The sequence below is a fragment of the Xanthomonas massiliensis genome, from assembly GCF_900018785.1.
Lineage (GTDB): Bacteria > Pseudomonadota > Gammaproteobacteria > Xanthomonadales > Xanthomonadaceae > Xanthomonas_B > Xanthomonas_B massiliensis.
The window spans coordinates 288,358-344,296 of sequence record NZ_FCOY01000007.1; the positions used below are offsets into that span (position 1 = coordinate 288,358).

General features: G+C 72.5%; 52 protein-coding genes, 1 pseudogene and 1 riboswitch (1 of these 54 cut by a window edge). Of the genes and pseudogenes, 30 read left to right on the forward strand and 23 right to left on the reverse strand.

Annotated features, from left to right (window positions below; translation table 11 throughout):
* A protein-coding gene (gene rpmA / locus BN3794_RS11365; RefSeq protein WP_066097439.1) for a 50S ribosomal protein L27 crosses the window boundary here: on the reverse strand, positions 1-235 show its 5' portion. 32 nt of this gene lie to the left of the window's left edge; the window shows 235 of its 267 coding nt (coding positions 1-235); its start codon is at positions 233-235; its stop codon lies beyond the left edge, outside the window.
* A 12-nt stretch (positions 236-247) separates the two neighbouring features.
* Positions 248-565 carry a 50S ribosomal protein L21 gene (gene rplU, locus BN3794_RS11370; RefSeq protein WP_066097440.1) on the reverse strand — a complete coding sequence of 106 codons (318 nt, stop codon included), beginning with the start codon at positions 563-565 and terminating at the stop codon, positions 248-250.
* 287 nt (positions 566-852) lie between these two features.
* Here rplU and uvrA point away from each other — a divergent pair, with 287 nt between their 5' ends.
* Together uvrA and BN3794_RS11380 are read left to right on the forward strand one after the other, a co-directional pair.
* Positions 853-3,813, forward strand: coding sequence for an excinuclease ABC subunit UvrA (gene uvrA, locus BN3794_RS11375; protein ID WP_066097441.1), 2,961 nt, complete (start codon positions 853-855; stop codon positions 3,811-3,813).
* Entirely contained in the window at positions 3,810-4,226 is a 417-nt protein-coding gene (locus BN3794_RS11380; protein WP_066097442.1) for an acyl-CoA thioesterase, read from the forward strand. The genes uvrA and BN3794_RS11380 overlap by 4 nt, the downstream gene beginning before the upstream one ends.
* Positions 4,227-4,274: 48 nt before the next feature.
* On the opposite strand, the gene BN3794_RS11385 is transcribed toward BN3794_RS11380, so the two are convergent.
* Positions 4,275-5,228: a DUF1684 domain-containing protein gene (locus BN3794_RS11385; protein ID WP_147675758.1), complete on the reverse strand. Its 954-nt coding sequence runs from the start codon at positions 5,226-5,228 to the stop codon at positions 4,275-4,277.
* A gap of 139 nt (positions 5,229-5,367) precedes the next feature.
* Here BN3794_RS11385 and tesB point away from each other — a divergent pair, with 139 nt between their 5' ends.
* Both tesB and BN3794_RS11395 read left to right on the forward strand, forming a co-directional pair.
* Positions 5,368-6,270 carry an acyl-CoA thioesterase II gene (tesB, locus tag BN3794_RS11390; RefSeq protein WP_066097444.1) on the forward strand — a complete coding sequence of 301 codons (903 nt, stop codon included), beginning with the start codon at positions 5,368-5,370 and terminating at the stop codon, positions 6,268-6,270.
* Between the two features lie 4 nt (positions 6,271-6,274).
* Positions 6,275-6,832 (forward strand): pathogenicity-like protein, encoded by a 558-nt coding sequence (locus BN3794_RS11395; protein WP_078059730.1) that lies wholly within the window; start codon positions 6,275-6,277, stop codon positions 6,830-6,832.
* Between the two features lie 181 nt (positions 6,833-7,013).
* Here BN3794_RS11395 and BN3794_RS11400 read toward each other — a convergent pair whose 3' ends face one another.
* Positions 7,014-7,640 carry an EF-hand domain-containing protein gene (locus BN3794_RS11400; protein ID WP_066097445.1) on the reverse strand — a complete coding sequence of 209 codons (627 nt, stop codon included), beginning with the start codon at positions 7,638-7,640 and terminating at the stop codon, positions 7,014-7,016.
* Positions 7,641-7,822: 182 nt separating this feature from the next.
* On the opposite strand from BN3794_RS11400, the gene BN3794_RS11405 reads away from it, so the two are divergent.
* From BN3794_RS11405 to BN3794_RS11430, 6 genes are all read left to right on the forward strand, one after another.
* Positions 7,823-8,578: an arginyltransferase gene (locus BN3794_RS11405; protein ID WP_066098816.1), complete on the forward strand. Its 756-nt coding sequence runs from the start codon at positions 7,823-7,825 to the stop codon at positions 8,576-8,578.
* Positions 8,579-8,703: 125 nt separating this feature from the next.
* The gene (locus tag BN3794_RS11410) at positions 8,704-9,066 is read left to right on the forward strand and encodes a roadblock/LC7 domain-containing protein (protein WP_066097446.1); all 363 of its coding nucleotides are present in this window, start codon (positions 8,704-8,706) and stop codon (positions 9,064-9,066) included.
* A gap of 11 nt (positions 9,067-9,077) precedes the next feature.
* Complete coding sequence (locus BN3794_RS11415) at positions 9,078-9,581, forward strand: PAS domain-containing protein (RefSeq protein ID WP_066097447.1); 504 nt, start codon at positions 9,078-9,080, stop codon at positions 9,579-9,581.
* On the forward strand, positions 9,578-10,333 hold the full coding sequence (locus BN3794_RS11420) for a phosphate/phosphite/phosphonate ABC transporter substrate-binding protein (protein ID WP_066097448.1): 756 nt from the start codon (positions 9,578-9,580) through the stop codon (positions 10,331-10,333). The genes BN3794_RS11415 and BN3794_RS11420 overlap by 4 nt, the downstream gene beginning before the upstream one ends.
* An 11-nt stretch (positions 10,334-10,344) precedes the next feature.
* A complete protein-coding gene (locus BN3794_RS11425; protein WP_236493250.1) occupies positions 10,345-10,980 on the forward strand; it encodes a hypothetical protein in 636 nt (211 codons plus the stop codon).
* The gene (locus tag BN3794_RS11430; protein ID WP_066097449.1) at positions 10,977-11,606 is read left to right on the forward strand and encodes a hypothetical protein; all 630 of its coding nucleotides are present in this window, start codon (positions 10,977-10,979) and stop codon (positions 11,604-11,606) included. Before BN3794_RS11425 ends, BN3794_RS11430 begins: the two co-directional genes overlap by 4 nt.
* A 125-nt stretch (positions 11,607-11,731) precedes the next feature.
* Here BN3794_RS11430 and purT read toward each other — a convergent pair whose 3' ends face one another.
* Positions 11,732-12,949: a formate-dependent phosphoribosylglycinamide formyltransferase gene (gene purT / locus BN3794_RS11435; RefSeq protein ID WP_066097450.1), complete on the reverse strand. Its 1,218-nt coding sequence runs from the start codon at positions 12,947-12,949 to the stop codon at positions 11,732-11,734.
* Positions 12,950-13,065: 116 nt separating this feature from the next.
* Between purT and BN3794_RS11440 the strand changes: the two genes are divergently transcribed.
* The 6 genes from BN3794_RS11440 to BN3794_RS11465 all read left to right on the forward strand — a co-directional run bounded on the left by BN3794_RS11440 (position 13,066) and on the right by BN3794_RS11465 (position 17,980).
* Positions 13,066-13,947, forward strand: coding sequence for an SPFH domain-containing protein (locus BN3794_RS11440; RefSeq protein ID WP_066097451.1), 882 nt, complete (start codon positions 13,066-13,068; stop codon positions 13,945-13,947).
* Between the two features lie 116 nt (positions 13,948-14,063).
* Positions 14,064-14,243 carry a type II toxin-antitoxin system antitoxin gene (locus tag BN3794_RS11445; RefSeq protein ID WP_066097452.1) on the forward strand — a complete coding sequence of 60 codons (180 nt, stop codon included), beginning with the start codon at positions 14,064-14,066 and terminating at the stop codon, positions 14,241-14,243.
* A 175-nt stretch (positions 14,244-14,418) separates the two neighbouring features.
* Positions 14,419-15,726 (forward strand): alpha/beta hydrolase, encoded by a 1,308-nt coding sequence (locus BN3794_RS11450; protein ID WP_078059731.1) that lies wholly within the window; start codon positions 14,419-14,421, stop codon positions 15,724-15,726.
* Positions 15,727-15,788: 62 nt separating this feature from the next.
* The gene (locus BN3794_RS11455; RefSeq protein ID WP_066097453.1) at positions 15,789-16,595 is read left to right on the forward strand and encodes a CPBP family intramembrane glutamic endopeptidase; all 807 of its coding nucleotides are present in this window, start codon (positions 15,789-15,791) and stop codon (positions 16,593-16,595) included.
* 13 nt (positions 16,596-16,608) lie between these two features.
* Entirely contained in the window at positions 16,609-17,166 is a 558-nt protein-coding gene (locus tag BN3794_RS11460; protein ID WP_066097454.1) for a hypothetical protein, read from the forward strand.
* Between the two features lie 10 nt (positions 17,167-17,176).
* Entirely contained in the window at positions 17,177-17,980 is an 804-nt protein-coding gene (locus tag BN3794_RS11465; RefSeq protein ID WP_066097455.1) for a M15 family metallopeptidase, read from the forward strand.
* Positions 17,981-18,041: 61 nt separating this feature from the next.
* Here BN3794_RS11465 and BN3794_RS11470 read toward each other — a convergent pair whose 3' ends face one another.
* From BN3794_RS11470 to BN3794_RS11495, 5 genes are all read right to left on the reverse strand, one after another.
* On the reverse strand, positions 18,042-18,716 hold the full coding sequence (locus tag BN3794_RS11470; protein ID WP_066097456.1) for a DNA-3-methyladenine glycosylase family protein: 675 nt from the start codon (positions 18,714-18,716) through the stop codon (positions 18,042-18,044).
* 1 nt (position 18,717) lies between these two features.
* A complete protein-coding gene (locus tag BN3794_RS11475) occupies positions 18,718-19,092 on the reverse strand; it encodes a DUF423 domain-containing protein (protein ID WP_066097457.1) in 375 nt (124 codons plus the stop codon).
* A gap of 103 nt (positions 19,093-19,195) precedes the next feature.
* Positions 19,196-20,281 (reverse strand): polyketide cyclase, encoded by a 1,086-nt coding sequence (locus tag BN3794_RS11480; protein ID WP_066097458.1) that lies wholly within the window; start codon positions 20,279-20,281, stop codon positions 19,196-19,198.
* 733 nt (positions 20,282-21,014) lie between these two features.
* Positions 21,015-21,656 carry a response regulator gene (locus tag BN3794_RS11490; protein WP_066097460.1) on the reverse strand — a complete coding sequence of 214 codons (642 nt, stop codon included), beginning with the start codon at positions 21,654-21,656 and terminating at the stop codon, positions 21,015-21,017.
* Positions 21,656-22,837 (reverse strand): sensor histidine kinase, encoded by a 1,182-nt coding sequence (locus BN3794_RS11495; protein WP_066097461.1) that lies wholly within the window; start codon positions 22,835-22,837, stop codon positions 21,656-21,658. Before BN3794_RS11495 ends, BN3794_RS11490 begins: the two co-directional genes overlap by 1 nt.
* 131 nt (positions 22,838-22,968) lie before the next feature.
* Here BN3794_RS11495 and BN3794_RS11500 point away from each other — a divergent pair, with 131 nt between their 5' ends.
* From BN3794_RS11500 to BN3794_RS11520, 5 genes are read left to right on the forward strand one after another with little or no spacing between them, the layout of a single operon-like run.
* Entirely contained in the window at positions 22,969-23,553 is a 585-nt protein-coding gene (locus BN3794_RS11500) for a GNAT family N-acetyltransferase (protein ID WP_066097462.1), read from the forward strand.
* 2 nt (positions 23,554-23,555) lie between these two features.
* Positions 23,556-24,299 carry a septum site-determining protein MinC gene (gene minC / locus BN3794_RS11505; protein ID WP_066097463.1) on the forward strand — a complete coding sequence of 248 codons (744 nt, stop codon included), beginning with the start codon at positions 23,556-23,558 and terminating at the stop codon, positions 24,297-24,299.
* Positions 24,300-24,350: 51 nt separating this feature from the next.
* Positions 24,351-25,160 carry a septum site-determining protein MinD gene (minD, locus tag BN3794_RS11510; protein ID WP_066097464.1) on the forward strand — a complete coding sequence of 270 codons (810 nt, stop codon included), beginning with the start codon at positions 24,351-24,353 and terminating at the stop codon, positions 25,158-25,160.
* 2 nt (positions 25,161-25,162) lie between these two features.
* The gene (gene minE / locus BN3794_RS11515; protein ID WP_066097465.1) at positions 25,163-25,423 is read left to right on the forward strand and encodes a cell division topological specificity factor MinE; all 261 of its coding nucleotides are present in this window, start codon (positions 25,163-25,165) and stop codon (positions 25,421-25,423) included.
* Positions 25,424-25,466: 43 nt separating this feature from the next.
* Complete coding sequence (locus BN3794_RS11520) at positions 25,467-25,943, forward strand: hypothetical protein (protein WP_066097466.1); 477 nt, start codon at positions 25,467-25,469, stop codon at positions 25,941-25,943.
* A gap of 67 nt (positions 25,944-26,010) precedes the next feature.
* Here BN3794_RS11520 and BN3794_RS11525 read toward each other — a convergent pair whose 3' ends face one another.
* A complete protein-coding gene (locus BN3794_RS11525) occupies positions 26,011-27,297 on the reverse strand; it encodes a sensor histidine kinase (protein ID WP_066097467.1) in 1,287 nt (428 codons plus the stop codon).
* Positions 27,294-27,989, reverse strand: a complete 696-nt coding sequence (locus BN3794_RS11530) for a response regulator transcription factor (RefSeq protein WP_066097468.1) — start codon at positions 27,987-27,989, stop codon at positions 27,294-27,296. Before BN3794_RS11530 ends, BN3794_RS11525 begins: the two co-directional genes overlap by 4 nt.
* 98 nt (positions 27,990-28,087) lie before the next feature.
* Between BN3794_RS11530 and BN3794_RS11535 the strand changes: the two genes are divergently transcribed.
* The 4 genes from BN3794_RS11535 (at position 28,088) to BN3794_RS11550 (ending at position 34,376) form a co-directional block, all read left to right on the forward strand.
* Positions 28,088-29,809 (forward strand): ArnT family glycosyltransferase, encoded by a 1,722-nt coding sequence (locus BN3794_RS11535; RefSeq protein ID WP_425476724.1) that lies wholly within the window; start codon positions 28,088-28,090, stop codon positions 29,807-29,809.
* Between the two features lie 157 nt (positions 29,810-29,966).
* The gene (locus tag BN3794_RS11540; RefSeq protein WP_078059816.1) at positions 29,967-30,701 is read left to right on the forward strand and encodes a phosphatase PAP2 family protein; all 735 of its coding nucleotides are present in this window, start codon (positions 29,967-29,969) and stop codon (positions 30,699-30,701) included.
* Complete coding sequence (locus tag BN3794_RS11545) at positions 30,698-32,350, forward strand: phosphoethanolamine transferase (RefSeq protein WP_066098823.1); 1,653 nt, start codon at positions 30,698-30,700, stop codon at positions 32,348-32,350. Before BN3794_RS11540 ends, BN3794_RS11545 begins: the two co-directional genes overlap by 4 nt.
* A 70-nt stretch (positions 32,351-32,420) precedes the next feature.
* Entirely contained in the window at positions 32,421-34,376 is a 1,956-nt protein-coding gene (locus BN3794_RS11550; RefSeq protein ID WP_066097470.1) for a M2 family metallopeptidase, read from the forward strand.
* 235 nt (positions 34,377-34,611) lie between these two features.
* On the opposite strand, the pseudogene BN3794_RS16000 reads toward BN3794_RS11550, so the two are convergent.
* The 3 genes and pseudogenes from BN3794_RS16000 to BN3794_RS11560 form a co-directional block, all read right to left on the reverse strand.
* Positions 34,612-35,094, reverse strand: a pseudogene (locus BN3794_RS16000) (GNAT family N-acetyltransferase); the annotation flags it as partial.
* Positions 35,000-35,404 carry a hypothetical protein gene (locus BN3794_RS11555; protein WP_066097471.1) on the reverse strand — a complete coding sequence of 135 codons (405 nt, stop codon included), beginning with the start codon at positions 35,402-35,404 and terminating at the stop codon, positions 35,000-35,002. The pseudogene BN3794_RS16000 and the gene BN3794_RS11555, both read right to left, overlap by 95 nt.
* 31 nt (positions 35,405-35,435) lie before the next feature.
* Positions 35,436-36,665, reverse strand: coding sequence for a multidrug effflux MFS transporter (locus BN3794_RS11560; RefSeq protein WP_066097472.1), 1,230 nt, complete (start codon positions 36,663-36,665; stop codon positions 35,436-35,438).
* 760 nt (positions 36,666-37,425) lie between these two features.
* Positions 37,426-37,536: riboswitch (glycine riboswitch) on the forward strand.
* Between the two features lie 83 nt (positions 37,537-37,619).
* Between BN3794_RS11560 and gcvP the strand changes: the two genes are divergently transcribed.
* The gene (gene gcvP / locus BN3794_RS11565) at positions 37,620-40,556 is read left to right on the forward strand and encodes an aminomethyl-transferring glycine dehydrogenase (RefSeq protein WP_066097473.1); all 2,937 of its coding nucleotides are present in this window, start codon (positions 37,620-37,622) and stop codon (positions 40,554-40,556) included.
* Positions 40,557-40,825: 269 nt separating this feature from the next.
* A complete protein-coding gene (locus BN3794_RS11570) occupies positions 40,826-41,866 on the forward strand; it encodes a 3',5'-cyclic-nucleotide phosphodiesterase (protein WP_078059733.1) in 1,041 nt (346 codons plus the stop codon).
* Positions 41,867-41,907: 41 nt separating this feature from the next.
* On the opposite strand, the gene BN3794_RS11575 is transcribed toward BN3794_RS11570, so the two are convergent.
* Entirely contained in the window at positions 41,908-42,468 is a 561-nt protein-coding gene (locus tag BN3794_RS11575) for a helix-turn-helix domain-containing protein (RefSeq protein WP_066098827.1), read from the reverse strand.
* A gap of 5 nt (positions 42,469-42,473) precedes the next feature.
* Positions 42,474-42,935, reverse strand: coding sequence for a YybH family protein (locus tag BN3794_RS11580; protein WP_066097474.1), 462 nt, complete (start codon positions 42,933-42,935; stop codon positions 42,474-42,476).
* Between the two features lie 158 nt (positions 42,936-43,093).
* Here BN3794_RS11580 and BN3794_RS11585 point away from each other — a divergent pair, with 158 nt between their 5' ends.
* Both BN3794_RS11585 and BN3794_RS11590 read left to right on the forward strand, forming a co-directional pair.
* A complete protein-coding gene (locus BN3794_RS11585; protein WP_066097475.1) occupies positions 43,094-45,373 on the forward strand; it encodes a TonB-dependent receptor in 2,280 nt (759 codons plus the stop codon).
* Positions 45,374-45,662: 289 nt separating this feature from the next.
* Positions 45,663-46,547, forward strand: a complete 885-nt coding sequence (locus tag BN3794_RS11590) for an aldo/keto reductase (protein WP_066098829.1) — start codon at positions 45,663-45,665, stop codon at positions 46,545-46,547.
* Between the two features lie 93 nt (positions 46,548-46,640).
* On the opposite strand, the gene BN3794_RS11595 is transcribed toward BN3794_RS11590, so the two are convergent.
* Both BN3794_RS11595 and BN3794_RS11600 read right to left on the reverse strand, forming a co-directional pair.
* Positions 46,641-47,912 carry an MFS transporter gene (locus BN3794_RS11595; RefSeq protein ID WP_066097476.1) on the reverse strand — a complete coding sequence of 424 codons (1,272 nt, stop codon included), beginning with the start codon at positions 47,910-47,912 and terminating at the stop codon, positions 46,641-46,643.
* Between the two features lie 134 nt (positions 47,913-48,046).
* The gene (locus BN3794_RS11600) at positions 48,047-49,333 is read right to left on the reverse strand and encodes an MFS transporter (protein ID WP_066097477.1); all 1,287 of its coding nucleotides are present in this window, start codon (positions 49,331-49,333) and stop codon (positions 48,047-48,049) included.
* Positions 49,334-49,524: 191 nt separating this feature from the next.
* Here BN3794_RS11600 and BN3794_RS11605 point away from each other — a divergent pair, with 191 nt between their 5' ends.
* Positions 49,525-51,621 (forward strand): catalase, encoded by a 2,097-nt coding sequence (locus BN3794_RS11605; protein WP_066097478.1) that lies wholly within the window; start codon positions 49,525-49,527, stop codon positions 51,619-51,621.
* Between the two features lie 762 nt (positions 51,622-52,383).
* On the opposite strand, the gene BN3794_RS11610 is transcribed toward BN3794_RS11605, so the two are convergent.
* From BN3794_RS11610 to BN3794_RS11625, 4 genes are read right to left on the reverse strand one after another with little or no spacing between them, the layout of a single operon-like run.
* Complete coding sequence (locus tag BN3794_RS11610; RefSeq protein ID WP_066097479.1) at positions 52,384-53,085, reverse strand: glycosyltransferase family 2 protein; 702 nt, start codon at positions 53,083-53,085, stop codon at positions 52,384-52,386.
* Positions 53,082-53,678: a class I SAM-dependent DNA methyltransferase gene (locus tag BN3794_RS11615; protein ID WP_066097480.1), complete on the reverse strand. Its 597-nt coding sequence runs from the start codon at positions 53,676-53,678 to the stop codon at positions 53,082-53,084. The genes BN3794_RS11610 and BN3794_RS11615 overlap by 4 nt, the downstream gene beginning before the upstream one ends.
* A complete protein-coding gene (locus tag BN3794_RS11620) occupies positions 53,675-54,439 on the reverse strand; it encodes a PIG-L deacetylase family protein (RefSeq protein ID WP_066097481.1) in 765 nt (254 codons plus the stop codon). Before BN3794_RS11620 ends, BN3794_RS11615 begins: the two co-directional genes overlap by 4 nt.
* Positions 54,427-55,413, reverse strand: coding sequence for an acyl-CoA dehydrogenase family protein (locus BN3794_RS11625; RefSeq protein WP_236493253.1), 987 nt, complete (start codon positions 55,411-55,413; stop codon positions 54,427-54,429). The genes BN3794_RS11620 and BN3794_RS11625 overlap by 13 nt, the downstream gene beginning before the upstream one ends.
* Positions 55,414-55,939: the final 526 nt, after the last annotated feature.

The window sequence follows — 55,939 nt, forward strand, 5'->3', positions numbered from 1 at the left end:
TACGGCGCTTTTGCGGGCCCTTGGTGGCGAACTCCACCTTGCCGTCGACCAGCGCGAACAGCGTATGGTCGCGGCCCAGGCCCACGCCGGCGCCCGGATGGAACTGGGTGCCGCGCTGGCGGATGATGATGTTGCCGGCCTGGATGCTCTGGCCGCCATAGACCTTCACGCCCAGGTACTTCGGGTTGGAGTCGCGGCCGTTGCGCGAGGAACCTACGCCCTTCTTGTGTGCCATGACTGCTTCTCCTTACTTGCTGCCACCGGCAATGCCGGTGATCTCGATTTCGGTGTAGTACTGCCGGTGGCCCTGGTGCTTCATGTGGTGCTTGCGGCGGCGGAACTTGATGATGCGCACCTTGTCGGCGCGGCCCTGGGCCACGACCTTGGCGGTGACGCTGGCGCCCTTGAGGGCATCGCCGAGCTTGATTCCGTCGCTGTCGCCCAGCAGCAGGATGTTGTCGAAGGTGACCTCGGTGCCGGCTTCGGCCTCGAGCTTCTCGACGCGGAGCGTTTCGCCCTGCGCCACGCGGTATTGCTTACCGCCGGTTACCAGAACTGCGTACATGACCAGGCATTCCTCTGTAGTTATTGTGGTCGCTGCCCGGCCGGTCGCGGCGGACAGGAGCGGAATTGTATCCGCATCAGTCGCTTAGGGTCAAACCGCCGGGCCGGCGGGGCTGAACGCCGGCCCACGGCGCGCTGGCAATCGCCGCCGCCGTCCCCATCTGTGCGGACAGCCTGCCAGATGACAGGTCCGGGCATGGCGGTTAGGCTGGCCGATTGCCGTTTCCCGCTGCCCGAGTCCCCACGCCGGCGGCTGCGTCCGCCGGCCCGAAATCCGGATCCCTCCCCATGGCGATGGACACCATCCGCATCCGCGGCGCGCGGACGCACAACCTCAAGAACCTCGACCTCGACCTGCCGCGCGACAAGCTGATCGTGATCACCGGCCTGTCCGGCTCGGGCAAGTCGTCGCTGGCGTTCGACACGATCTATGCCGAAGGCCAGCGCCGCTACGTCGAGTCGCTGTCGGCCTACGCGCGGCAGTTCCTCAGCGTGATGGAGAAGCCGGACGTGGACCACATCGAGGGTCTGTCACCGGCGATCTCGATCGAGCAGAAGTCGACCTCGCACAACCCGCGCTCCACGGTCGGCACCATCACCGAGATCTACGACTACCTGCGCCTGCTGTACGCGCGCGTGGGCCAGCCGCGCTGCCCCGACCACGGCTACCCGCTGGAGGCGCAGACCGTCAGCCAGATGGTGGACCAGGTGCTGGCGCTGGACCCGGACAAGCGCTGGATGCTGCTGGCGCCGGTGATCCGCGAGCGCAAGGGCGAGCACGCCCAGGTGTTCGAGCAGCTGCGCGCGCAGGGCTTCGTGCGCGTGCGCGTGGACGGGCAGCTGTACGAGATCGACGCGGTGCCGGCGCTGGCGCTGCGCCAGAAGCACACCATCGAGGCGGTGATCGACCGCTTCCGCCCGCGCGAGGACATCAAGCAGCGCCTGGCCGAGAGCTTCGAGACCGCGCTCAAGCTCGGCGACGGCATGGCCTCGGTGCGCTCGCTGGACGACGGCCAGGACGGCGCCGCCGACGCGCCGCTGCTGTTCTCCTCCAAGTACTCCTGCCCGGTGTGCGACTACTCGCTGCCCGAGCTGGAGCCGCGCCTGTTCTCCTTCAACGCCCCCAGCGGCGCCTGCCCGGCCTGCGACGGCCTGGGCATGGCCGAGTTCTTCGACCCGGCCAAGGTGGTGGTGCACCCGGAGCTGTCGCTGGCCGCCGGCGCGGTGCGCGGCTGGGACCGGCGCAACGCCTACTACTTCCAGCTGATCGCCTCGCTGGCCCGGCACTACAGGTTCGACGTGGACACGCCGTGGAACGCGCTGCCCGAGACGGTGCGCCAGGCGGTGCTGTACGGCAGCGGCGAGGAGGCGATCACCTTCACCTACTTCACCGAGGCCGGCGGGCGCACCCAGCGCAAGCACCGCTTCGAGGGCGTGATCCCCAACCTGGAGCGCCGCTATCGCGAGACCGAGTCGCCGGCGGTGCGCGACGAGCTGGCCAAGTACATCTCCGAGCGGCCGTGCCCGGAATGCCACGGCGCGCGCCTGAACCGCGCCGCGCGCAACGTGTTCGTCGCCGACCGGCCGCTGCCCGAGCTGGTGGTGCTGCCGGTGGACGAGGCGCTGGCCTTCTTCAAGGGCCTGGAGCTGCCGGGCTGGCGCGGCGAGATCGCCGCCAAGATCGTCAAGGAGATCGCCGAGCGGCTGGGCTTCCTCGTGGACGTGGGCCTGGACTACATCACCCTGGAGCGCAAGGCCGACACCCTGTCCGGCGGCGAGGCCCAGCGCATCCGCCTGGCCAGCCAGATCGGCGCCGGCCTGGTCGGGGTGATGTACGTGCTCGACGAGCCGTCCATCGGCCTGCACCAGCGCGACAACGACCGCCTGCTGGCCACGCTCACCCGCCTGCGCGACCTGGGCAACACGGTGATCGTGGTCGAGCACGACGAGGACGCCATCCGCCTGGCCGACCATGTGCTCGACATCGGCCCCGGCGCCGGCGTGCACGGCGGCGAGATTGTCGGCCAGGGCACGCTGCAGGACATCCTGGCGTCGCCGCGCTCGCTCACCGGCCAGTACCTGTCGGGCAAGCGCCGGATCGAGATTCCGCGGGTGCGCCACAAGCCCAACCCGAAGATGACCCTGCACCTGCGCGGCGCCAGCGGCAACAACCTCAAGAACGTCGACCTGGACGTCCCGGCCGGGCTGATGACCTGCGTCACCGGCGTGTCCGGCTCGGGCAAGTCGACCCTGGTCAACGACACCCTGTTCGCGCTGGCCGCCAACGAGATCAACGGCGCCTCGCACCCGGTGGCGCCGTACCGCGAGGTCGAGGGCCTGGACCTGTTCGACAAGGTGGTCAACATCGACCAGTCGCCGATCGGGCGCACCCCGCGTTCCAACCCGGCCACCTACACCGGCCTGTTCACCCCGCTGCGCGAGCTGTTCGCGCAGGTGCCGGAGGCGCGCGCGCGCGGCTATTCGCCGGGCCGCTTCTCCTTCAACGTGCGCGGCGGGCGCTGCGAGGCCTGCCAGGGCGATGGCCTGATCAAGGTGGAGATGCACTTCCTGCCGGACGTGTACGTGCCCTGCGACGTGTGCCACGGCAAGCGCTACAACCGCGAGACGCTGGAGATCCTCTACAAGGGCTACAACATCAACGACGTGCTGGAGATGACCGTGGAGGACGCGCTCAAGCTGTTCGAGCCGGTCCCGGCCCTGGCCCGCAAGCTGGAGACGCTGGTGGACGTGGGCCTGTCCTACGTCAAGCTCGGCCAGAGCGCGACCACCCTGTCCGGCGGCGAGGCGCAGCGCGTCAAGCTGGCCAAGGAGCTGTCGCGGCGCGATACCGGCCGCACCCTGTACATCCTCGACGAGCCGACCACCGGCCTGCACTTCCACGATATCGAGCAGCTGTTGGTGGTGCTGCACAAGCTGCGCGACGAGGGCAACACCGTGGTGGTGATCGAGCACAACCTGGACGTGATCAAGACCGCGGACTGGGTGGTCGACCTGGGACCGGAGGGCGGCCATCGCGGCGGTACCATCCTGGTCGCGGGCACGCCCGAGGACGTGGCCGCCGACCCGCACAGCTATACCGGCCGGTTCCTGGCGCGGATGCTGCCCTCGGTGGCGGCACGCCCGGGTGCGCCGGCCGCCACCGCGCACAAGCCGGACGCGCGCCCGCCACGGCGCGCGGCGGCGAAGAAGGCCGCCCCCTCCACCAAGAAGAAGAAGGCTTCCGAATGAGCGATTCCGTCCCTGCCCCGAAGGTCCTGGCGCGCGTGCCGATCAGCGTGCGCTGGCGCGACATGGACAGCTTCGGCCATGTCAACAACGCCAAGTACGTCTCCTACCTGGAAGAGGCGCGCGTGCGCTGGCTGGCCGGCATCCCCGGCCTGGACATGAAGGGGCCGGTGCTGCCGGTGGTGGTCAACACCAACGTCAACTACCGGCGCCCGATCGTGTGGCCCGACGACGTGGTGGTGGAGCTGTTCGTGGAGCGCCTGGGCAACAGCTCGATCACCATCGGCCACCACATCGTCGACCAGAAGGACCCGTCGGTGCTGTACTCGGACGGCAACGTCGTGGTCGCATGGATGGACACCCGCAGCGGCAAGAGCGCGCCGCTGCCCGAGCAGGTGCGCGCGCTCTGCGCCTGAGCCGCGGCGGCGGCCCTGCCGCCATGCGCCGGCAGGGAGCCCGCCGCCTCAGTGCGGCAACGGGTAGGTCCTCTCGCCGGCGGTGATGCGCAGGTCGAGCCGGTTCTCCGGCGGCGCGGTCGGGCACACCACGTGGCCGTTGAGCGCGCACGGCGGGTTCTGCGCCTTGTTGAAGTCCAGCTCGACGATGCCGTCGTGCGGCGCAGGCACATACAGGAAACGGCCGCCGCCATAGGTCTGCTTGCCGCTGGTGCGGTCGGCGATGATGAAGAACAGCGTGTCCTCGCCCTCCTCGGTGACCGGCAGCAGCGTGTAGCGGCGGCCGCCGCGCTCGAAGCTGGCCTGGCCGGGCACCTGCGCCGGCGCGAAGGTGCCGTTGCTGGTGACCAGCTCGACCGTGCGCGGCTCGGCGAACGGCTCCCACTGCGCCTGGATGCGCCAGGACGGATCGACCGGGAAATGCGGCACGCCCTTGAAGGCCTGCAGCGCCGCGGCATGCGGATCGCGCAGCCGCCAGCCGTACACCTCGCCGGTGCGCACCACGTAGAAGCCCAGCTCGCCGGCCTGCACCCGGGTCGGCCCGTGCGCCTCGAGCTGGGTCCGGAGCACCGCCGTGGCGAACGGCTTGCCGTCGATCAGCAGCCCGGCCGCCGGCGCGGCGTGGAAGCGCAGGCGGCCGTTGCCGCCCAGTTCCAGCGTGCCCCAGTGCGCCGGCCCGCCCGGCACCACGATGGCGTTGTCGGCGGCGCTGCCCACCGCCTGGCTCCCGGCGTCCACCGGGCCCGAGCCGGCGAAGCTCAGCCAGCCGTCCGGATCACGCAGCTCGCGGGCGCGGTCGCGCCGCCATTGCTCGACGCCGGCCAGGTAGGCCGGATCGGGCGCGGTCTGCGCCTGGGCGGCGGAGGGCACGGCGGCCATGACGGCCGGCGCCTCCGGGACACGCGAGCAGGCGCCGGCCAGCAACGCGAGGACACTGCAGCACAACAGGACGGGATTCTTCATGCAGGCCGGGGCGCCATGCCGGTGGGGGATCACCACCTTAGACGAAGCAGGCGCCGGCATGAACCGCCTCCGGGCACGCGCCGCCGCGCCGCTATAATTTCGTCTCCTTCCCCGCACCCAGGCCAGCCCCTTGCCCGCCATGCCCACCGCCACGGCCCCGGACCTGATCGACCTGCTCACCCTGGAACGGCTGGAGGACGACCTGTTCCGCGGCCAGAGCCGCGACATCGGCACCAAGTACGTGTTCGGCGGCCAGGTGCTGGGCCAGGCGCTGGCGGCCGCGCAGGCCACCGTGGACAACGGCCGCCTGGCCCACTCGCTGCACGCCTACTTCCTGCGCGCCGGCGACATCGAGGCGCCGATCGTCTACAGCGTGGACCGCACCCGCAACGGCGGCAGCTTCTCGGTGCGCCGGGTCACCGCGATCCAGCACGGCAAGGTGATCTTCTTCTGCGCCGCCTCCTTCCAGGACATGGAGGAAGGCGCCGAGCACCAGGCGGCGATGCCGCCGGTGCCGATGCCCGAGGACCTGCCGCCGACCCCGCCGGTCGCCCCGGACGTGCTGGAACGCCTGCCGGAGAAGGTGCGGCGCTGGCTGCAGCGCGGCGGCCCGCTGGAGTTCCGCCACGTGCACCCGCGCGACGAGCTGCACCCGCAGAAGCGCCCGCCGGCGCACCAGCTGTGGGTGCGGCTGAACGAGTCGGTCGGCGACGACCCGCGCCTGAACCAGGCGCTGCTGGCCTATACCTCCGACTTCCACCTGCTCGGCACCGCCACCTTCCCGCACGGCATCAGCTACTACATGCCCAACGTGCAGATGGCCTCGCTGGACCATGCCCTGTGGTTCCACCGCCCGTTCCGCCTGGACGACTGGCTGCTGTACTCGCTGGACAGCCCCACCGCGCAGGGGTCGCGCGGCCTGGCCCGGGGCCAGTTCTTCACCCGCGACGGCGTGCTGGTGGCCAGTACCGTGCAGGAAGGGCTGATCCGCGTGGTGCGCGACGACGGCCACAGCGCTGCCGCCGTGCCGGCCCGGGACTGACGCCGTGCGCCAGGTCTTCAGCAGCCAGCGCGTGGAAACCGTGGAAGGCGTGGCCGAGCTGCTGCGCGAGGCCGGCATCGAGGTGCACGTGAGCAACGGGCGCTCCTACCACGGCAAGCGCAGCGGCCAGTTCAGCTATCTCGATCCTGTCGATCCCAAGACCCAGCCGGCGGTGTGGGTGGTCCGCGCCGACGACCAGACCCGGGCCCGCGAGATCCTGCGCGAGCACCGCCTGATCGACACCACCCGCCGCGACCAGCCGCAGCTGCACTACGCCTTCGCGCAGCCGGCCGGCGAGACCGCCACGAAGGCCTCCTGGGCCTGGCGCATCCGCATCGTGCTGCTGCTGGTGATCGCCGCGGTGGCGGTGCTGATCGCCATCGGCCACCGCGCCGCGCGCAATGCGCCGCCGCCCGCGCCGCGGCCGCCGGCGACGCCCCCGGCGACGCCCGAGGAGGACGAGGTCCGGGTGCGCATCGCCGCGCCGGACGCGCAGCCGGCCCCGGTGCCGGCCAAGCCCCCGGCGGCTCCTTCCTCCCCGGATACGGCACCGCGGCGCTGAGACCGGCGCCGGGCCGCGCGCCGTGCCGCGCTGCCCCGGCCTTGCAACCTTTATCCCGCTGCAGCGCCCGCGTTGGCGTTGGCGTTGGCGCGAGCGTTCCGCACCAGGAGTCGCACGACAAACGCGCAACAAAAAGGCCCGCGCAGCAGGCGCGAGCCCTGTCCCAGACTGTGGGAGGAACTCAGTTCGTGCCGGTCGGTGCCGGTGCCGGTGCGGCCTTGCCCGGGCCCGGCTTGCCAGGGTGCATCGGCGGCCGCGGGTGCGCGCCGAACGGGCCCTTGGCGGCGTCGAACTCGGCCTTGCTCAGCATGCCGTCGTGGTTGGTGTCGGCCTTGGCGAACCAGGCATCGCGCGCCTGCTGGAAGCGGGCCTGGAAATCGGCCTTGTCCACGTAGCCGTCCTTGTTGACGTCCAGCTTGTCGAAACGCGCGGCGAAGCGGGGATCGGCCTGGGCCTCGGCCTTGCTGATGCGCCCGTCCTTGTCCGTGTCCAGGCGCGCCAGCGGGCCATGCCCGCCGGGACCGGCCGCACCGCCGCGCCGGTGCCAGCGCGGATGGGGCAGCTCGTCCTTCTCGAGCTTGCCGTCGTGGTTCTTGTCGAGCTGGTCGAACTTCTCGGCCAGGCGCGGATCGGCGGCGGCCTCGCTGCGGTCGATCACGCCGTCGCCGTTCTTGTCGAGGCGGGCGAAGAAGCCGGCGCCGTCCTGCGTCGGCGTCTTGGCGGGCGCGGGATCGGCGGCCAGGGCCATGCCGGCGGCGGACAGGGCGGCCAGCACGGCCAGGACGATCAGGGGCTTGCGATGGATCATGGATGCACTCCGAGGTGTCGGGAACACGAGGGCCCCGGCGGGGCCCGCCCGGCGCGCGGCGCGGCCGCGTGCACGTGTCGGCATCAACGCCCGCGCCGCGCCGCGGGTTGACCGCCGGCCGGCGCCGTTCACCCGGCAGACAGTCGCGTCGGGCGCGACGGGGCGGCGCTATGCTGCCGGCCATGGCACGCGACCACGACAACGGCGAGGAGCTGCGGCTGTTCCACACCGGCCTGCACCCGTGCGGCTACTGGCCCGAGCGTGCCGCGCGCGACCTGGTGCTCGACCCGGGTGACCCGCGCCTGGGCCGGCTGTATCCGCTCGCGCTGGGCTGGGGCTTCCGCCGTTCCGGCGACCTGGTCTACCGCCCCAGCTGCCCGGGTTGCCGCGCCTGCGTGCCGGTCCGCATCCCCGTGGACACGTTCCATGCCGACCGCAGCCAGCGCCGCTGCCTGGCGCGCAATGCCGACGTGGACGTGCGGGTGGTCCCGGCCTGGCGTACCGACGAGCACCTGGCGCTGTACCGGCGCTACCTGCGCCGCCGCCATCCCGGCGGCGGCATGGACGACCACGGTGCGCAGGACTTCGACCGGTTCCTGGTCGGCAGCTGGTCGCAGGGACGCTTCCTGGAACTGCGCCTGCGCCGCGCGGGCGAGGCGGGACCGCTGCTCGGCGTGGCGGTGACCGACGTGTGCGCCGACGCACTCTCGGCGGTGTACACCTTCTACGATCCGGACCAGGCCCACCGCGGCCTGGGCACGCTGGCGATCCTCACCCAGATCGCCTGGGCACGCCGCGACGGCCGCCGCCACCTGTACCTGGGCTACTGGATCGACGGCCACGACAAGATGGACTACAAGCGCCGCTTCCGCCCGCTGGAGGCCTACGACGGCCAGCGCTGGCGCGATTTCGCCGAGGTCGCCACCACCGGGGCGTGACCCAGGTCGCGTTTCCGCGCGTATGAGCCCGGGGTGAATCCGGCCTTGATCCGGATCAAGGCCGAAGCGGCGGCGGACGGGTCCAATGGCCGCGCAAACCTGCAATGCAAGACCATTCCCCAGCCATGCGCATCCAAGACCTCCAGCAGTCGCTGGACGAACTCAACGGTTCCTCTTCCGAAATCGAGGCCTCGGCCCTGATCTCCATCGACGGCCTGATGATCGCCTCCTCGATGCCCCAGGGCATGGACGAGGACCGCATCGGCGCCATGTCCGCCGCGCTGCTCTCGCTCGGCGAGCGCACCGCCCGCGAACTCGGCCGCGGCCACCTGGAGCGCGTGCTGGTCCAGGGCGAGGGCGGCTACGTGATCATGAGCGCGGCCGGCAACGAGGCCGTGCTCACCGTGCTGTGCAAGCCCAGCGCCAAGCTCGGCCTGGTGTTCCTGGACATCAAGCGCGCCGCCCAGGCGCTGCAGAAGATCCTCTGAAGGAATCGACGATGCCCCTGCCCGACATGACCGAACCGGCCGAGCCGCATCGCGGCCAGCGGCTGGACTACTTCGACGGCAGTCACCGCACGGTGTACTGCTGCGAGCGCGAGGTGCCCTACCCCGACGGCCGCCTGATCGTCTCGTGCACCGACCTGGCCGGCATCATCACCCACGCCAACGCCGCCTTCGTGGAGCTCAGCGGCTGGCAGCGCGCCGAGCTGATCGGGGCGCCGCACTGCATCCTGCGCCACCCGGACATGCCCAGGGTGGCCTTCCGCCAGCTGTGGGACACGGTACAGGCCGGCGACAAGTGGAACGGCTACGTCAAGAACCTGCGCAAGGACGGCGCCTACTACTGGGTGTACGCCACGGTGATCCCCAACGTGCGCGGCGGCAAGGTGGTCGGCTACACCTCGGTGCGGCGCAAGCCCTCGCGCAGGCGCATCGAGGAACTGGTGCCGCTGTACGCGCAGTGGCTGGCCGAAGAGCGTTCCAACGGAGAACGTGCATGACCCTGGGTTTCGTGATCGCACCGGACTTCGCGCCGGAACGCATCTCCGGCTGGTACATGCTCAGCACCGCGCTGCAGCGCCGCTCGGGCATCGGCCTGCACCTGTACATGCCGGCCGACGCGCCCGAGCAGGCGCAGCTGCTGGAAGCCGGCCGGGGCGACCTGGTGTACGCCAATCCCTTCGACGCCAGCACCCTGATCCGCCAGGAAGGCTACGTGCCGTTCGCGCGCCCGGTCGAACGGCCCGACGAGATGGTCATCGCCGTCGTCGCCGACGCCGCGCTGCAGGCGGTGGAGGACCTGCGCCCGGGCGTGCGCATCGCCCTGACCCGCAACCGCGACGTGCGCCTGATCGGCCTGCGCCTGCTGGAACCGGCCGACCTGGACGCCGGCAACGTGCAATGGGTGGATGCCTCGGGCTACCCGGCGGTGGCGCGCCTGCTGCTGCAGGGCCAGGCCGATGCAGGCTTCTTCCTGGCCAGCGCCTGGCACGAGCTGTCGAGCCTGACCCGCAGCCGGCTCAAGCCGCTGGTGGAAAGCGCGCTGTGCGACATCACCCACGTGCTGCTGGCGCACCCGCGCCTGGGCGACAAGCTGCCGCAGGTGGCACAGGCGCTGCTGGGCGTGGGCAAGGGCGAGGATGCCGCCGACCGCGAGGTGCTCGAGGCGCTGGGCATCCCCAAGGGCTTCGAACCGATGTCCGCCGAGGACGCCGAGTTCATGATCGACCTGATGGACACCCTCCTGGACTGAGCGACCGCGCCATGGATGCCCGCCAAGATCCGACCAAGGCCCGCCTGGCCCTGCGCGCGCAGGCCCGCACGCTGGTGCGTGCGCCGCAGGACGCCGGCGCCCACCTGGCGCGCCTGCACGCGGCCATGCAGCTGCCGGATGCCGAACCGGTGCAGGGCGTGCTGGCCGACCTGTTCGTGGCCCTGCCGCGCGAGGAAGCCGCGCTGCGCCAGGCCGCGCTGCAGATGGCCGGCGCGCGCCTGCCGCCCTACGTGGCCGAGGCCTTCCAGCGCCACAGCCAGGGCTACGGCCTGCCGCCGGTCACCGCGCTGGCCACGCGCTGGAGCGTGATCGCCCGGCCCTCGGCCGACGTGCCCGCACGCGTTCGCCGCGCCAATCCGGACCATTCCCGGCGCCTGGCCGCCGACGTGGTGCGGGCCCTGTGCGAGGGCGAGCCCGGCGAGGCGGCGCGCATCGAGACCGCCTTCCTCGACCACTGCACCCGCTGCCAGGACAAGCTCGCCTTCATGCTCGCCACGCGCGAGCTGCGCCACCAGCAAATCGCCCTGGACGACCGCTGGGCACGCACCGCGGCCTGGCTGGAGCAGCGCGACGCCATGGGCCGCACCCAGCCCGCCACCGCCGACACCACGATGGAAACGAAATGAGCGAACACAGCGAACAGGAAGACACCTGGCTGATGCCCACGCCGTTCGGCGTGCTGCACGGCTTCGCCAGCGCCGAGCCCGATCGCATGCAGCGTGCCCTGCAGGCGCTGCTCGGCAGGGCCGGCTCGCTGTCGCTGGCGCAATGGCGCGGCCAGGTCGAGGGCGATGCCTCGCGCCTGCTGGAGGAGGCCCGCGAACAGCAATGGGTGCAGTTGCTGCGCCGGCCGGTGCCGGCCCCGGAGGTGCGCCTGGACGATTTCGCCCAGCACGTCATCGCCCCGCTGTCGGGCGAACGCCGCGCCGCGCTGGCCTCCGACAGCGGCTTCTGCCTGGGCCAGGCCGGGCTGGCGGCCGAGCAGGCCGAGCTGCTGGCCGCCGCCAGCGCCGACTTCTCCAGCTTCGCCCAGCGCCAGGCGCGGCGCGGCTGGAACGGCGCGCAGCGCTACGTCTCGTTCTTCAGCGAACCGCAGCTGTTGCTGCCGGACTGGTCGTTCGTCCCGTTCTGGGTGGACGGGGCCGGCTACTGGCTGATCCTCGGCGGCGAACCGCTGCTCAACAACCTGGCGATGGTCGAGCTGGTGTGGAGCATCCGCCTGGCCGCGGCCCGGTTCACCGCACCGATCTAGGCAGGATCCTTCCAGCTCGCCAGGGGATGGGGAAGCGCCGGTACTGGGGAGTGGCGGCGCAGGCAGGGAAGCACGGGGGCCGGCGGAGCAATCCGCCGGCCTGGCCGTTTCCAGGCCAGCCGTTTTCAGGAGCGAAGTTCGATGCCGATCGCGGCCGCGGCCTCGCGGGCGACGGCGCGCGCCGCGTCCACGCCGGCCGCGCGCGCCAGGGTCACGCCGACGCGGCGCTGGCCGTCCACGCGCGGCTTGCCGAACAGGCGCAGCGCGGTGTGCGGCGCGGCCAGCGCGCGCTCCACGTGGCGGAAGTACGGCACGCCGTGGCCGCGGGCCAGCAGCGCGCACGAGGCCGACGGGCCGAGCGTGGCGATGCGGCCGGCGGCGTCGGCCGGCACCGGCAGGCCGAGGATGGCGCGCGCATGCAGGGCGAATTCGCTCAGTTCCTGCGACACCAGGGTGACCAGGCCGGTGTCGTGCGGGCGCGGCGAGACTTCCGAGAACCACACCTGCTCGCCCTTGACGAACAGCTCCACGCCGAACAGGCCCAGCCCGCCGAGCGCATCGGTGACGGCACGGGCGATGCGCTGCGCTTCGGCCAGCGCGGCGTCCGGCATCGGCTGCGGCTGCCAGCTCTCGCGGTAGTCGCCGTCCTGCTGCAGGTGGCCGATCGGCGCACAGAACGCGGTGCCGCCCGGCATGCCGTCGGCCTGGTGGCGCACGGTCAGCAGGGTGATCTCGTAGTCGAAGTCGACGAAGCCCTCGACGATGCAGCGCCCGGCCCCGGCACGGCCGCCATGCTGGGCGTGGTCCCAGGCGGCGTCGAGGTCGGCCTCGCCGCGCACCACGCTCTGGCCCTTGCCGGAGGAGGACATCACCGGTTTGACCACGCACGGCAGGCCGAGCGCGGCCACCGCGGCCAGGTATTCCTCGCGGGTGTCGACGAAGCGGTAGGGCGAGGTCGGCAGGCCCAGCGTCTCGGCGGCGAGCCGGCGGATGCCCTCGCGGTCCATGGTCAGGCGCGTGGCGCGCGCGGTCGGCACCACGTGCAGGCCCTGCTCGCACTCCAGCTTCAGCAGGGTCTCGGTGTGGATGGCCTCGATCTCCGGCACCACCAGGTGCGGCCGCTCCAGCGCGATCAGCGCCTCCAACGCGTCCGGGTCGAGCATGTCGAGCACGTGGCTGCGGTGCGCGACCTGCATCGCCGGCGCGTCGGCGTAGCGGTCGGCGGCGATCACCTCCACGCCCAGGCGCTGCAGCTCGATGGCCACCTCCTTGCCCAGCTCGCCCGCCCCGAGCAGCAGCACGCGGGTGGCATCGGGGGTGAGCGGGGTGCCGAGGCAGGTCATGGCGAGTCCTGGGAGGGGGAAGGAAGGGCCGCAATTCTAGCCGGCCGCTGGCACCGGCCCTACTTGCGTGTTGATATCAATTTGATATCTTCATTCCGAATCCACGGAGAACCGCCATGAAAGAGACGCCCGTCCGCTCGCTGTCCGGCATCCCCTACCTGATCGGCGTGCTGGTCATCGCCGCCCTCGCCGTCTGGCTGTTCGCGCGCGGCCTCGGGCCGGACCCGGACGCCGGCGTGGCCTCGGCCGGGCTGATCGCCGCCGGCGTGGTCCTGGCCATCGTCGCCTTCCTCAGCCTGGTCGGCCTGTACACGGTGCAGCCCAACCAGGCGGCGGTGCTGAGCCTGTTCGGCAAGTACGTGGGCACGGTCAAGGACGAGGGCCTGCGCTGGAACAACCCGTTCTTCAGCAAGAAGAAGATCAGCCTGCGCGTGCGCAACTTCGAGAGCGGCAAGCTCAAGGTCAACGACCTGGACGGCTCGCCGATCGAGATCGCCGCGGTGATCGTATGGCAGGTGGTGGACGCCTCCGAGGCGGTCTACAACGTGGACGACTACGAGAGCTTCGTGCACATCCAGTCCGAGGCGGCGCTGCGCGCGATGGCCTCCAGCTACCCCTACGACCAGCACGGCGACGGCCAGACCGCCCTGCGCAGCCACCCGCAGGAGATCTCCCACCACCTGCAGGAGCAGATCGCCGAACGCCTGGGCACGGCCGGCGTGGCGGTGATCGAGGCGCGCATCAGCCACCTGGCCTATGCGCCGGAGATCGCCCAGGCCATGCTCCAGCGCCAGCAGGCCAACGCGGTGGTGGCCGCGCGCACCCAGATCGTCGCCGGCGCGGTGGGCATGGTGGAGATGGCGCTGGCCGAGCTGCAGAAGACCGGCATGGTCGAGCTGGACGAGGAGCGCAAGGCCAACATGGTGTCCAACCTGCTGACCGTGCTGTGCTCGGACCGCCCGACCCAGCCGGTGGTCAACACCGGCACGCTGTACTGATGCCCGCCCGGGAGAACGCCATGAATCCGCCCGTCATCCCCCTGTTCGGCGCCGCCGGCGGCATGCCGTCCGCCGCGCCCCTTGCCCGCCGCCGGTCCGGCGCACGGGGCTGAGCCGTGGCGGAGAAGAAGGCCTACCCGCTGCGCATCAACGCCGAGGTCCTGGCAGCGGTGCAGCGCTGGGCCGACGACGAGCTGCGCAGCCTCAACGCGCAGATCGAGTACGTGCTGCGCGACGCGCTGCGCAAGGCCGGACGCTTGCCCAGGCCCGGCGAAGACAAGGAGGCCGGGCAGTGAGCCGGCATCGGTGTCCCCTGGCCGGCGCGACCCGGCCCGGGCCGGTCGGCAGCTCGCCGCCCGCGGCCGTCCCGGCGGAATCGCCAGGGCGGCGACCGCGGCGGGGAATCGTCGTCCATCCTCGCGCCCGCGCCCATGGCGCCGGCGATCCTGGCATTCGAGAAGGAACCTGAAAATGCGCACACCCGCCATTGGCTGCCTTTCCCTCCTGCTGGCCTGCCTCCCGCTGCCGGCGCTCGCCGCCGACCCGCCCGAGCGCGTGGCCGCGCGCCTGCTCGACCGCCTCGATGCCGGCGACTACGCCGCCGCCGAGGCGATGTTCACCCCGGCCATGGCCGCCGCCGTGCCCGCCGACAAGATGAAGGCGGTATGGGAATCGCTGCCGGCGCAGCTGGGGCCGGCCGGGGAACGGGGCCAGTCGAGGGTGGTGCCGCACGACGACCTGAAGGTGGTCGTGGTGCCGCTGGCCTATGCCCGGGGCGGCGTCCTCGCCCAGGTGGTGGTCGATGGCGACGGCAGGATCGGCGGCTTCCTGGTGCAGCCGGCGCCGCCGCCCGCCGCGCCGGCGCCGCCCGCCGATGCCGGCTACCACGAACGCGCGTTCGCGGTTCCCGCCGCCACCGGCGAGCTGCCCGGCACGCTTGCGCTGCCCGACGGCGCCGGCCCCTTCCCCGCCGTGGTGCTGGTGCACGGCTCCGGCCCGCAGGACCGCGACGAGAGCATCGGCGCCAACCGCCCCTTCCTCGACATCGCCCGCGGCCTGGCGGCGCAGGGGATCGCCGTGCTGCGCTACGAGAAACGCAGCAAGGCGCGCCCCGAGGATTTCGCCGGCGGCGACTACACGATGGACGATGAGACCACCGACGACGCCGTGGCCGCCGTTGCCGCGCTGGCGGCCACGCCGGGCATCGACGGCCGCCACGTCTACGTGCTCGGCCACAGCCAGGGCGGCATGCTGGCGCCGCGCATCGCCGCGCATTCGGGCAAGGTGGCCGGGTTGATCCTGCTGGCCGCGCCGGCGCGCTCGCTGCTGGACATCCTGCCGGAGCAGAACCGCTACCTGTTCGCCCTGGACGGCGGCATCTCGCCGCAGGAGCAGGCCTTCCTCGACGAGCTGGACCGCAAGATCGCCGCCGTGCGCGGCGCCGGCGAGGTGGCCGCCGCCGACTCGCCGCTGGGCCTGCCGGCGCACTACTGGCGCGCGTTCGAGCGCGTCGATCCGCTGGCGGACGCGAAGGCCCTGAAGCAGCCGATATTGCTGCTCCAGGGCGGGCGCGACATCCAGGTGGTCGATACCGACTGGCAGCTGTGGCACCGGGCACTGGCCGGCGACCGGCGCGCCACGTTCAGGCATTACCCGGCACTCAACCACTTCGGCATCGCCGGCACCGGCCCCGGTTCGCTCGCCGAATACCAGGCGCCCGGCCATGTCGACGGCCAATTGATCGCCGACGTCGCCGGCTGGATCAAGGCGCAGCCATGAGCACCGTCACCCTGCCCGCGCGCCCGGCACCATGGGCCCAGACATCCCGGGAGGGGCGGTAGATGCGGACCGACGGACTCCCTGCATCGCCATCGTGGCGGCCCGACCTGGAGGTAGCCGGGACATGGGCGCTGCTGGCCGGCCTGTCGGCCGCCGCGGTGCTCCCGTACATGGCGCAGATGATGCCCGAGCGCTTCGCCCGCATCCCCGTCTCCTTGCCGGTGCTGGCCGCGGCGCAGGGCCTGCAGGCGCTGGTGGTGATCGGGCTGATGGCGCTGCTCGGCCTGCGCATGGGCCACCGCGTCGGCCTCGGCAGCCCGCTGCTGGCGGGGTGGCTGGGCGGCCCGCGGGTGGCGGTCGCGGCGCTGCGGCCGTGGCACTCGCTGGCCGTCGGCGTGCTGGCGGCACTGGCGGTGATCGGGCTGTCGCTGCTGGTCGACCCGCTGATGTCCGCCCCGGCCAACCCGCCGCTGGATGCCGGTGCCGGCCGGTCGGCGCTGTACGGCTTCCTCGCCTCCTTCTACGGCGGCATCGCCGAGGAACTGCAGCTGCGCCTGTTCCTGATGACGCTGCTGCTGTGGATCGTGGCGCGCATCGGCAAGCGCACCCCCAGGCCGGGCACCTACTGGGGCGCGATCGTCGCCGCCGCGCTGCTGTTCGGCGCCGGCCACCTGCCGGCCGCGGCCCAGGTGTGGGGGCTGGACGCGGTGGTCGTCGCGCGCACCGTGCTGCTCAACGCGGTGGCCGGCCTCGCCTTCGGCTGGCTGTACTGGCGGCGCGGGCTGGAGATGGCGGTGCTGGGCCACTTCGGCGCCGACCTCGTGCTGCACGTGGTGTCGCCGCTGCTGGCGGCCACCACCGGGACCTGACAAGGAGACGGACATGAACCCGCGCGAATTCGAACTGCCCTCGCCCCCGGCCGGCACCTGGATGACGCTGGCCGCCATCTGGGCGGCGGTGCTGGCCAGCACCTGGCTGCGCCCGCACCCGCACGCGGCGACGGCCGGCTATGCGTGGTCGTGGATGGTGCCGGTCTTCGCCACCGCGCTGGTCGTGGTCGGCCCGTTCGTGTGGATGCAGCGCCGGCGCGTCGCCATCGACGACGGTCGGCTGGTGGTCCAGGCCGGCATGCAGACCCGCAAGTTCGACATCGACGGGCTCGACCTGGAGCAGGCGCGCGTGATCGACCTGGGCGAACACACCGAATTCAAGCCGATGCTCAAGCTGGCCGGCGTCGGCCTGCCGGGCCTGCGCTACGGCAGCTTCCTGCTGCGCAACCGGCGCCGCGCGTTCTGCCTGCTGATCGGCGACGACAGGACGCTGCTGCTGCCCCTGCACGCGGCGGGCAAGGGCAAGGAATCGCTCGTCCTGCTCGGCCCCGCGCGGCCGCAGGCGCTGCTGGAAGCCCTGCGCGAGGAGCAGGCGCGGCGGGCGCGCTAAGCTTTCCGCCATGCACCGCACCGCCCCCCGCTGGCTCTACAACACCGCCGACATCGAACTGTGGCCCGCCGGGCTGCTGCACGCGCGCCGCAATGACGAGGCGCGCCTGCTCGCCCGCGCCGAGCAGCTGCTGCGGCGCAAGCGCGACGGCCGCTACCTGGCCGCCTGCACCGCCGATGCCGTGCATCCGCTGGTCCCGGCGCTGGGCCGCGAACCCGGCCTCGATGCCGCGCTGGACCTGCTCGATTCCCTGTCCGGCCCCCACCCGCTGCCCGCCGCGGCCCTGGCCGGCGACCTGCCGCTGACCGGCCTGCGCCGGCGCCTGCAGCAGCTGGGCATCGGCGACGACTACGCACGGCGCACCGGCCTGCCCCTGGTCGCCGAACCGGCGCGGCTGGCCTTTGCCGGCTTCGACCGCTACCGCCGCGCGCTGTGGCTGGCCGCTGCCGCCGCGCCGGCCTGGCAGGCCATGCGCCGGGCCGCGCTCGCCGACGGCGTGGTGCTGGAGGCGATCTCCGGCTACCGCAGCCACGACTACCAGCTCGGCATCTTCGAGCGCAAGTTCGCGCGCGGGCTGGCCCTGGCGCAGATCCTCGCGGTCAACGCCGCGCCCGGCTACAGCGAGCACCACGGCGGCCACGCGCTGGACATCGGCGCGCCCGACGAGCCGCCGGCCGAGGAAAGCTTCGAGCACACGCCCGCCTTCGCCTGGCTGCAGGCCCATGCCGGCGACCACGGCTTCCGCATGAGCTACCCGCGCGACAACCCGCACGGCATCGTCTACGAGCCGTGGCACTGGTGCTTCGTCGGCTGAGCCGCCCGGAGCCACAGGCGATCGCCGGCCGGCCGGACCGGCAGGCCACCCGGACGCCGCCTCACTCCTGCGAGCGCGGGGTCGGCGTGGCCGCCCGGGTGCCGGCATCGGCGATGCGCCACAGGTACAGGCTGGCCCAGGTCCGGTACGGCCCCCAGCGTTCGCCGCGGGCGGACAGTGCCTTCGGCGTCGGCGGCGCTTCGAGCCGGTCCAGCACCTGCAGGCCCTTGCGGATGCCCAGATCGTCCACCGGCAGCAGGTCCGGGCGGCCGAGCCGGAACATCAGCATCATCTCCACGGTCCAGCGGCCGATGCCGCGCACCGGCACCAGCGCGGCGACGATGTCGTCGTGGTGCATCGCGGCCATCCGCCGCAGCGTGGGGATCTCGCCGCGCAGCTCGCGCGCAGCCAGGTCGCGCAGCGCCAGGGCCTTGTTGCCGGACACGCCGCAGGCACGCAGCCCGGCATCGTCCAGGCGGCCGAGGGTATCGGCGTGCAGGCGGCTGCTGCCGATCGCCGCCTCGACCCGGCCGACGATGGTGGCCGCGGCCTTGCCCGACAGCTGCTGGTAGAGGATCGCGCGGGCCAGCGCATCGACCGGGTCGAAGGTCTTGCGCCACCCGGCCGGGGCCGGCAACGGCCCGAGCCGTTTCATCCAGGCGCCGAGCCGGCGGTCGCGCCGCGCCAGATGCGCCTGCGCCGCCTCGATGTCGAATCCGCGCCGGTGCCAGGGCATGTCAGCGCCGCAGGCTGGCGACGGCCCAGGCCAGCCAGCCGGCCATCAGCGCCACGCCGCCGGCCGGCGCCAGCCGCGTCGGCCAGCCCCACAGCGCGCCGCCGGCCAGGCTGCCGCAGAACAGCACGGTGCCGGCCAGCCACAACCCGGCCGCCAGGCGGGTGAGCCGGTCGCCGGCACGCGGCGCCAGCACCGCCAGCGCGAACCCGTGGGCGAAGGCGTACATCGAGGCCGTATGCAGCCAGTCCTGCGCCTTGCCCGGCGCCACGCCGTGGGCGGCATAGGCCGACAGGCCGATGGCCAGCGCCGCCAGCAGCGCGCCCAGCCCGGCGAGGACGCGGCCGTAGCGGCCGCCACGTGCATCCGCGGGAATCATCCGGAACTCCTGGTGTCGTCGATGCCGGGATTGTGCCAGCCACAAAAGGAACGCGCCGCAAGAGCGGCGCGTTCCGGGGTACCTCGGGGGACGGATCGGGCGCTTACTTGATCGCCCAGTAGATGTCGTAGCTGCCATCCTGGGTGAAGCCCTTGTCCACCCCGCCCTTCCACGACTCGTAGGGGCGGTCGGTCACGTCGTAGCCGGCCGTGGTGGCCCAGGCACGCAGCGCGTTGCGGGCGGTATCCAGGCCCGCCATGTGGCCGACGTAGGAAGCCATGGCGGCGCGATGGGGCTCGGCGTGCACGTACTGCACCGGCGCACCGGAGGGGATCGCCAGCTTCAGGTCGGCCGAACCGTCGGCCGCGCCCTTCTTCTTGACCGGCTGGGCCACGTCGAAGGCGTACTTCTCGGCGCCGAAGTCGGTGGTGATGATGCGCACCGGGCCGGCCGGCTCCAGGTCGTTGGCGTCCATCACCCGCTTGATCCACTCCTGGTTGTTCTTGATGGAGCGCTCGATGGTGTCGTTGTCGCGGTCGATGTTGCCGGCGTTGACCACCAGCAGGCTCTCGGCCGGCACGTCGGCCACGTGCAGGTCGGCCAGCACCGGCTTGCCATCGTACTCGGCGCGATAGTCGAAGTTCGGCACCGTGGCCAGGATGTTGGCCAGCCGGGCGATGCCCAGCTTCAGGTCGTCGCCGACCTGGCTGCCCACGTACAGGCCGGCGTAGCGGCCCAGCAGGTTCCAGCCGTACTTGACGTCGTACTCCTGGGTGATCTTGACGTTGCGGTTGTTCTTGCCGGTCGGCTCCAGGGTGAAGGTCACGGTCTTGTCATGGCCGTTGGACGGGCTGTCCACGGCGATGACCACGCTCTTGTCCGGCTCGCTGCTGGTGATGGTCCAGCTGCCGTCGCCGATGCTGCGCTCGGTCGAACTGTAGTCCAGCCGCGCACCCTTGCCCGCATCCGGCCCGGAAAGCTTGAGCTTGACCTTGGGATCACGCAGCGCGATCGGGTTCCAGTCCTTGAAGCGGTGGAAGCTGTTGACCGTGTCGTAGACGATCGTCATCTTGCGGTTGGTCTCGACGCTTTCGGAGAGATGACGTTCGTCCGGTAGCACCAACCCGATGAGGATGGCCAGGCCGACCACGATCCCCAAGGCAATCAAGAACTCGATAATACGGGTCATTCAGGAGTCTCCGGGGCCGATCCCACGGCCGGGTTGAGTGTGAGGCGAAGCCCTCATCCTAGCAGGCTTCGCAGGTCATGTTCAGCCTTCCTACACTCCATTGTGCAGGTGCAGCATAAATCTTTCGGCAGCCGAATCGAACCGTTTTCACGCCGTTGTCGCCGGTTTCGCTGCATGCCCTCCCCGCCGGGCCCGGAACGGCCGCCGCCGGGGCCGCGCTTTCCGGCCCCGAAACGCTGCCGCGCCCGCCCCGGCCCTGTCGCTTGCGCCGCCGACGGACCACGGGCCCGGGCTCCTTGGCGGCGGGGTATGGCCCCGGTGCGGTCGCGCACGCCGAGCTTGGACAGGGTGAGCGGGCGCCGCCTGCGAGCCATCGGCTCGCGCGCCCGCGAACGCCCGGCGCGCTGCGCCGGGCCGGGCATCCTACCGCTCAGGCCAGCTGCAGCCCGAAGGCCTCGGGGCCCCCCGGGTGCGGTCGCGTACGCCGAGCTTGGACAGGGCGAGCGGGCGCCGCTTGCGAGCCATCGGCTCGCGCGCCCGCGAACGCCCGGCGCGCTGCGCCGGGCCGGGCATCCTGTCGTTCAGACCAGCTGCAGCTCGAAGGCCTTGAGGACCGCCCGGGTGCGGTCGCGTACGCCGACCTTGGACAGGGTGAGCGGGCGCCGCCTGCGAGCCATCGGCTCGCGCGCCCGCGAACGCCCGGCGCGCTGCGCCGGGCCGGGCACCCTGCCGTTCAGACCAGCTGCAGCTCGAAGGCCTTGAGGACCGCCCGGGTGCGGTCGCGTACGCCGAGCTTGGACAGGATGTTGGAGACGTGGTTCTTGATCGTGCCCTCGGCCACGCCCAGCGAATTGGCGATCTCCTTGTTGGAAAAGCCGGAGGCCATCAGCCGCAGGATCTCGGTCTCGCGGTCGGTCAGCGGGTCCGGCCGCTCCAGGCTGGTGAAGTCGTTGCGCAGGTGTTCCAGCCCGGACAGCAGGCGCTGGGTCACCGCCGGCTGCACCAGCGAGCCGCCGCCGGCCACGGCGCGGATGGCGCCCACCAGCTGTTCCAGCGACACGTCCTTGAGCAGGTAGCCCTTGGCGCCGGCCTTGAGCCCGGCCAGCACCAGCTGGTCGTCGTCGAAGGTGGTCAGGATGATGGTCGAGGGCAGCTGGCCGGCACGGGCGAGGGTCTGCAGCGCCTCCAGCCCGGACATCACCGGCATGCGCATGTCCATCAGCACCACGTCCGGGTGCAGGGTCGGGATCAGCGCCACCGCCTGGCGCCCGTCCGCGGCCTCGCCCACCACCTCGATGCCGTCGTCCAGCGCCAGCAGCGAACGCACGCCCTGGCGCACCAGGGTCTGGTCGTCGACCAGGCACACTCGGATCATCACATCACTCCTTCAGGCACGGCAGGCAGCAGCGGCACGCCGCTGGGGATGGACAGGCGCAGGTGGAAGCCTGCCCCGGCCCGCGTACGGATGTCCAGACGCCCGCCATATTGGGCCAGGCGCTCGCGCATGCCGCGCAGGCCGTTGCCGGCCGCGAGCACATCGGTGCCGCGGCCATCGTCGTCGGCCTCGATCAGCACCGCATCGTCCTGGCGGAACACGTGGATCCACAGGTGGCGGGCGTGGGCGTGGCGCACCACGTTGGTGATGATCTCCTGGGTGCAGCGCAGCAACACGTGGGCGCGCTCGGGGTCGTCCACGTCCAGCGGCTCGTCCATGCGCAGCTGGACCGCCAGGCCGGGGACGCCGGCCACCAGCGGGCGCAGCGCCGCGGCCAGGTCGATGCTGCCGTTCTCGCGCAGCTGGCTGACCGCCTCGCGCACGTCGGTGAGCAGGATCCGCGCCAGCGCATGGGCCTGGCGCACGTGCTCCAGCGCCGGCCCCTCGGCGATGTGGCCGGCCACCTCCAGGTTCAGGCTCAGCGCGGTGAGGTGGTGGCCGAGCAGGTCGTGCAGTTCGCGGGCGATGCGGGTGCGCTCGTTGACCCGCGCGCTCTCGGCCAGCAGCGCGCGGGTGGCGCGCAGCTCGGCGTTGAGGCGGCGCTGCTCCTCGCGCGCCTCGGTCTGGCGCCGCGCCACCAGGCTGGTGACGAACACGAACATCGAGAATCCGCCGTACAGCAGCGACTGCATCAGCGCATCCAGCGGCGGGAAGCCCATCATCCGGTACACCGGCAGCACCGCCAGCTGGCTGACCAGCAGCCAGGCCACGCCCGCCGGCAGCGACAGCAGCCACGGGATCACCCCGGCGGCGACCATCATCAGGATGCTGCCCAGTCCGGAACCGTGCAGGTAGCTGACCGCGAGCGCACAGCCGGTGAGCACCAGCAGCATCAGCCGGTCGTACCAGCGCCCGTGGCCGCCGCTGTCCAGGCCGCGGGTCAGCCAGAAGTAGCTGGCGCCGAACCCCAGGTAGGCGGCGAACAGCGGCACCATCCCGGCCCCGGGCAGGGGCGCGCCCTCGGCCGGCTCCCAGTAGACGTAGAGCAGCGGCATGGCGATGACGGCCCAGGTGAACAGGCCGGCCAGGCGCAGGATGCGGGTATGGCTGAAGGTGGGCATGGCCGCATCTTAGGGCCTGGCCCGCGCCGCCGCGGCCGTCGGAAGTCACGCTCCGCCGTCGCGGTGCCGGCGTGCCCATGCAATAATCCCGCCACGGCCTGCAGGTCGTCCGATTCACCCTCGGAGTATCAATGTCGATCGTCATCCGCGACGTGCGCGAGCAAGAGCTCGACTCCGTCCTGGCCCTGAACAACAACGCCGGCCTGGCCATCCTGCCCATGGATCCGGCCCGGCTACGCTATTTCTACGAGTCGGCCGAGTACTTCCGCATCGCCGAGCGCGACGGCCACCTGGCCGGCTTCCTGGTGGCCTTCGGCAGCGGCAGCCGCCACGACAGCAGCAACTTCGCCTGGTTCCGCGAGCGCTACGAGCACTTCTTCTATATCGACCGCATCGTCGTCGCCAGCCGCCGCCGCGGCGGCGGCGTGGGCCGGGCGTTCTACGCCGACGTGCAGAGCTATGCCGAGCTGCGCTACCCGCAGCTGGCCTGCGAGGTGTTCCTGGACCACGGCGCCGACGCGGCGCTGCTGTTCCACGGCAGCTTCGGCTTCCGCGAGGTCGGCCAGAGCGTGATGCCGAACGTGGACGTGCGCGCCTGCATGCTGATGAAGGAGCTGTGCAGCTACCCGTGGGTGGCGCAGACCTACGGCGGCAACCTGCCCGACGTGCCCTGGGTCGGGCACCCGCGCCACGCCCGGCTGGCGGTGGAAGGATGAGCATGGCGGCGGACTTCGAGCAGGCCGGCGAACTGAAGATCGGCCAGGTCGGCATCGCCAACCTGCGCGTGCGCACCCTGGACGTGGCCCGGCTGGTGCAGGAAATGGCCGACCGCGTGGCGCGCGCGCCCAAGCTGTTCGGCCGCGCCGCGGTGATCGTCGACTTCGGCGCGCTGAGCCAGGCCCCGGACCCGACCACCGCGCAGGCGCTGATCGACGGGCTGCGCGGCGCCGGCGTGCTGCCGGTGGCGCTGGCCTACGGCACCCGCGAGATCGACCAGCTGGCCGAGCAGCTCGACCTGCCGGTATTGGCCAAGTTCCGCGCCCAGTACGAGCGTGCCGCCGAACCGGCACCCGCGCCGGCACCGCGTCCGGCCCCGGCACCGGCGGCGCCGCCACGCCCGGCGGCGCCCGCCCGGCCCGGCCGGATGCAGCGCGCGCCGGTGCGCTCGGGCCAGCAGCTGTACGCGGAGAACTGCGACCTGACCGTACTCTCGCACGTCGGCGCCGGCGCCGAGATCATCGCCGACGGCTCCATCCACATCTACGGCCCGTTGCGCGGGCGGGCGCTGGCGGGCGCGCGCGGCAACACCGAGGCCAGGATCTTCTGCCGCGAGTTCAATGCCGAACTGGTCGCCATTGCCGGCCAGTACAAGGTATTGGAGGATGTGCCGGAGGAGCTGCGCGGCAAGGCCGTGCAGGTCTGGCTGGAAGACGACCAGATCCGGATCGCGGCCCTGGATTGACCGCGTCCACCCCCATCAACGAAGCAAAACCGCATCATCGGGAGAAGTCCTTTGGCTGAGATCATCGTAGTCACCTCCGGCAAGGGGGGCGTGGGCAAGACCACCACCAGCGCCAGTCTGGCCTGCGGCCTGGCCCGGCGCGGCAAGAAGATCGCGGTGATCGACTTCGACGTGGGCCTGCGCAACCTCGACCTGATCATGGGCTGCGAGCGCCGCGTCGTATACGACTTCGTCAACGTGATCCACGGCGAGGCCACGCTCAAGCAGGCCCTGATCAAGGACAAGCGCTTCGAGAACCTGTACGTGCTGGCCGCCTCGCAGACCCGCGACAAGGACGCGCTGACCACCGAGGGCGTGGAGAAGGTGCTCAAGGAGCTGGCCGACGAGGGCTTCGACTACATCGTCTGCGATTCCCCGGCCGGCATCGAGAAGGGCGCGTTCCTGGCGATGTACTTCGCCGACCGCGCCGTGGTCGTGGTCAATCCCGAGGTGTCCTCGGTGCGCGACTCCGACCGCATCATCGGCCTGCTCGATTCCAAGACGCGCAAGGCCGAGACCGGCGCCACGGTGCCGGCCTCGCTGCTGCTCACCCGCTACAACCCGGCGCGGGTGGAAGGCGGGGAGATGCTCTCCATCACCGACGTGGAGGAGGTGCTGGGGCTGAAGGCGATCGGGGTGATCCCCGAGTCCGGGGACGTGCTCAACGCCTCCAACAAGGGCGAGCCGGTGATCCTGGAAGACCAGTCCCCGGCCGGCCAGGCCTACGAGGACGCGGTCGGCCGCATCCTGGGCGAGGAGCGCCCGATGCGTTTCACCAACGTGGAGAAGAAGGGCTTCTTCAGCAAGCTGTTCGGAGGGTAAGCATGGGACTGCTCGATTTCCTCAAGAGCAAGAAGAACACCGCCGAGACGGCCAAGAACCGCCTGCAGATCATCATCGCCCAGGAGCGCAGCCACCGCGGCGGCCCGGACTACCTGCCGCTGCTGCAGCGCGAGCTGCTGGAAGTGATCAAGAAGTACGTCAAGGTCGATGCCGACGCGGTGCGCGTGGACCTGGCCAAGGACGGCGACAACGACGTGCTGGACATCTCCGTGGCCCTGCCGGAAGGGCCGCAACAGCCCTGATGCAGGGCCGGGGCGGCGCACCGCCCCGGCAAGCCGCGCCACGATGACGAACGATCCGGAAACCGGCGTGCTGCGCCTGCGCGACATCGGCTGGGACGCCCCCGCCGCCCTGCTGGCCGGCCACGGCCTGGCCCTGCACCGCGTCGGGGACGCCGCGCCGATCCCCGGCAGCTACTGGGGCGAGCCGGAGGCCGGCATCATCGGCTGCGACGTCTATGCCCGCGACGACACCCCGGTGCACTCGCTGCTGCACGAGGCCTGCCACCTGATCGTGCTGCCGCCGGACAGGCGCGCGGCCGTGCATACCGACGCCACCGATTCGGTGCCCGAGGAAGACGCCACCTGCTACCTGCAGATCGTGCTGGCCGCGCGCCTGCCGGGCGTGGGCAGCGCGCGACTGATGGCCGACATGGACGCCTGGGGCTACAGCTTCCGCCTGGGCTCGGCGCGCGCCTGGTTCGAGCAGGACGCGGAGAACGCCCGCCTCTGGCTGGCCGAGCGCGGGCTGCCCACCGGCTGAGGCGCGGCCCCGCGCGGCGACATCCGCGCCCGGCCCGCTTCCGAGGCGCTGCGCCCGCGCCGCCTCCTCAGTCCTGCGCCACCGCGCCGGCGAAGGCCAGGGTGGCGCGCGTGCCGCGGCCGGTGCCGCGCGGTTCCAGCCGCAGCTGCCAGCCCAGGTGCTGGCACAGGCGGGCGATGAGGTCCAGGCCGATGCCGCCGCGATCGCCGGCACCGCTGCGTGCCAGCTGCGTGTACAGGCGGGCGATCTGCCCGGCGCTCATGCCGTGGCCCGGGTCGTCCACGGTGACCACCCCCGGCGACGCCAGGGTGACGACGATGCTGCCGGCGTCGCTGTTCTCGATGGCGTTGCGCAGCAGATTGCCCAGCGCCGCCTTGACCACCTGGCCCGGCGCGGTGATCTGGCACGGCGCCTGGATGTGCACGGCCACCTCCAGGTCCTTGCCGGCCAGCAGGTGTTCGTGGTCGGCCACCACCTGGCGGATCACCTGGTCCAGGTCCACCGGTTCGCTGATCGCGCTCAGCCGGGCCGGGTCGCGCGCCAGCAGCAGCAGCAGGGAAATCAGTTGCTCCACGCCCTGCGCGGTGCCATGGATGCGCGCCACCTGCTCGCGCGCGGCGACCGGCAGGTCCGGCCGTTCCAGCGCCAGTTCGCTGGCGCCGGTGATCACCGCCATGGGCGTGCGCAGCTCGTGGCTGACGATGCCGACGAAGGCACGCTCGCGCTCGACGAAGACCTCGTTGCGCACCAGGAAGCCGTTGAAGGCCTCGGCCACGACCTCCAGTTCGGCGCTGCCGCGCGGATCGGCTCCCAGCCGCTGGCCGGGCTGGTCCGGCCGCAGCCGGCCGATGTCGGCCGACAGCCGCACCAGCGGGCGCACCAGCCGGTCCATGCCCAGCGAGAGCATCAGCAGGGTGATCAGCACCAGGGCGAGGCCGGCCACCACGCTCCAGCGCTCCACGAAATGCTCCAGCGCCTCGAAGTCGGTGATGTCCAGGGCCATCACCATGCGCTTGCCGGGATCGACCTGCCTGACCATCACCGCGCTCGGCCGGCCGCCCACCCGCACGCCGTCGTGCAGGCCGGGAGGCAGGCGCCGCAGCGGTGCCGGCAGGCCGCCGGGCGCGTCGGACGAATACAGCCGCAGGGTGTCCGAGTCCTGCCAGCGATAGCCCGGATCGGTGGCCAGGCGATGCTCCACGCTGTCCAGTTCCGAGGCCAGCAGCGCGCGCCACACCAGGTGTTCGGCCCGCTCGTGCAGGTAATGGGCCGCGCCGAACACCGCCAGGGTCATCAGGCCGATGTAGCCGAGCATCCACAGCAGCATCTGCCGCTGCAGCGGCCAGCGCTTCATGCCCCTGTCCCGGGCTTGGCCGAGGCGGCAAGGCGGTAGCCCACCCGCGGCAGGGTCTGGATCAGCTTGTCCTCGAACGGCCCGTCCACCGCCTGCCTGAGCTCGTAGATGTGCGAGCGGAGCATGTCGCCGCCGGGCCGCTCGTCGCCCCACAGGGCGAATTCGAGCTGGTCGCGCGTCACCGCCGCGGGACTGGCCCGCATCAGCACTTCCAGCAGCTTGCGGCAGGCCGGGTACAGGTGCAGCAGCTGGCCGGCGCGGCGCGCCTCCAGCGTGGACAGGTCCAGGACCAGGTCGCCCACCTCCAGCCGCTTGCGCCCCACCCGGCCGCCGGCGCGGGCGACCAGCGCCTCCAGCCGCACCTCCAGTTCGGGCAGCGCGAACGGCTTGGTCAGGTAGTCGTCCGCGCCGGCGCGGAAGCCGACGATCTTGTCCGGCAGCTCGTCGCGCGCGGTCAGCATCAGCACCGGCACGTCCGAACCGTGCACGTCGCGCAGCCGGCGCAGCACCTCCGGGCCTTCCACCCGCGGCAGCATCCAGTCCAGCACCACCGCGTCGTAGTCCTGGGTGGTGGCCAGGTGGAGGCCGACCACCCCGTCCGGGGCGGCATCGAGCACGTGCCCCCGCGCCTCGAAGTACTCGAACAGGTTGGCGATCAGGTGGCGGTTGTCCTCAATGATCAGCAGCCGCATCGCAGGCGTCTCGTGCCGTCGGGAAGAAGGCGCCATGGTACGCAAGCCGGCGGGTGCGGCGTCCGACCTTTATCCGATCCCGGCCGATGCATCATCATCTGCTTTTGTCCCCGCCCGTCCCGCCATGCACCTGTCGCCTGCTGCTTCCCTGCCTGATGGCGTTCTCGCTGCTGGCCGGGCTGGGCCTGCGCCAGCCGTCGCCACCGGACGAGCCGCGCTTTGTGCTGGCCGCGCGCACCATGGTGCAGACCGGGCAGTGGCTGGTACCGCACCGCGGCAGCGAGATGTACGCGGAGAAGCCGCCGGTGTTCATGTGGCTGCAGGCCGCCACCTGGGAACTGGTGCGCAGCTGGCCGGTGGCGTTCCTGCTGCCGTCGCTGCTGGCCGCGCTGCTCACCCTGTGGCTGGTGCGCGACCTCGGCCGGCGCCTGTGGAACCGGCGCGCCGGCGACATGGCCGCGCTGGCGCTGTTCGCCTGCCTGCAATTCGGGCTGATGGCCAAGCGCGCGCAGATCGACATGGTCGTGCTGGCGATGATCACCCTGTCGCTGTGGGCCTTGCTGCGCCACCTGCTGCAGGGGCCGTGGCGGCCGGGCCTGGCGCTGGCCGGTTTCGCCGCCGGGCTCGGCACGGTGACCAAGGGCGTGGGCTTCCTGCCGCTGCTGGCGCTGGTGCCGTGGGCGCTGTGGCGCTGGCGCGCGCGGCCGGCGCTGCCGCGCACCGGGGCCGGCGGCTGGCTGCTGCTGGCCGGCGGCTTCCTGGCCGGCACCGGCGTGTGGCTAGTGCCGCTGGGCCTGGCCCTCGTGCACGCGCCTTCGGCGCACCTGCAGGCCTACGCCCAGGAGCTCCTGTTCCGGCAGACCGGCACGCGCTACGTCTCGGCCTGGCACCACCTCAAGCCGGCCTGGTACTACCTCAAGGTGATGGCCGCGCTGTGGCAGCCGGGCGTGCTGCTGGCGCCGTGGCTGCTGCCGGCCTGGTGGCACCGCCTGCGCCGCCTGGACGGCCGCATCTGGGTGCTGGTCGGCTGGGCGCTGCTGGTGCTGGCGTTCTTCAGCGCCAGCCCGGGCAAGCGCGAGGTCTACATCCTGCCGATGCTGCCGGCCCTGTGCGTGGCGGCCGGCCCGCTGCTGGCCGCGTTGCTGCGCCGCCGCCCGGTGCGCTGGCTGCTGGCCGGCTACGTGGCGCTGGTCGCGCTGGCCGCGCTGGTGCTCGGTGCCCAGGCACTGGGCGGCCACGGCACGGTCGCCAAGGGAATCGCCGCGCGCGGCATGGACCTGGCCATCGCCCCGGCGGTCGGCGCCTGGCTGATGGCGCTGGGCCTGGGCGGGCTGGCCATCCTGGCCTGGACCCGCCTGCGCCGCGCCGGCCTGGCGACGGTGCTGTTCGCGGCCTGGCTGTGGTGCATCTACGGCGTCGGCCTGGCGCCGGCGCTGGATCCCTACGCCTCGGCCGCGCGGCTCATGCAGCGCGTCGGCCGCTACATCGGCCCGGACGCCCAGCTGGGCATGGTCGCCTGGCGCGAGCAGAACCTGCTGCAGGCCGACCGCCCGGCGGTCGACTTCGGCTTCAAGGCCGGCTGGGAGCAGCAGTGGCGCGCCGCCGCGCCCTGGCTGCTGGCCGATCCGCAGCGGCGCTGGCTGTTCGTGCTCGACCAGGCCCTGGACCCGTGCGTGGACCGCGCCGCCACCGTCGATGCCGGCGTGTCCAATCGCAATCACTGGCGCCTGGTGCCCGCCCGTGCCTGGCGGCCCGGCTGCCGGGCGGGCGCCGCACCGGCCGGCGGTGGCGACGGGAGCGAGGACGAGAAAGACGACTGAGGGCTGAACCGCCGTCCCGGACCGGGAGCCCGCGCCCCCTGTTCACGGTTGCTCAACGGCGCTCTGACCGGATTCCGACAGGCCGGCATCGATCCTAGGCGCCATGGGCACGCATTCAGGCGGCGCCCGCCATCCATCCGCGCTGGTGCCACGTTCGATGTCCATCCCCGTTCCCGCCGCCTTGCCCGCCTGTCCGCCGCGGGCGTCCTCGCACCTGCTCGCTTGCCAGCTGCTGCTGCCGTGGCTGGTCGGGCTGCCGGTGCTGGCATTGCTGCTCAACGGCGGCGACCCGTGGCTGGCCGACCACCTGTTCCATGCCGAAGGCGGGCGCTGGGCACTGCGCGATGCCTGGTTCACCACCCACCTGGTCCATCGCGACGGCAAATACCTGAGCACCCTGGCCGGGGGGGTGGCGGCCGGCCTGTTCGCCGCCAGCTGGCGCTGGCCGGCGCTGCGCCCCTGGCGGCGCGCCCTGGGCTACGCGGTGGCCGCCGTGGTCCTCTCGACCCTGGCCGTTTCCGTCCTGAAGCACCTCACCGGCATGGATTGCCCCTGGGACCTGCAGCGCTACGGCGGTACCCGGCCGCTGCTGGGGCTGTTCCAGGCCCGCCCCGCCGGCCTGCCGCCGCCTACCGAATGCTTCCCGGCCGGCCATGCCAGCGCCGGCTACGCCTGGATGTCCCTGTACTTCGCCGCGCTGCTGGCCCGGCCGCGCTGGCGCTGGGCAGGCCTGGCCGCCGGCATCGGCCTGGGCCTGTTGTTCGGCTTCTCGCAGCAGCTGCGCGGCGCGCACTTCCTCTCGCACGACGTGGCCACCGCCCTGGTGTGCTGGACGCTGGCGGCGGCCCTGTACTGGGCCTGGAGCCGCCCGGCACGGAGGGCATCGCCATGAGCTACCCGCTCGAGCTCGGGGCCGGCCCGCGCGCCACGGCGCACTGGTGGCAGCGGCGTCCACAGCTGTCCGCGGAGACGCTGATCCTGCTCGCCAGCGTGTTCTTCGCGCTGGCCTGCAACGCCCCGTTCTGGCGCAGCGCGCTGGCCACCCACCCTGCCAGCCCGCTGTTCGCCGTCGTGCTGCTGGTGCTGCTGGTGGCCGCGCACGCACTCCTGATGGGGCTGCTGATGTGGGGCCCGCTCGTGCGCCCGCTGCTGACCGTGCTGCTGGTCGCCACCGCCTGCGCCACCTACTACATGGGCCGCTACAACATCTATCTGGATGCGGACATGCTGCGCAACGTGCTGGCCACCGACCACAAGGAGTCGGGCGAACTGCTCGCGCCGTCGTTGTTCCTGGCCCTGCTCGGGTATGCCGTCGTCCCGATCGTGCTGCTGTGGCGGGTGCGCCTGCGCCGCAACGGCTTCTGGAAGGCCCTGCTGCGACGGCTGCTGTTCCTGGCCGGCGTGCTGCTGGTCGCCGGGGTGGCCGCGCTGGCGGCCGGGCAGGGCGTGGCCTCGCTGATGCGCAACCATCGCGAGATCCGCTACCTGGCCACGCCGGCCAACTACCTGGTCGCGCTGGCACAGGCCCTCAAGTCGGCCCCGGCCGCGGACGCCCCCAAGCTGCCCATCGGCGAGGATGCGCGCGCGAGCGCGCGCCCGGCCGGCAGCCGGCCGCGCCTGCTGGTGCTGGTGGTGGGCGAGACCGCGCGCGCGCAGGACTGGGGCCTGAACGGCTATGCCCGCCAGACCACGCCGGAACTGGCCGCCGATCCGGAGGTCGTCAACTTCCCCGACATGCATTCGTGCGGCACCAGCACCGAGGTCTCGGTGCCGTGCATGTTCTCGCCGTGGGGGCGCCACGACTACGACGAGAAGCGCATCCGCAGCCACCAGTCGCTGCTGGACATGCTCGCGCGCAGCGGCATCGGCGTGCTCTGGCGCGACAACCAGTCCGGCTGCAAGGGCGTGTGCGACGGCGTGCCGTTCCAGTCGCTGGCCGATGCGACCACGCCCGGCCTGTGCCACGACGGGCGCTGCATGGACGAGATCCTGCTGCAGGACCTGCCGGCCCAGGCGCGCGCGCATCCCGGCGACCGGGTGATCGTGCTGCACCAGCTCGGCAGCCACGGGCCCAGCTACTTCCAGCGCTACCCGGCCGCGTTCGCGCACTTCCAGCCGGCCTGCACCAACCCCGACCTGGGCGAATGCACGCGCCCGCAGATCGTCGCCGCCTACGACAACTCGCTGCTGTACACCGACCATTTCCTGGCGCGCACCATCGCCACCCTGCGCGGCATGGACGACTACGACACCGCGCTGGTCTACCTGTCCGACCACGGCGAGTCGCTGGGCGAGCACGGCCTGTACCTGCACGGCATGCCCTGGTCCATCGCGCCGCAGGAGCAGACCCGGGTGCCGATGGCGATGTGGTTCTCGCCACGCTTCGCCCAGGACCGCGGCCTGGACCTGTCGTGCCTGCGCCGCCGTGCCGGCCAGCGCGCCGACCACGACAACCTGTTCCCCTCGGTGCTGGGCCTGCTGCAGGTGCGCACCGCGCTGTACGACCGCTCGCGCGACCTGTTCGCCGGCTGCACCGGCTGAGGCCCGGCTTGCCGGCCGGCGGCCGGCCCTCTAGCCTGCGCCGGTTGTCCCGCGAAGGATCCGCCCCGCCATGGCCCCGCGCCGCCTGTCGTTGCTGCTGGCCCTGTCCACCCTTGCGCTGGCCGCCTGCCGGCCGTCCCCGGCACCGCCGCCGGGCGCACCGGCGGCGACGGCCGCGCCCGCCGATGCCGGCGCGGCCGCGTTCCTCGCCCGCGTCGATGCCGAGTACCGCCGCACCTGGCCGGAAACCACCGCGGCGCAATGGCTGTCCACCACCGACGCCGGCCCGGACGCGCAGCGCCTGGCCGAGCTGGCCGACGCGCGCGCGCGGGCGCGCCTGGATGCCTGGCTGGCCGAGGCCGGCCGCCACGACAACGCCTCGCTGCCGGCCGCGCAGCGCCGCCAGCTGGCCTTGCTGCGGCGCCTGGACACCGCCCCCGCACCGCCGCTGCCGGCGCAGCGCGACCAGATGGGCCGGCTGGCCGGCCGCCTGGAAGGCGGCTACGCGGCGGCGGCGGCCTGCCAGGCGGCCACCGCCGCGTGCCGGCCGCTGCCGGTGCTGGAACGGGTGCTGGCCGACAACCGCGACTACGACGCGCAGCTGCAGGCCTGGCGCGCCTGGCACGACGCCGCCGCGCCGCTGCACGCCCCGTTCCGCGCCTTCGTCGCCCTGGCCAACGCCGGCGCCCGCCACCGCGGCCAGCCCGACCTGGGCGCGCTGTGGCGCAGCGGCTACGACATGCCGCCGGCACAGCTGGAGGCCGAGGTCGAGCGCCTGTGGAAGCAGGTGGCGCCGCTGTACGGCCAGCTGCAGTGCTACGCCGGCCGGCGCCTGCAGGAGGCGTACGGCCGCCGCGGCACCCTGCCCGGCGGCCTGCTGCCGGCCCACCTGCTGGGCGACATGTGGCAGCAGGACTGGAGCAATGCCTGGGACCTGCTCCAGCCCTATCCCCAGGCCGCCTCGCCCGACGTGACCGATGCCCTGCAGCGCCGCCGCCAGGGCCGGCTGCGCGCCGCCCTGGCGCAGGTCCCGGCCGGCGATGCCGATGCCCGCTTCCTGGCCGGCCGCGATGCCGCCCGCGCCAGCGCCCAGGACATGGCCCGCCAGGCCGAGGCGTTCTACGTCTCGCTGGGCCTGCCGGCGCTGCCGCAGAGCTTCTGGCAGCGCAGCCAGTTCGTGCGCCCGCTCGAACGCCAGGCGCTGTGCGAGGCCAGCGCCTGGGACATGGACCTGGCCGGCGACGTGCGCGTGCGCATGTGCCTGGCGCCCAACGAGTCCGATTTCCTCGGGCTGGTCCACGAGATGGGCCACCTCTACTACGACCTGGCCTACCACGCCCAGCCGGTATTGCTGCAGAGCGGCGCCAACGACGCCTTCCACGAGGCGGTGGGCGATACCGCCGTGCTGGCGATGACGCCGGCCTGGCTGCACGCCGCCGGCCTGGCCGGTGCCCCGGGCGAGGATCGCCGCGCCACGATCAACGCACAGATGCGCATCGCCCTGTCCCGGCTGCCGCGGCTGCCGTTCGCGCTGGCCATGGAGCGCTGGCGCTGGGGCGTGTTCGACGGCACCATCGCGCCGGCCCAGGACAACCGCGCCTGGTGGGCGCTGAAGGCCCGCTACCAGGGCGTCGCCCCGGCGGCGCCGCGCGCCGATGACGCCTTCGATCCCGGCGCCAAGTACCACGTCGCCGCCAACATCCCGTACCTGCGCTACTTCCTGGCCGACGTGCTGCAGTTCCAGCTGCACGCGGCGCTGTGCCGGGCCGCCGGCCAGGACGGCGCGCTGCAGGCGTGCAGCATCGCCGGCAATGCCGAGGCCGGCCGGCGCCTGCAGGCGATGATGGCGCGCGGCGCCAGCCAGCCCTGGCAACGCACCTTGCAGGAGCTCACCGGCCGGGACGACTTCGACGCCGCGCCGATGCTGGAGTACTTCGCCCCGCTGTCGCAGTGGCTGGCCGAGCAGAACCGCGGCCGCGACTGCGCCTGGACGCCGGATACCGGCACGTCACCGCCCGCGCCCTGAACCGGCCCCGGCGCCGCGCCGAGTGCCGCGCGGCGGGCCGCCAGGCGTAGGCGCCCGCCCTCCCGGCCGCCGACGATTGCGGTGGGCCGTCCGTCAGTCGCCGGCCGGCAATGCCCAGCGCTCGTGGTCGCGCCCCTGGCCTTCGATGCGCAGGTAGCGCGGCGAATAGCCCGCGCCGGAACCCGGCGCGGCGCGCCAGCGCGATCGAGCCCAGGTTGTCCGGCTGGATGTTGGCGTCGATGCGGTGCAGGCCCAGCGTGTCGAACGCGTACGCCGTAGCCGGCGGCAGCGCCTGGCCCATCAGGCCGCGCCCGGCGCAGGGCACGCAGGCGTAGTACCCCAGGTAGGCGCTGCAGAAGCCGCCCATGAGGATCTGGCTGAAGTTGAACACGCCGACGATCGCTGCGCCGGCCTGCTCGCGCGCGACCAGGCTGGCGCAGTCGCCGCCGGAGAAGCGCGCGAACCAGCGCTGGAAACCGTCGTCCATGTCCAGGAACGGCCGCCCCCAGGGATGATGCAGCGCCACGCTGGCGCGATGCGCCCGGATCAGGGCCTCGGCATCGGCGCGCACGACGGGCCGCAGCGCGACCGCGGTCGCGGCCCGGGGGCGCGCCATGCCGGCGTCAGCCGACGTCGCCGTCCGGGCGGGGATGCAGCTCCTGCGCCAGCCGCGCCCTGAACTGCTCGAAATCCAGTCCCTCGGCGCGCGCCTCGGCATGCGCGGCGTCCTTGAGCGCGTCCGAGTAGACCAGCCGCACCGGCGTGCCGGCGCGCTCGTGCAGCTCGCCGGCGGCCATGATCAGCGCCAGCACCCGGGCGGCGCTGTCGGATTCGCCGGCGATGCGCCCGTCCATGCCCAGCACCCAGACCCCGTCGCGGCGCACGATGCCGGCCAGCAGCCGGCGCTGCGGATCGCGCAGTTCGGCATGCGGCTCGATCGGGGCCGGCGGCTGCAACGGTTCCTGGCGGCGGGCGCGTTCGGCCTCGCGCCGGTGGCGCTCGCGGCGCGCCTTGGACTGGATGGACATGCCCTCTCCTGGCTTGCTGGACGGCACCAGCTTACAGATCGGCCGCCACGCGGCCACGTCGTTCGCGCCGGCACGCGCGCCGGTCCCAGCGCCAGAACAGCCAGCCGAGCAGGAAGAAACCGCCGAAGCCGCAGGCCAGCCACAGCGGGTCGTGCGCCAGCAGCGGCGAGACCACCCCGGCCACGACGGCGTTGGCGGTGAGCTGGGTGAAGGCCTGCAGCGAGGACGCCAGCCCGCGCTGGTGCGGGTACAGGTCCAGCACCGCCAGCGAGATGACCGGGTAGATCAGCCCCATGCCGACGCCGCCGGCGAAGATCGGCAACAGCGCCCACGGCACCGCGATCGTCTGCACCGAGGCGGTATAGGCGATCGCGCCCAGCGCCGCCGCGCCGCAGCACAGGTAGCCGATGCGGACCTGCAGGTGGGGCGCCAGCCGTCCGGCCATGCGCCCGGACAGGAACGAACCCAGGGTCATGCCGCCGATGGTGGGAATGAACAGCCAGGCGAAGCCCTGCTCGTCCTTGCCCAGCATGTCCATCACGAACGCCGGGGCCGAGGCGATGTACAGGAACATGCCGCAGAAATTGAACGCGGCCGCCGCGGCCAGGCGCTGGAAGCGCGGGTCGAAGCCGATGCGCAGGTAGTCGCCCAGCCGTTGCCGCGGCGCCATCGGCATGCGCTGCGGCGGCGGCAGCGTCTCCGGCAGCCAGCGCGCGCTGGCCGCCAGCAGCAGGCCGGAGAAGGCCACCAGGAACCAGAAGATCGCCGGCCAGCCCAGCCCGGCGGCGAGGATCCAGCCGCCGATGATCGGCGCGATCGCCGGGGCGATGCCGAAGATCATCGCCACCTGGCTCATCAGCCGCTGCGCGTCGGCGCCCTGGTACAGGTCGCGGATCGCCGCGCGGCCGACGATCATGCCCACACCGGCGGACATGCCCTGCAGCGCGCGGAACGCCAGCAGCGTCGGCAGGTCGCGCGCCAGTGCGCAGCCGACCGAGGCGCCGACGAACACCACCAGCCCGGCCAGGATCACCCGCCGCCGGCCCCAGGCATCGGACAGCGGCCCGTGCACCAGGCTCATCAGCGCATAGGCCAGCAGGTAGACGCTGATGACCTGCTGGATCGCCACCGGCTCGACCGCCAGTTGCCGCGCCAGCTGCGGGAACGCCGGGAACACGGCGTCGATCGAGAACGGGCCGAACATCGCCAGCGCGGCCAGCAGCAGCGCCATGCGGCGGGGAGAGGGGACGGGGGCGTTCATGCGGCAGGTCTTCGGTGGGCGCCACGCGCCGGCACGGACGCGGACAGGCATGCCGGCGCCGTCGCTTGCCGCGCGGCGCCGGAAGGCAGTTCGGGAAGGCGGCCATGGTAACGGCCGCGGCCATCCAGGTTAAGCCTCGGCCGGGCCCGGCGTTCAGGCCGCGCCCGGCGCCCCTTCAGCTCCACGGGGTTGCCTTCCGGGCCGGCCGGGTACGGCGACGGTCCCGTGCCGCGGGAGGTACGGCGACGGCCCCGCGCCGCGGGCGCCGTAGCGCGGTCCGTGGGCGCCGGGCTGCACGCCACGGGTGCGCAGCCGGGCCTCCAGCGCCGTGCGGTCGAACGGCGCCCCCCGCAGGCACAGCTGGTCCATGTGCCGCGCCCGCGGCGGCGCCTCCCGCCGCGCCGGCCGGGCTCGCCGGCCCCGTCCGCCAGGTCGATCAGGCTGGCGCCGGCGCGCAGTTGCACCCGGCCCGGCGCGTCCGGGCGCCGCTCCTGCGTGCCCCCCCGCACCCGGCAGTAGAACGCCTGCCTCGCGCGCCCGCAGCACGACGTGGTCGATGCCCCGCACCGCAAGCGGCGGTCGCCCGTTCGTGCCCGCCCTCCCGACGATCCGCGACGGCCAGGGTCGCACGCACGATGCCCATGCCGCCGCCTCGGCGCCCGGGCGGGCGGGCTATAATCGCCACGATCCGGTGGGAGAAGCGGAAGTCCGCTGCCGAAGGCGCAACGCCCGTAATCGCTCAGGCCCGATACCACCGTTGCAACAACACTCTGGAGAGATCGGCCCGCCTTCCCGGCAGCGGCCGGCGCCGAAGGGGCACGAAGCAGCCGCACGCTTCCAAACTCTCAGGCAGAAGGACAGAGGGGCGCGAAACGACCGGCACACCTGCGATCCGGCGCCTGCGCGCGGGCGCGGCGGGCCGCGCCGCCCCGTCCCTTCGCTCCGGAAGCCGCCATGCCCCAGAACCCTCCTTCCCTGCGTGACCTCGAACACGCCGACGCCTTCGTCGGCCGCCACATCGGCCCCGACGCGCACGAGATCGCGCGCATGCTGCGCGTGGTCGGCTACGACTCGCTGGACGCGCTGACCGATGCCATCGTCCCCGGCGGCATCCGCAGCCCGGAGGCGCTGGCCCTGCCCGGCGCGGTCACCGAGGAGCAGGCGCTGGCCCGCATCCGCGCCATCGCCGCGCGCAACCAGGTGCTGCACAGCTTCATCGGCCAGGGCTACTACGGCACCTTCACCCCGCAGGTGATCGTGCGCGACATCCTGGAGAACCCGGCCTGGTACACGGCCTACACGCCCTACCAGGCGGAGATCTCGCAGGGCCGCATGGAGGCGCTGATCAACTTCCAGACCCTGGTCGCCGACCTCACCGGGATGGAGATCGCCAACGCCTCGCTGCTCGACGAGGCCACCGCCGCGGCCGAGGCGATGACCCTGGCGCGCCGCGCCGGCAGGTCGAAGTCCAACGCGTTCTTCGTCCACGACGCGGTGCACCCGCAGACCCTGGAAGTGCTGCGCACCCGCGCCGAGCCGCTGGGCATCGAGCTGGTCGTGGGCGCCCCGGAACTGGCGCGCGAGGCCGACGTCTTCGGCCTGCTGCTGCAGTACCCGGACACCACCGGCGCGATCGGCGCGCATGCCGACCTGGTCGCGGCGGTGCATGCGCGCGGCGGCCTGGTGGCGGTGGCCACCGACCTGCTGGCGCTGACCCTGCTCACCCCGCCGGGCGAGTGGGGCGCGGACATCGTGGTCGGCAACAGCCAGCGCTTCGGCGTGCCGCTGGGCTTCGGCGGCCCGCACGCCGCGTTCATGGCCTGCCGCGACGCCTGGAAGCGCTCCATGCCCGGGCGCCTGATCGGCGTGTCCATCGACGCACAGGGCAACCCGGCCTACCGCCTGGCGCTGCAGACCCGCGAGCAGCACATCCGCCGCGAGAAGGCCACCTCCAACATCTGCACCGCGCAGGTGCTGCTGGCGGTGATGGCCAGCATGTATGCGGTCTACCACGGCCCGCAGGGCCTGACGCGCATCGCCCGCCGCACCCACCGCCTCACCGCGATCCTGGCCGCGGCGCTGCGCGGCGCCGGCGTCGCGCTGGCCAACGCGCAGTTCTTCGACACCCTGCGCATCACCGGCGTGGACGCGGCCGACGTGCTCGCCCGCGCCGTGGCCGCCGGCTACAACCTGCGCGACTTCGGCGACGGCAGCGTCGGCATCAGCCTGGACGAGACCGCCACCCGCGCCGACGTGGTCGCCCTGGCCGGCCTGTTCGGCGCCGGCATCGCCGATGCCGGCGGCACGGCCGCGGCGACGGGCATCGACGCGCTGGACGCGGCCACGCCCGACGCCCTGCCCGAGGCCCTGCGCCGCACCAGCGCGTTCCTGCAGCACCCGGTGTTCAACCGCTGCCACAGCGAGCACGACCTGCTGCGCTACCTGCGCGCGCTGGCCGACAAGGACCTGGCCATGGACCGCACCATGATCCCGCTGGGCTCGTGCACCATGAAGCTCAACGCCACCGCCGAGATGGTGCCGGTCACCTGGCCGGCATTCGCCGACATCCATCCGCTGGCCCCGGCGGCGCAGACCGCGGGCTACCGCCAGCTGATCGGCGAGCTGGAGGCGATGCTGGCCGAGTGCACCGGCTACGACGCGGTCAGCCTGCAGCCCAACTCCGGCGCCCAGGGCGAGTACACCGGCCTGCTCGCGATCCGCGGCTGGCACGCCTCGCGCGGCCAGGGCCACCGCGACATCTGCCTGATCCCGGAGTCCGCGCATGGCACCAACCCGGCCTCGGCCACCCTGGCGGGCATGAAGGTGGTGGTGGTCAAGTGCGACGCGCACGGCAACGTCGACGTCGCCGACCTGGAGGCGCAGGCCGCGCGCCACGCCGACCACCTGGCCGCGCTGATGATCACCTACCCCTCCACCCACGGCGTGTTCGAGGAGGACGTGGTCGAGATCTGCGAGATCGTCCATCGCCACGGCGGCCAGGTGTACACCGACGGCGCCAACATGAACGCGCTGGTCGGCGTCGCCAAGCCCGGCAAGTGGGGCTCGGACGTATCCCACCTGAACCTGCACAAGACCTTCTGCATCCCGCACGGCGGCGGCGGCCCGGGCGTGGGCCCGTGCGCGGTCAAGGCGCACCTGGCGCCGTTCCTGCCGCGTGCCGGCCTCCCGGGCGCCGGATCCGGCGCCGGGGCCGGGACCGGGGGATCGGCGGGCGCCGGCGGCATGGTCTCGGCCGCGGCCTACGGCAGCGCCTCGATCCTGCCGATCAGCTGGATGTACATCACCCTGATGGGCGCGGCCGGCCTGCGCAAGGCGACCCAGGTCGCCCTGCTCAACGCCAACTACATTTCGCGCCAGCTGGCGCCGTACTTCCCCACGCTCTACACCGGCCGCAACGGCCTGGTCGCGCACGAATGCATCCTCGACCTGCGCCCGCTGGAGAAGGCCAGCGGCATCGGTGCCGAGGACGTGGCCAAGCGCCTGGTCGACTTCGGCTTCCACGCCCCGACGCTGAGCTTCCCGGTGGCCGGCACGCTGATGGTCGAGCCGACCGAGAGCGAACCGCAGGCCGAGCTGGACCGCTTCATCGAGGCGATGATCGCCATCCGCCAGGAGATCGACGCGGTGATCGACGGCCGCCTGGACCGCGAGGACAACCCGCTGCACAACGCCCCGCACACCGCGCTGATGGTCGGGGCCAGCCAGTGGACCCACGCCTACCCGCGCGAGCAGGCCGCCTGGCCGCTGGCCAGCCTGCGCACCGCCAAGTACTGGCCGCCGGTGGCGCGCGTGGACAACGTCTACGGCGACAAGCACGTGATGTGCGCCTGCATCCCGGTGGACGCGTACCGCGAGGACGCCGAAGCCTGAGTGCCCGGCAAGCCCCGCTCCGGCGGGGCTTGCCCGTTGTGGGCGCGATCCGGCGCAGCCCGGGCGCGTCCGCGGCAGGCGGGTCCGGCCGTCCGATCCGGTCCGGGGCCGACGCCGGCTCGCCGCCGCGGCGGCAGGCGTCCGGCGCACGCCCGCATCCACCGCATCCTCTCCGTCGCATCCTCTCCGTCGCAAGCGCATGCCGGCGACCGACGCGGTGCCATGCGCAGCGGCTATGCTGGTCGCCCGCCTGCCACGGCCATGCCGCGATGACCGCCGCCCTCGCCCGCCCGCTGCTCGCCGTTCTCCTCGCCGTGGCCGCCGCGGTGGCGAACGCCGCGGCACCGCCCACGCCGGCGCCCGCATCCGCGCCCCCTGCACCCGCATTCGAGCTGGTCGCGCTCGGCGTGCGCGGCGGCGACCTGGACGGCGACCTCAGCGCCTGGCTGGTGCGCGGGTCCGGCGATGCGCGCTACCTCGCCCTGGACGCGGGCACCTTGCTCAACGGCCTGCGCGTGGCGCGCGCCAGGGGCGCCTTCGCCACCTTCGCCACCCCGCCGGCCTGTCGCGGGCTGTCCGCGGACGGCTGCCTGCTGCGCGAGGGCATCGCCGGCTATTTCGTCAGCCACCCGCACCTGGACCACGTCGGCGGCCTGCTGATCGCCGCGCCCGACGACAGCGCCAAGCCCATCTACGGCCTGGCCACGACCCTGGACGCGCTGTCGCGCGACTACTTCAACTGGAGCGCCTGGCCCAACTTCGCCGACCGCGGCGCGGCGCCGGCGCTGGGCCAGTACCGCCTGCTCGCGCCGGGCGAGGACCGCGAGTTCGCCATCGACGGCACCGCCCTGCACGCGCGCCTGCTGCCGCTGCAGCACGACCGCATGGTGTCCTCGGCCCTGCTGGTGCGCGCCGGCCAGGACTGGCTGGCCTACTTCGGCGACACTGGCCCGGATGCCGTGCAGCATTCCACCCGCCTGGCCGAAGCCTGGAAGCGGCTGGCGCCGTTGCTGCGCAGCGGCCGCCTGCGCGCGCTGGTGATCGAGACCTCCTACCCCGACGGCGTGGCGGACGAGCGCCTGTACGGCCACCTCACCCCGCACTGGCTGCTGGCCGAGCTACACGCGCTGGCGCGCGAGACCGGAGGCGAGGCGCCGCTGCGCGGGCTCGCCGTGGTGGTCACCCACATCAAGCCCAGCCTGGGCGACGGCCCCGACCCGCGCCAGCAGATCGGCGCGCAACTGCAGGCCGGCAACGACCTGGGCGTGCGCTTCCTGTTCCCGCGGCAGGGCGACCGCCTGGTGTTCTAGCGGAGGCCTGCAGCGGTAGCGGCCGCGCCGCGCCGCGCCGCTCAATCGTGGAAGATCGCCGGCGTCCCCACCCAGATCATCCGCACCTCCTCCAGCGCGTGCATGTCGTAGGGATGGCGCTGGTCGAAGTGCGCGCTGTCGCCGGGGCCGAGCACGAAGCTGCGCCGGCCCATCTTCACCTGCAGCCGGCCGCTGAGGACGTACCAGAAGCCCTCGCCCTCGCGCCGCATGGTCGGCGCGGTCAGGCCCGCCGGCACGGTCAGGCGCAGCGCCTCCATCTTGCGCTCGCTGTGGCGGCCGCTCAGCCGCTCGTAGACCACCGAGGAGCCCAGCTCGATCGGCTCGCCCTCCGACGCACGGCAGATCACCTGGCGCGGCGTGGGCACGCGGGTGAAGTAATCCAGTTCCACTTCCAGCGCCCGCGCCAGCGCCTCCAGCGACAGCAGCGAGGGCGAGGCCAGGTTGCGCTCGACCTGCGACAGGAACGGCGCCGACAGGCCGGAACGCTGCGCGACCTGCTGCAGGGTCAGGCCCATGCGCTTGCGGCGATCGCGGATCGCGGCGCCGATCGGCAACCGTTCCTGGCCCGCCGGCTCGGCCATCGCCATCAGGAGGTGTGGTCGGAAACGATGCGCCAGTGGCCGCCCTGGCGGTGGAACAGCAGCGTGGTCAGGCCGCTGGCGACCTGGCCGCTGGCCTGACGGAGCGTGTAGCGGCCGGTGACGAAGGCGTAGTCGGGGCCGGTGCGCACGGTCTCGAGCACCGCGATGGACAGCTCGCCCATCGGCTCGCCCTTGGCGAAGCGCGCGGCGTACATCGCGCGGATGCCGTCGTAGCCGTGGGTCATGCCCGAGGCGTTGATGTAGGCGATCGTGGGCGAATGCTCGTACAGCGACATGAAGGCATCCAGGTCGCCGCGGCTCCAGGCCGCGGCACTGTCCCCGAGCGCCGCGGTGATCGCCTGCGTCAGCGCGGGGTCGGCCGCGGCGGCCGGGGATGCGGGCGGGGCGGCGTGGGCGTCGAGCAGGGGCATGGCGGCAAGCATGGCAGCGATCAGCAGGGTGCGCATCGGAGGTTCCGGTCTGGGAAGGGACGCCGGCGGGCGTGGGGCGACCTTAGCCCAGCACGTGGCGAATGTTCAAATTTTGTTGACTTGATCAAAATTTTTTGACAATGATCGGCCGGCCGCTCCCCGGCTCCTTCCTCCCGCACCCAGGCCCCACCCCCATGCCCAAGTCCCGCACCCCGTTGCTGGCCGTCACCCTGCTGGCCCAGGCCCTGGCCGTCCAGCTGGCCGCCGCCCAGACCGCGCCCGCCAAGGCCGACGCCGAGCCCAAGACCCTGGACGACATCGTCGTCACCGCCACCAAGCGCGCGCAGAGCGCGCAGACCGTGCCGATCAGCATGACCGCCATCTCCGGTGCCGAGCTGGAACGCCGCGGCGTGAACGGCCTGTCCGACCTGGCCCGCATCGCCCCGTCGCTGAGCGTCAACTCCTCCGGGCCCGGCTCCAACAACCTGGTGATCCGCGGCATTTCCTCCACCGCCGGCTCGGCGGCGACGGTGAGCTACTACCTGGACGACGTGCCGATCTCCGCGTCCAGCAACGCGGCGCTGCTGTCCACCCGCGGCGTGATCGACCCGACCCTGTTCGACGTGGAGCGGGTGGAGGTGCTGCGCGGCCCGCAGGGCACGCTGTACGGCTCCAGCTCGATGGGCGGCACGATCAAGTACGTGTCCGTGCAGCCGGACACCGAGTACGGCGAAGGCCGGATCAAGGCCGACCTCTCCAATACCCACACCGGCGGCTTCAACGGCAACCTCAGCGGCTCGTTCAACCTCCCGATCAAGAAGGACGTGATGGGCCTGCGCGTGTCCGCCTACACCCGCTACGACGACGGCTACATCGACCGCTACGCCATCGACCCGAGCGACTACCTCAAGGCCGACTACGGCCACAAGCAGGACAACGTCAACACCTACCGCACCTCCGGCGTGCGCGCCGCGCTGCTGATCAAGCCGGACGAGAGCCTGAGCATCACCCCCAGCATCATCTACCAGTACGTGAAGCTGGGTTCGCCGTTCACCTACGACAAGAACCCCGGCACCGACAGCGACGCCTACCAGGTGCGCGACGTGGACGAGCGCAACGTGCAGAAGTCGATGATCTCCAACCTGGCCGTCACCAAGCACTTCGACGCGCTCGACCTGACCTCGTCCAGCTCGTACTTCACCCGCAAGTTCGACATCCGCGACGACAGCTCCAAGGTCATCAACTACTTCTTCGGCCTGCCGTCGGTGTACCCGGTGACCATGTACGGCAACTACGAGAACAAGGAATTCACCCAGGAATTCCGCGCGTCCAGCCAGCTCTCCGGGCCGCTGCAGTACACCGCCGGCGTGTTCTTCCACAACGTGCGCGCGCCGCTGGCCTCGTCCATTCCCTACCCGGCCGGCTTCAACGAGACCTTCGGCACCCCGTTCCCGGACTACGCCACCCTCTACGCCGGCGCCCGCTACGCCACGCTGAAGGAATACGCGGTGTTCGGCGAGCTGTCCTACGCCTTCACCGACAGGCTCAAGGGCACCATCGGCATCCGCGGGTTCAAGGTGGACCAGACCTTCGAGCAGTCCGGCGACGGCCTGCTCAACGGCGGCCCGAGCAGCGTGCGCAACACCTCCAGCGACCGCGGCGCCACGCCCAAGTACACGCTGCAGTACCAGGCCACGCCCGACAGCATGGTCTACGCCACCGTATCCAAGGGCTACCGCCCCGGCGGCCCGAACAATCCGGCGCCGGCCACGCTGTGCGGGACCGAGGTGGCCGGCCTGGGCCTGAGCCAGTCGCAGCTGAGCAAGTACGGCCCCGACTACCTGTGGAACTACGAGGCCGGCTTCAAGACCGCCTGGCTCGACCGCCGCCTGCAGGTCAACGGCTCGGTCTACCACATGGACTGGAAGGACGTGCAGCAGCAGATCGTGCTCAGCTGCGGCTACAACATCACCGCCAACTTCGGCAAGGCGGTCAGCGACGGCGGCGAGCTGGAGGTCAACTACCTGCCCAGCAACGACGTCACCCTCAGCCTGGGCGCCGGCTACAACGACGCGCACCTGAAGAACGACGTGCCGGGCACCGCGGCCAAGGACGGCGACCGCCTGACCAACGTGCCGCGGTTCAGCGGCTCGGCCTCCGCCGAGTACCGCTTCCCGGTCAACGACACCTACGAGGGCTTCGTGCGCGGCGACATCGGCTTCGTCGGCAATTCCACCTTCCTGTACGACCGCACCAGCCCGTTCTACCGCCGCGGCGGCTTCGCGGTCACCAACCTGCGCGCCGGCGTGCGCGGCGGCAACGGCATCGACATGTCGGTGTACGTGACCAACCTGTTCGACAAGCGCGGCGAGACCGACCTGCCGGTGGCGATCTCGGCCGACCTGCCGACCACCCGGCGCGTGGCGATCAACCAGCCGCGCACCATCGGCGTGACCTTCGAGTACGGCTTCTGACGGGTACTGCCGTCGCCGCCGCTGGAACTGGAAGGGGAGCCCGTCGGCTCCCCTTTCTTGTTGGCTTGTCGGCTGCTTGCCGGGCGCCCGGGCCCGCCGCGCCGGCCTCGCCCGGCGCGCCGTGGCGGCCACGCACCGTCCCGCCGGTTCAGTGGCATTGCACATGCGCCCGCCGCGCGGGCGCTAGGCTGGCGGTCTCCCCAGTTGCAGGAGCATTCGCATGCAGGCGATCAGTCGACGCGGCTTCATCGGCGGCGTGGCCATGGCGGGCATGGCCGGGATGATGGCCATGGCCGGCGCGGGCGCCGCGCCCCGTCCAGGCGGGCCGGCGGCGGCCGCGGCGCCACGCCGGATTGCGCTGCGCGGCGGGCCCGCGGTTCCCGCCCTGGGCATGGGGTCCTGGCACCTGGGCCAGGGCCGGCATCCGGCCGCGCAGGAGATCCAGGCCCTGCGCACCGGGCTGGAGCTGGGCCTGGACCTGATCGACACCGCCGAAATGTACGGCGACGGCGCGGCCGAGCGCCTCATCGGCCAGGCCATTCAGGGCACCCGGCGCCCCTACCTGGTATCCAAGGTCCTGCCCTCGCATGCCGACACGCGCGGCGTGGCGCGTGCCTGCGATGCCAGCCTGCGCCGGCTGGGCGTGGAACGGCTGGACCTGTACCTGCTGCACTGGCGCGGCCGCGTGCCGCTGGCCGAGACCGTGGCCGCGTTCGAGGCGCTGCGCGCGGCGGGCAAGATCGCCGCGTGGGGCGTCTCCAACTTCGACGTGGCCGACATGGAGGAACTGTGGCGGGTCCCGGACGGCGAGCGCTGCGTGGTGGACCAGGTGCTCTACAACGTCGGCAGCCGCGGCATCGAGTTCGACCTGCTGCCGTGGTGCCAACGCCACCAGGTCACGGTGATGGCCTATTCGCCGCTGGGCAGCCGCGCCCTGCTCGGCAATGCGGTGCTGGCCCGCATCGCCGCGCGCCACGGGGTGGACGCCCCCGCGGTGGCGCTGGCCTGGGCGATCCGCAGCGGGCGGGTCATCGCCATTCCCGAGTCCGGCTCGCCCGGGCACGTGCGTGCCAACGCGACGGCGCTGTCGCTGCGCCTGGCGGCGGCGGACCTGGCCGAGCTCGATGCCGCCTTCCCGCCACCGACGCGCAAGCAGCCGCTGGACGTGCTGTAGCGGTACGGTCCGTGCGGCCGTGGCAGGCCGGCCAGCTTCCTGCGCGGTGCACCGGTCGCGATGCCCGCGGCCCGGCATGCCCGCCTGCCGGGTTCATTCCACCGCCGGCCGGCGCCACAGGTACAGCGCCACCGCGACGTTGACCAGCGCCACCAGCCCGACGTAGTGCGCCGGGGCGAGGTGGCCCACGCGGGCGGTGAGGTAGCCGATCAACGGCGGCGTCACCGCGCCGGCGATGGCATAGGCCAGGTTGTAGGACAGCGCCAGGCCGGTATAGCGCACCGCCGGCGGGAACGAGGCCACCATCACCGCCGGCACCACCCCGGCCACGCCCGCGGTGAAACCGGCCAGCGCGTACAGCGGCAGGAAGTGGCGCCCGCCGGCGGCCAGGTCCAGGTACAGCGCGTACACCGCCACCAGCAGGCACAGCGCGGCCACCAGCAACGCCGGGGCGCGGCCGATGCGATCGCTCAGGAATCCGGTCCACAGGCAGCCGGCCACCAGGCAGCAGGCGGCGATGACGTTGCCGCGCGCGGCCAGCGCCTCGGGCACGCCGAACGCGGACTGGATCAGCGTCGGCGTCATCAGGATCACCACCACGATGCCCGCGGTCAGCACCCAGGTGACCAGCATCGACACCACCACGCCGCCGCCGTATCCCTTGAGCACGCGCTTGATCGGCCATTCCCCGGCCAGTGCCCGCTGCGCGCGCAGGCGCGCGAACACCGGCGTCTCGGCCAGCCAGCGCCGCAGCCACACCGAAACGAAGCCGAACACGCCGCCGACCACGAAGGCCAGGCGCCAGCCGTAGGCCAGCACCTCGGCCGGGGCGAAGTGGTGCACCACCCAGGACGCCATCAGCGAGCCCATCAGCGTGCCGACGTTGATGCCGGCGCTGAGGCTGCCCACCGCGAAGCCCACGCCCGAGCGCGGCGCATGCTCGGCCACGAACACCCACGCCCCCGGCATCTCGCCGCCGATCGCCAGGCCCTGCAGCATGCGCAGCGCCAGCAGCAGCAGCGGCGCGGCCGCGCCGAGCTGGGCATAGGTCGGCAGCAGGCCGATCAGCAGCGTCGGCAGCGCCATCAGGAAGATGCTCAGCGAGAACATGCGCTTGCGCCCGGTGCGGTCGCCGAAGTGCGCCATCAGCACGCCGCCGAGCGGGCGCACCAGGTAGCCGGCGGCGAAGATCGCGTAGATCTGCAGCTGCGCCAGCCAGGCGGGGATGTGCGCCGGGAAGAACAGCTCGCCCAGGGTGCGGGTGAAGAACACGAAGACGACGAAGTCGTAGAACTCCAGCGCCCCGCCCAGGGCGGACAGGCCGAGCACCTTGGCATCGTTGCGCGCGATGGCGACCGTGGACATGGGGCCGAAGGCTCCGGGAATGGGGGACCGGGCACGATAGCGCGGCGGCCGCGGCTGCGGCGAGCCCGCAGCGCGCGGCCGGCGGAACACCGTTTTCCGCGCACGGCATCCCCGGCCCCGGCTGGACGCGCGGGCTAGCCCGTGCGGGACGGGGTCCGCGGCCGTGGGCGGCGCAGGTAGACCGCCACCACGATGGCGGCCAGCGACACCAGGGCCACGTAGTGCGCCGGCGCGAGCGTGCCGGCCCCGCGCGACAGGTAGCCGATCAGCGGCGGCGTCGCCGCGCCGGCGACGGCATAGGCCAGGTTGTAGGACAGCGCCAGGCCGGTGTAGCGCACCGCCGGCGGGAACACGCCGACCATCACCGCCGGCACCACCCCGGCCACGCCCGCGGCCAGGCCGGCCAGCGCGTACAACGGCAGGAAGTGATGTCCGCCGGCGGCCAGGTCCAGGTACAGCGCGTACACCGCCGCCAGCAGCGCCGCCGATCCGGCCAGCAGGGCGCGGGCCGCGCCGATGCGGTCGGTCAGGGCACCGGCGAGCAGGCATCCGACGACCAGGCAGGCCGAGGCCAGCACGTTGCCGCGCGTGGCCAGCCCGGCGGACACGCCGAAGGCGCCCTGCACCACCGTGGGCGTCATCAGGATCACCACCACGATCGCCGCGGTCAGCACCCAGGTGGCCAGCATCGACACGCCCACCGCGGCCGGGTGATCGCGCAGCACGCGCTTGAACGGCAGTTCCTCCACCAGCTGCCGCTCGGCCTGCATCTGCAGGAACACCGGCGTCTCGGCCAGCCAGCGCCGCAGCCACACCGCGACGAAGCCGAACACCCCGCCGACGAGGAACGGCAGGCGCCAGGCGCCGGCCAGCACCTGGTGCTCGTCGAAGCGGCCGTGCAGCCACAGCGCGGTGAGCGAGCCGAGCAGGATGCCCACGCTCATGCCCGAGCACAGGCTGGCCGCGGCAAACCCCCCCCGCCGCGCCGGCACGTGCTCGGCCACGAACACCCACGCCCCCGGCATCTCGCCGCCGATCGCCAGGCCCTGCAGCATGCGCAGCGCCAGCAACAGCAGCGGGGCGGCGGCGCCGAGCCGGGCGTAGGTCGGCAGCAGGCCGATCAGCAGCGTCGGCAGCGCCATCAGCAGCAGGCTCAGGGTGAACATGCGCTTGCGTCCCAGGCGGTCGCCGAAGTGCGCCATCACCAGCCCGCCCAGCGGCCGTACCAGGTAGCCGGCGGCGAAGATGCTGTAGACCTGCAGCTGCGCCAGCCACGGCGGCATGCCCGCCGGGAAGAACAGCTCGCCCAGGGTGCGGGTGAAGAACACGAAGATGACGAAATCGTAGAACTCGAGCGCGCCGCCCAGGGCGGACAGGCCGAGCACCCGGGCATCGTGGCGGCCCGCGGGGAAGCTGCTCATCGGCAACGGAAGGTGGACGAGGGAAAGGGGCGACACGATAGCCAATCGCACCGGTTTCCACTGATACCAATTGCCTGGACTGCCCGGCCACGGCGTGAACCGGGCGTGCACGCCGCCACCGGCGGCGACCACCCCTGGTTAACACCGCGGCCGCCAAGGTGGGACTCACCCAGATAAAACGGAGCACCGCCATGGTCGCCAGCAAGCCGTCACGCAAGCCCGCCGCTTCCGCAAGGAAGGCCACCGATGTCCGCGGCAACGCCGACGAACTGCACCAGCAGGCCGGCGACGGGCATCCGCCGCTCACCACCAACCAGGGCATCCCGGTCAGCGACGACCAGAACTCGCTGCGCGCCACCCCGCGCGGGCCGACGCTGCTGGAAGACTTCATCCTCCGGGAGAAGATCACCCACTTCGACCACGAGCGCATCCCCGAGCGCATCGTCCATGCGCGCGGCAGCGCGGCGCACGGCTACTTCGAGCTGACCCGGTCGCTGTCGAAGTACACCACCGCGAAGATCTTCACCGAGGTCGGCGCGAAGACGCCGCTGTTCGCGCGCTTCTCCACCGTCGCCGGCGGCGCCGGCTCGATCGACACCCCGCGCGACGTGCGCGGCTTCGCGGTCAAGTTCTACACCCCGGAGGGCAACTGGGACCTGGTCGGCAACAACATCCCGGTGTTCTTCATCCAGGACGCGATCAAGTTCCCGGACTTCGTGCATGCGGTGAAGATGGAGCCGGACCGCGGCTTCCCGCAGGCGGCCACCGCCCACGACACCTTCTGGGACTTCGTCTCGCTCACCCCGGAGGCCATGCACATGGTCATGTGGGCGATGAGCGACCGCACCCTCCCGCGCTCGCTGCGGATGATCGAAGGCTTCGGCGTGCACAGCTACCGCCTGGTGGACGACAACGGCGCGAGCACCTTCGTCAAGTTCCACTGGCGGCCCAAGCTGGGGCTGCAATCGACGATCTGGGACGAGGCGGTGAAGATCGCCGGCGCCGACCCGGACTTCCACCGCCGCGACCTGTTCGAGGCGATCCAGGCCGGCGACTTCCCGGAGTGGGAACTGGGCGTGCAGCTGTTCACCCAGGAACAGGCCGACCAGTTCCCGTTCGACCACCTCGACCCGACCAAGCTCATCCCCGAGGAGACCGTGCCGCTGACCATCGTCGGGCGCATGGTGCTGGACCGCTGGCCGGACAACTTCTTCGCCGAGACCGAGCAGGTGGCGTTCTGCCCGGCCAACATCGTGCCCGGCATCGATTTCTCCGACGACCCGCTGCTGCAGGGGCGGCTGTTCTCCTACCTGGACACGCAGCTGTTGCGCCTGGGCGGCCCGAACTTCCACCAGATCCCGATCAACGCGCCCAAGTGCCCGTTCGCCAACCACCAGCGCGACGGCCACATGCAGATGGGCCAGCCCAAGGGCCGCGTCGCCTACGAGCCCAGCTCGCTGCAGCCGGATGCGCCGCGCGAGACCCCGCGCGGCTTCCGCAGCTTCGCCCAGCCGGCCGGCGACGGGACCAAGGGCCGCATCCGCGCCGAGAGCTTCGCCGACCACTACAGCCAGGCACGGCTGTTCTTCCGCAGCCAGAGCGCGCCGGAGCAGGCGCACATCGCCTCGGCACTGGTGTTCGAGCTGTCCAAGGTGGAGACCGCGCACGTGCGCGAGGCCATCGTCGGCCACCTGCGCCACATCGACGAGGACCTGGCCGGACGCGTGGCCGAGGGCCTGGGCCTGGAGACCATGCCGCCGGCGCCGCCGGCCGCGGCCGGCCCGTTCGACATGCCGGCCTCGCCCGCGCTGCAGATCATCGGCAGGATGAAGGACACGCTGAAGGGACGCAGCATCGGCATCCTGGTCCACGACGGCTCGGACGTGGCCATCGTCCGGAACCTGCGCAAGGCCGCCGAGGCGGCCGGGGCCACGGTCAAGCTGGTGGCGCCGCGGCTGGGCGGCGTCAAGCTGAGCGACGACAGGAAGCAGGACGTGGACGGCCAGCTCGCCGGCACGCCCTCGTGCGTGTTCGACGCGGTGGCGGTGGTGCTCTCGCCCGAGGCCGGCCGGCAGCTGGCGCGCGACTCGGCGGCGGTCGATTTCGTCGCCAACGCCTGGGCGCACCTGAAGGCCATCGCCACCGACACCGGCGCGCAGCCGCTGCTCAAGGCCGGCAATGTCGGCAAGGACCCCGGCGTGGTGGACGCGGAGGACGCCAAGGGCTTCGTCGCCGCCGCCAGGACCCGGCAGTGGGCGCGCGAGAAGAAGCTGCGGATGCTGGCGTAGCGCGGCGGGGACGACGGGGCCGGGGATTGCGAGGGACCGGCTCCAGGCAACCCGTGCGTGGGGTGTTCCGGTTCGCGAAACGCGCGGGCATCTCCCGGTCCACTTCCAGATCGTCGTCCCGGCGACTTTCCACGGCCGAGGCGTTTCCATCACGGCCGAAGCGCTTCAGCAGCCACGTGGCTGGCCATGGCGGGCCAAGCGCGCTGCTGTCCGGAGAAAAAAGTCCGGGCGATCGCCTGTCCGGCCAACGTGGCGCGGCGCATACACGGAACGGCGAATTCATCGTTCCCGCGCAGGCGGGGACCCCGTGCCTGCGCCTTGGAAGAAGAAGTTGCCGGGAGATTTCGTGACCGGCTTATTCCGCCGCGAAAGTCTCTGCGTCCCCGTCTGCGGGCATGTCGCCCTGCTCTGCACGAAAGTCCCTGGCTCCCCGCGTTCACGCGGACGACGGGAAGCAAGGTTCAGCGCGCACGCCTCGATCCAAGCTCCGGGGGCGCCCAAGCACATCGGGGGCCTTGCGGTCCGGACATCGGGTGTCCCAGCGGCGAAACATCCCCGGGCAAGGGTGCGCGAACGCGCGAAACGCGTTTCAGCAGCTGAAGCGCTCCATCACGGCCGGGGCACTTCTCCACAGCCGAACGGCTGGTCGTGGCTGATCAATGCAGAGACGTTCGGACTGATCGCGACAACATCCCTGGGCGCCCGCTTGCGCGGGGGGCGACACGCAGGGATTCCGGCCTGCACGCCTCTTGCCCGCCACCGCTACGGCAACGTGATCCCCGCACCGGCCAGCGGAGACGCCCCTTGCAACACCGCCCGCTCCATCTGCAGCAGGTAGTCGCTGAACCCGCCGCGTGCCCGTGCCACCCGCCGCGCGCTGGTCGTCACCACCGGCCGGCAGCGCCGGGCGATGCGCGCGTGCACGCGTTCCATCGCCGCCACCAATGCCACGTCCTCGTGCGCCGGCAGCGGCAGGAAGCCGCCGCAGCGCAGGTACAGCTCGCTGCTCAGGCCCAGGTTGGCGCCATGCACGTGGCGATGGCCGTCGTGGCGGCATTCGCCGGCCAGGTAGGCATCGCGCAGGGCCGTGGGCCAGCCGCTCCAGTCGGCCACGCCGACGATGCCGCAGAAGGCGTCGCTCTCGCAGGCCAGCTGCGCCGACAGCCAGTCGGCCGGCACCTGCGAGTCGGCGTCGGTACAGGCCAGCCAGCGTGCGCCGGCGGCGATCGCCGCGCGTGCCGCGGTGGCGCGGGCGATGCCGACGTTGCCCTCGGCCAGCGGCAGGCAGTGGACGCCGAAGTCCGCGCACACCGCGGCGGTGCGGTCGCGGCAGCGGTCCAGCGCGACGAACACGCCCACCTCCTCGCCGTGCAGCCGCGGACAGGCCGCGGCCAGCGCGAGCGAGTGCAGGCAGGCGCCGATCGCCTGCTCCTCGTCGTGCGCCGGCACCAGCACCGCGATCACCGCAGGTGCTCCCGCTGCGCCACCGAGTGCGGCGATACGCCCCAGCCCTCCAGCAGGAAGTCGGCATCCTCGTAGCGGAACAGCCGCGGCAGCCGCAGCGCGTCGTGCAGCGACGCGTGCACCTGGCGGCCATCGCCGCGCGCCGGCTCGAACGGATGCAGCCAGTGGCAGGCCACGATCACGCCCTCGTCCTCCAGGCTGGCGCGCATGCGCCGCGCGCTCTCGGCCAACGCTGCCGGCTCCAGGTAGTAGCCGATCTCGCCGAACACGATCAGGTCGAAGCGGCCCGGCGGCCACTGGCCAGGATGGGCGGCGCATTCCACCTGCACGTGCGGGTGCATGCCGGTGCGCTGCCGCGCCAGCTCCACCGCGCGCGCGGATACGTCGGTGGCCAGCAACTCGTCGCAGCGCGGGGCCAGGGCCGCGGTGAGTTCGCCGTTGGAGCAGCCCAGCTCCCAGCCGCAGGCGAAATGCCGGCGGGGCAGCGACGCCAGCAGCAGGTCGCGCTTGCGCGCCTCGTACCAGCGGCGGCGGTAGCCGAACGGGTCGTCCTGGCGGTACAGCGTGCCGAAGTAGTCGTGCAGGGCGGTCATCGCAGGAACACCTCGTAGCCGCGCTCGAAGCGCTCGAGCACGTGCGGCGGCAGGATCGGTTCGGCCACCGCATGCGCGCCGCGGCCGAGCTGCGAGGCGAAGCAGGCCAGCGCCTGGCGCTTGGCCTGCTGGATCGCATCCGGCAGCGCATGGCGCGCCGCGGCCGGCAGCGGGGAATCCGCGCCGGCCGCCGACAGCCAGTGCCAGGCCCACACCGGGAACTCGGCCAGCGTCGCGCCGCATTTCGCGGCGGCTTGAATACAAGCGCGTGCGGTCGCCTCGTGGTCGGGATGGCCATCGCCGCGCCAGGTGGTCAGCAGCAGGTCGCCCGGCTGCAGCAGCTGCGCCAGCTGCGCGGCTATGGTCGGTTCCTGCGCGGCGACGCCGCCATCGGCCACGCCCAGGTGGACGATGGCCTCGGCGCCCACGCCCAGCACCTGCGCGGCGCACTCCAGCTCCTGGCGGCGCACCTGGCGCAGCCGCTGCGGCGTCCACCAGGCATCACCGGGATAGCAGGCCTCGCCGTCGGTCACCGCGACCAGCACGACCGGCAGACCGCGCCGGCGGGCGCTGGCGATCGCGCCACCACAGCCCAGCACCTCGTCGTCCGGGTGCGGCGACACCACCACCAGCCGTCGCGCCGGCGCCAGCAGCGCCTGCATGTCGAGCAGCGGCAGTGCCGCCAGCCAGCGCGACTGCCGCCACGCCGCCTCCGTGGTGCCGCGGCCGTGGATCTTCGGCACGTGTTCTACAACCGCCATGGTGCCTGCTCCTGTGCGACCGCGCGGCCCAAGGCCTCCCAGTCGTGCTCGGCATGGCTCTGGCGCACGAACACCGCCAGGTCGGCGCAACGCAGTGCATGCGCGCGGTCGCCGCACAGTGGCGCCGGCCCGAGCGCACGGCCGACGCGCTCGATCGCTTCGCTGCAGGCGCGCTCGACGAAGGCGCGCACGCGGGTCACCGCGTCGCGGTGCGGCTGCTCCGGCTCGGCGTCGATGCGCGCGGCCAGCTCGCGCAGCATCGCGGCGGCCGCCTGCAGCGACAGGTCGATCGCGCCCAGGTGCGCGGCCGCGTGCGGATCGCGCTGTACCTTGGCGTGCGCCTGCAGGGTGGCGGCGATCGCGGTGGCGGCGCCGTACCAGCACGCCGCCACGCCGGCACCGCCGTGCCAGAAGCCCGGCCGCCGCAGGTAGTCGCCCGGCGCCCCGAGCGCGACCGCCGGCACCCGCTCGAACGCCACCGGGCCGCTGGCGATGCGCGCCATGCCCACCGCGGCCCAGCCCTCCTCGCGCGGCACCACTCCCGGCTGGCGCAGATCCACCAGCAGCAACCAATCGTGGTCGCCCTCGTGCGCGGTCACCAGCGCCGCATCGACCAGGCGGGCGCCCGAGCACCAGGGCTTGCTGCCGGACAGGTGGCCGCCGCCCTGGCCGTCAGGCTGCCAGTCCAGGCGCGCACCGGGCGCCTGCGCCGCCCATACCGCCAGCAGCCGGCCGGGATCGGGCGCCGGCACGCCGAGCTCGGCCAGGATCGCCTGCGCGTCGTAGTGCGCCTCGAGCACCTTGGCCAGGCAGACATCGCTGGCGGCGATCGCCGCCAGCCCGCGCCAGCGCTCCAGCGTGCGGCCGCCGCCGGGCAGCGGCAGGGCCGGATGTTGCCGCAGTGCCTGCCGCGCCGCCACGCCGAGATCGCGTTCGTCGCCCAGCGCCAGCGGTGAAGTGAAGGGGTGATCCAAAAGGCGGGTTCCTTGTCCTGTCCGTCGCGCGTCGCGTGGGTCGGGAATGCGGCAATCGCGGCGCCTCGTCGATGGAGCCAGCACAACAGGTCGCGGGACAACAGCGCGTGTTGATGCGCTTCACGCAGGCATTGCCTGGCTGAAGGCTTCAGCGTGCATGCGCGGTAACCGCGTCATGCAAGGGTCCTGCGATGCTTGCTGGAAACCGATCGGATCGGCAGTCCGCCATCGCATCGGAACCGACTGACGCCCCGCGAAAGCGCGCTACTGTCCGCAAAAAAACGGAGGCGAACGATCGTCGGCCGGAGTGGCGTGGCTCACGTTCGGAACAGTGGACTCGTCGTATCCGTGCAGGCGGGGACCCAGCGACTTGAGCAGTGAAATCGACCGGCTGCGCAAGCTCACGGCAGCTTCCGCTTTCAAGGCACCGGCACTGAGTCCCCGCCTGCGCGGGGACGACGAACACACCGGTGGCGGCTCACGATCCATGTCCCGCGGTTGCCAGTGCAGTCGCACGACGCCCGCG

Coding starts and splice junctions, on each gene's coding strand:
- rplU (WP_066097440.1), bottom strand. CDS start 565: ATGTACGCAGTTCTGGTAACCGGCGGTAAGCAATACCGCGTGGCGCAG.
- BN3794_RS11590 (WP_066098829.1), top strand. CDS start 45,663: ATGGCCGGCGCGGGCGCCGCGCCCCGTCCAGGCGGGCCGGCGGCGGCC.
- BN3794_RS11560 (WP_066097472.1), bottom strand. CDS start 36,665: ATGAACGCCCCCGTCCCCTCTCCCCGCCGCATGGCGCTGCTGCTGGCC.
- BN3794_RS11410 (WP_066097446.1), top strand. CDS start 8,704: ATGCGCATCCAAGACCTCCAGCAGTCGCTGGACGAACTCAACGGTTCC.
- BN3794_RS11530 (WP_066097468.1), bottom strand. CDS start 27,989: ATGCGGCTGCTGATCATTGAGGACAACCGCCACCTGATCGCCAACCTG.
- BN3794_RS11430 (WP_066097449.1), top strand. CDS start 10,977: ATGAGCGAACACAGCGAACAGGAAGACACCTGGCTGATGCCCACGCCG.
- BN3794_RS11495 (WP_066097461.1), bottom strand. CDS start 22,837: ATGCCCACCTTCAGCCATACCCGCATCCTGCGCCTGGCCGGCCTGTTC.
- uvrA (WP_066097441.1), top strand. CDS start 853: ATGGCGATGGACACCATCCGCATCCGCGGCGCGCGGACGCACAACCTC.
- BN3794_RS11520 (WP_066097466.1), top strand. CDS start 25,467: ATGACGAACGATCCGGAAACCGGCGTGCTGCGCCTGCGCGACATCGGC.
- minE (WP_066097465.1), top strand. CDS start 25,163: ATGGGACTGCTCGATTTCCTCAAGAGCAAGAAGAACACCGCCGAGACG.
- BN3794_RS11540 (WP_078059816.1), top strand. CDS start 29,967: ATGTCCATCCCCGTTCCCGCCGCCTTGCCCGCCTGTCCGCCGCGGGCG.
- BN3794_RS11415 (WP_066097447.1), top strand. CDS start 9,078: ATGCCCCTGCCCGACATGACCGAACCGGCCGAGCCGCATCGCGGCCAG.
- BN3794_RS11575 (WP_066098827.1), bottom strand. CDS start 42,468: ATGGCCGAGCCGGCGGGCCAGGAACGGTTGCCGATCGGCGCCGCGATC.
- gcvP (WP_066097473.1), top strand. CDS start 37,620: ATGCCCCAGAACCCTCCTTCCCTGCGTGACCTCGAACACGCCGACGCC.
- BN3794_RS11380 (WP_066097442.1), top strand. CDS start 3,810: ATGAGCGATTCCGTCCCTGCCCCGAAGGTCCTGGCGCGCGTGCCGATC.
- BN3794_RS11550 (WP_066097470.1), top strand. CDS start 32,421: ATGGCCCCGCGCCGCCTGTCGTTGCTGCTGGCCCTGTCCACCCTTGCG.
- BN3794_RS11405 (WP_066098816.1), top strand. CDS start 7,823: ATGGCACGCGACCACGACAACGGCGAGGAGCTGCGGCTGTTCCACACC.
- BN3794_RS11555 (WP_066097471.1), bottom strand. CDS start 35,404: ATGTCCATCCAGTCCAAGGCGCGCCGCGAGCGCCACCGGCGCGAGGCC.
- BN3794_RS11545 (WP_066098823.1), top strand. CDS start 30,698: ATGAGCTACCCGCTCGAGCTCGGGGCCGGCCCGCGCGCCACGGCGCAC.
- BN3794_RS11450 (WP_078059731.1), top strand. CDS start 14,419: ATGCGCACACCCGCCATTGGCTGCCTTTCCCTCCTGCTGGCCTGCCTC.
- BN3794_RS11585 (WP_066097475.1), top strand. CDS start 43,094: ATGCCCAAGTCCCGCACCCCGTTGCTGGCCGTCACCCTGCTGGCCCAG.
- purT (WP_066097450.1), bottom strand. CDS start 12,949: ATGACCTGCCTCGGCACCCCGCTCACCCCCGATGCCACCCGCGTGCTG.
- BN3794_RS11385 (WP_147675758.1), bottom strand. CDS start 5,228: ATGAAGAATCCCGTCCTGTTGTGCTGCAGTGTCCTCGCGTTGCTGGCC.
- tesB (WP_066097444.1), top strand. CDS start 5,368: ATGCCCACCGCCACGGCCCCGGACCTGATCGACCTGCTCACCCTGGAA.
- BN3794_RS11580 (WP_066097474.1), bottom strand. CDS start 42,935: ATGCGCACCCTGCTGATCGCTGCCATGCTTGCCGCCATGCCCCTGCTC.
- BN3794_RS11460 (WP_066097454.1), top strand. CDS start 16,609: ATGAACCCGCGCGAATTCGAACTGCCCTCGCCCCCGGCCGGCACCTGG.
- BN3794_RS11615 (WP_066097480.1), bottom strand. CDS start 53,678: ATGACCGCCCTGCACGACTACTTCGGCACGCTGTACCGCCAGGACGAC.
- BN3794_RS11605 (WP_066097478.1), top strand. CDS start 49,525: ATGGTCGCCAGCAAGCCGTCACGCAAGCCCGCCGCTTCCGCAAGGAAG.
- BN3794_RS11400 (WP_066097445.1), bottom strand. CDS start 7,640: ATGATCCATCGCAAGCCCCTGATCGTCCTGGCCGTGCTGGCCGCCCTG.
- minC (WP_066097463.1), top strand. CDS start 23,556: ATGGCGGCGGACTTCGAGCAGGCCGGCGAACTGAAGATCGGCCAGGTC.
- BN3794_RS11465 (WP_066097455.1), top strand. CDS start 17,177: ATGCACCGCACCGCCCCCCGCTGGCTCTACAACACCGCCGACATCGAA.
- BN3794_RS11595 (WP_066097476.1), bottom strand. CDS start 47,912: ATGTCCACGGTCGCCATCGCGCGCAACGATGCCAAGGTGCTCGGCCTG.
- BN3794_RS11420 (WP_066097448.1), top strand. CDS start 9,578: ATGACCCTGGGTTTCGTGATCGCACCGGACTTCGCGCCGGAACGCATC.
- BN3794_RS11500 (WP_066097462.1), top strand. CDS start 22,969: ATGTCGATCGTCATCCGCGACGTGCGCGAGCAAGAGCTCGACTCCGTC.
- BN3794_RS11440 (WP_066097451.1), top strand. CDS start 13,066: ATGAAAGAGACGCCCGTCCGCTCGCTGTCCGGCATCCCCTACCTGATC.
- BN3794_RS11525 (WP_066097467.1), bottom strand. CDS start 27,297: ATGAAGCGCTGGCCGCTGCAGCGGCAGATGCTGCTGTGGATGCTCGGC.
- BN3794_RS11600 (WP_066097477.1), bottom strand. CDS start 49,333: ATGAGCAGCTTCCCCGCGGGCCGCCACGATGCCCGGGTGCTCGGCCTG.
- BN3794_RS11570 (WP_078059733.1), top strand. CDS start 40,826: ATGACCGCCGCCCTCGCCCGCCCGCTGCTCGCCGTTCTCCTCGCCGTG.
- BN3794_RS11490 (WP_066097460.1), bottom strand. CDS start 21,656: ATGATCCGAGTGTGCCTGGTCGACGACCAGACCCTGGTGCGCCAGGGC.
- BN3794_RS11475 (WP_066097457.1), bottom strand. CDS start 19,092: ATGATTCCCGCGGATGCACGTGGCGGCCGCTACGGCCGCGTCCTCGCC.
- BN3794_RS11480 (WP_066097458.1), bottom strand. CDS start 20,281: ATGACCCGTATTATCGAGTTCTTGATTGCCTTGGGGATCGTGGTCGGC.
- BN3794_RS11620 (WP_066097481.1), bottom strand. CDS start 54,439: ATGGCGGTTGTAGAACACGTGCCGAAGATCCACGGCCGCGGCACCACG.
- BN3794_RS11455 (WP_066097453.1), top strand. CDS start 15,789: ATGCGGACCGACGGACTCCCTGCATCGCCATCGTGGCGGCCCGACCTG.
- BN3794_RS11425 (WP_236493250.1), top strand. CDS start 10,345: ATGGATGCCCGCCAAGATCCGACCAAGGCCCGCCTGGCCCTGCGCGCG.
- BN3794_RS11470 (WP_066097456.1), bottom strand. CDS start 18,716: ATGCCCTGGCACCGGCGCGGATTCGACATCGAGGCGGCGCAGGCGCAT.